This window comes from Pseudomonas spirodelae (assembly GCF_034653255.1).
In the GTDB taxonomy this organism is placed as follows: Bacteria; Pseudomonadota; Gammaproteobacteria; order Pseudomonadales; family Pseudomonadaceae; genus Aquipseudomonas; species Aquipseudomonas spirodelae.
In genome coordinates this window covers 55509-113179 of record NZ_JAYEET010000051.1, presented here as the reverse complement: position 1 = coordinate 113179, position 57671 = coordinate 55509, and the positions used below count along the sequence as shown (strand labels likewise).

Below are 57671 nucleotides of genomic sequence, written 5' to 3'. Positions count from 1 at the left end.
CTGGATTTCAGCGTCGGTAACAGCTTCTTCCGCAACCCCTGGATTAGCGCACCGGCCACCACCACTGCGCGCGACGGCCTCGGCCCGCTGTTCAACACCAACGCCTGCCAGAACTGCCATATCAAGGACGGTCGCGGCCACCCACCAGGCCCGGATGCGCAGAACGCGGTATCCATGCTGGTGCGCCTGTCGATTCCGGCTGGCAGCGAGCATGCGCAGATCATCAAGCGCCTTGGCGTGCTCGCCGAACCCACCTATGGCAGCCAATTACAGGACATGGCCAACCCCGGCACTGCGCCTGAAGGCAAGGTACGCGTCAGTTACAGCCTGCAGCGCTTGAGCTTTGCTGATGGCCTAGAGGTCGAACTGCGCAAGCCTACCCTTGAGATCAGCCAGCTCGGCTACGGCGCCCTGCATCTCGACACGCTATTTTCCGCTCGTATCGCCCCACCGATGATCGGTCTCGGCCTACTGGAAGCCATTAGCGAGGCTGACATCCTGGCCAATGCCGACCCTGAAGACCGCAACGGCGATGGTATTTCCGGGCGCGCCAACCAGGTCTGGGACCGTGCCGAGCAGCGCACAGTACTCGGGCGTTTCGGCTGGAAAGCCGGGCAACCCACGCTCAACCAGCAGAATGCTGACGCCTTTGCCAATGACATGGGCCTGACCAGCAATCTGATTAGCCAGGACAACTGCACGGCGGCACAGCTGGACTGCCGCATCGCGCCCCACGGCGGCGAGCCGGAAGTTAGCGACAACATTCTCGCCAACGTTCTGTTCTACACGCGCAACCTCGGCGTACCCGCACGACGCGGCGCGGACACCGCGCAGGTGATCGCCGGCAAAAACCTGTTCTATCAGGCCGACTGCCAAAGCTGTCACACCGCGCAATTCACCACCGCCGGCGACGCTGCCGAGCCAGAGCTGGCCAATCAAACAATCCGTCCGTACAGCGATTTGCTGCTGCATGACATGGGCCCCGGCCTGGCCGACAATCGCCCGGAATTCCTCGCCAGCGGCCAGGAATGGCGCACCCCTCCGCTGTGGGGCATTGGTTTGACGGCAACGGTTAATGGCCACACCCAGTTTCTGCATGACGGTCGCGCACGCAACCTGCTAGAGGCCATCCTCTGGCACGACGGCGAGGCGCAGGCCGCCAAACAACACGTCCTGACTTTCACCGCCGATCAGCGCCATGCGCTGTTGGCTTTTCTGAACTCGCTGTAGGAGTCACTCATGATCCGCTCCCCCCTGGGCCTGGCCCTACTCAGCCTGACACTCACGGCTTGCAGCCCGAGCAACCCGCAACAGCAGGTCAGCCAGGCGCTGACCGATGGCGTACTGCTACCCATCTACAGCGCTTGGCACGAAGCCGACCGCCAACTGGCCATGAGTGCCCAGGCCTTCTGCAGCGACCAGCAGAGCCTGACCGAGGCCCGCCAGGCCTTCACCAGCGCGCAAAGCGCCTGGGCCGCGGTACAACCGGCCGCTGTCGGTCCTCTGGCCGAAGGCAACCGTGCGTGGCAAGTGCAGTTTTGGCCCGACAAGAAAAACCTGGTCGCGCGCCAGGTTGAAGCACTGCTCAATAGCAAGCCTGAGCTGACCCCGGCCGACCTGGGTAAATCAAGCGTGGTCGTGCAAGGCCTGACAGCCTATGAATACCTGCTGTTTGATCCGGAAATTGACCTGAATAACGCCGAGCAGAAGGCCCGCTATTGCCCGTTGATGATCGCCATTGGTGAGCATCAGCAAGCACTCGCCGCCGATGTGCTGGCCAGCTGGCAGCGTGCCGACGGCATGGCCGCACAGCTAAAGAACTTCCCCAATGAGCGCTACGCCGAAGCAGCGGAAGCGGTGGCGGAGTTGCTGCGCACTCAGGTCAGCGCGATCGATGGGCTGAAAAAGAAACTTGGCACGCCCATGGGCCGCCAGAGTAAAGGCCAGCCACAGCCTTATCAGGCCGAAGCATGGCGCAGCAACGCCAGCCTGACCAATCTTGCCGCCAGCCTGGCCAGCGCCGAACGCATTTGGCTGGGTGCCGAACAGGATGGCATGCAGGCGTTGCTCGGCAGCGACCACGCCGAACTGAAACAGCGCATCAACGCGGCCTACAGCGACACCCGCCAGCGTCTGGCCGCCGCACAGCGTCCGCTTGGCGAGCTGCTCAGCGACGAAGCCGGCCGCGCCGAACTGAACGCCCTGTATGACAGCCTGAATACCCTGCATCGCCTGCATGAGTCCGAGCTGGCGAAGACCCTGGGCATTCAACTGGGCTTCAACGCCCATGACGGTGACTGAGTGATGCAGATCAAACGCCGTACCTTCCTCGGTTTGGGTGCTGCTGCCTTAGCGGCTGGCGCCTTGGGTGGCTGGACGCTGATGCACAGCGGCCCACAACCGCTGCTGCTCTCGGCACGTAATGACAGCAGCGGCAAGCATTTTGCGGTGGGCTACCGCCTGGATGGCAGCCAGGTGTTTGCCACCCAGGTCAACGAACGCTGCCATGACGTTATCGGCCATCCATTTCTACCGATGGCATTGTTTGTCGGGCGTCGGCCTAGCACCGAGAGCTACCTGATCGACACCCGCGATGGCCGCCTGCTGCAAACCCTGCACTCAGAACAGCAGCGCCACTTCTACGGCCATGCGGTGTTCCATAAAGACGGTGAATGGCTGTACGCCACGGAGAACGACACCCGCGATCCCGGTCGCGGTGTACTGGGGGTTTACCGCCTGCAAGGCGAACAGCTGCAACGCACTGGCGAGCTCTCGACCCACGGCATCGGCCCGCACCAGCTGCTCTGGCTGCCAGACGGTGAAACCCTGGCGGTGGCCAATGGCGGTATCCGCACCGAAGCCGACAGCCGGGTGGAGATGAACCTCAACACCATGGAGGCCAGCCTGGTGCTGATGCGCCGCGATGGCAGCCTGGTGAGCAAGGAGCAACTGCCAGAGCGGATGAACAGCGTGCGGCATATGGCTGTGGCCAGCGACGGCACCGTCGTCACCGGCCAGCAATACATGGGCGAACTCAGCGATCGAGTGCCACTCCTGGCGATCAAGCGCCCCGGCCAACCCTTCCAGCATTTCCCGGTGGCCGATGCGCAGCGCCAGCTGATGAATCAATACACGGCCAGTGTGGCAATCCACAGTGAGCTACGCCTGCTGGCCTTGACTGCACCACGCGGCAATCGGGTGTTTATCTGGGACCTGGACAGCGCAGAGCTACGCCTGGATGCGCCCCTGGCTGACTGCGCGGGCGTCGGCGCGGTGGCTGAAGGTTTTGTCGTCAGCAGCGGTGTGGGCCGTTGCCGCCTGTACGACTGCCGCGGCGAGCGCATCGCCAGCCAGCCCCTGCAACTCCCCGCTGGCCTCTGGGACAACCACCTGCGCATGGCCTGAAGGCGCTTTACCCGGCTCGGTTGTATTAATACAACCGAGCCGCAGCGTAAACAGAGCCTGAGCAACAGGCACCTTGCGTTACGCGCTACTGTCTTAAATCTGTAACATGCTTGCGGCAGACTAAAGAATATTGCCGGCGCGCCGATCTATACGTTCTATAGGCCGCAACCTCCGGGCAACCCGGCCTAACCGATACCAGTCGATAGGGATCTTCGCAGTTAGGCCACTCAACGGCCTCGGTATTCTGCCTCCCACCTCCAGGGGTATCAGCCATTGTCTCTGCAAAAATCCTTACGCACGCAAATTCTCGCCCTATTTGGCGGCAGCCTGACGCTGATTCTGATCACCGCGCTCGCCTGCTTCAGCTTTCTATCCAATGGCATGCAGAACTACCGCGCCCTGCTCGAGGGGCCGCTGCAAGAATCGACCTTGATCGACGTCGCCAACCTGGAATTCAAAACCCAGGTGCAGGAATGGAAGAACGTATTGCTACGCGGCAACGACAGCGCTCAACTGAATAAATACTGGGGCCAGTTTGAGGCCCAGGAACGCAAGGTTCAGGACACCCTGGGCCAGCTCAGCCTGCTGGCAAGCAATGACCCCACCCTGAAAAGCAAAATCGATAGCCTGCGCCGCGAGCACCAGAACCTGGGCAGCAAATACCGCCTAGGCCGCGACGCCTTTATCGCCGCCGGGGCTGACGCCAAAGCGGGCGACAAAGCGGTTTCCGGCATCGATCGCAACGCCACCCAGCAGATGGAGGCGCTGGCTAAGGAGCTTCATGAACAAGGCGTGCACCAGGCCAGCCTGATCAATACCGCAGCCGACCGCACCATCACCCTTGGCACCCTGCTGATGCTGGGCGCCACCGTGATCATCACGCTATTCAGCATGTGGCTGATCAACCGCAACATGATCAACCCCATCCGTGAGCTGATCGAACACATCACCCTGCTAAGCCATGGCAACTTCGGCAAGCGCGTGGAATCCACCCGCCAGGATGAGCTGGGCAACTTGGCCGTGGCGGCCAATATCCTGCGCGACTTCCTCGCGGACACCTTCAGTCGCCTCAAGCGCAGCACTGAAGACCTCGACACCGCCAGCGGCGAACTCAACTCCATCGCTACTCTGATGGCCCAAGGCACCCGTGAGCAGTTCTCGCGCACCGACCAAGTCGCCACGGCGATGCACGAAATGTCCGCCACCGCCCAGGAAGTAGCACGCCACGCAGCTGAAGCCGCCAATGCCGCCGATGACGCCGACAGCGCAGCCCGCCAGGGTGAAACCGTGATGCAGGCCACCATCCAGACCATCACCGATATTCGTGGCGAAATCAGCAACACCTCCGACGTCATTCGCCGCCTGGAAAGCGACACCGGGCGCATCAGCAAGGTGCTGGAAGTGATTCGCGGAATTGCCGAGCAAACCAACCTACTGGCCCTCAACGCTGCTATCGAAGCGGCGCGAGCAGGCGAGCAGGGTCGTGGTTTTGCCGTGGTAGCTGACGAGGTGCGCACCCTGGCTCAACGCACGGCCGAGTCCACTGCAGAGATCCACCAGATCATCGACACCGTACAAACCGGGGCCGTCAATGCGGTACGTGCCATTGAGAGCGGCCAGCAACGCAGCGAAGAAGGCGTGACCCAGGTCACCGAAGCCGGGGCCACCCTGCAGCTGATCACCCGTGCGGTTGAAGCCATCCGCGACATGAACCGGCAGATTGCCACTGCCGCCGAGGAGCAGACCTCGGTCGCCGAAGACATCTCGCGCAACCTCACCGAGATCACCGCCATTGCCACGGCGAATCAGGAGAACGTGCAGCGCACCGAAAGCGCCGGAAAGAACCTTCACGAACTGTCTGGACAACTGAGTGACGTGACCCAACGCCTAAGCGCCTGACCCGCGTAACTGTAAGCAAAATGCCAGCAAATGCTGGCATTTTGCTTATTAAACGATCAATAAACCCGCGACAGCCGGCCCGGCAAACTTTTGCAAATGCGAATCTTTGACATGGCTTTTAAGGGGGTCTACTGTGCCCAACTTGCCTATTCCCAGGCCCCTCCCCATCTTGCCAAGGAACCGGAATATGTTGCTCCGCCGCATGCTGATCATGCTCGGCGTGGTACTCCTCGTGGTACTCGCCCTCGCCGCCTATAAAGGCTTCTCCATCTACCAACAAGTGCAGATGTTCTCGGCGCCGCAGCCGGCCATCAGCGTGGATGCCGCGACGGCCGAAGAACGCCCTTGGCAGACCCGCCTGCCGGCTATCGGCACACTGGTCGCCTTCCAGGGCGTCGACCTGACAGTTGAAGTCGCCGGCACCGTACAGAAGGTGCTGTTCCGCTCCGGCGAGCAGGTCACCTTGCAGCAACCGCTGATCCAGATGAACAGCGATGTTGAGCAAGCCAGCCTGGCCACCGCACAGGCTGAGCTGGGCCTGGCGCGTGTGGAATATGAACGCGGCCGCAGCCTGGTCAATCGCCAGAGCATCTCCAAGAGCGAGTTCGACCGCCTTTCCGCCAGCCTGCAAAAAGCCAACGCCAGCGTGGCGCAGCTACAGGCGCTGCTGGCGAAAAAACGCATCCTCGCGCCCTTTGCCGGCACCATCGGCATCCGCCAGGTCGATGTCGGTGACTACCTGGCCTCCGGCACCGCTATTGCGACCCTGCAGGACCTGAGCAAGCTCTACGTCGACTTCTTCCTGCCAGAACAGGCCGTGCCCAAGCTGGGCATCGGTGAACGCGTGCGCTTCAACGTGGCGGCCTACCCAGGCGAGGTGTTTGAGGGCGAAATTGCCGCCATCAACCCCAAGGTCGAAGACACCACCCGCAACGTGCAAGTGCGCGCCATGCTGGCCAACCCGGACAGCAAGCTGCTGCCCGGCATGTTCGCCAACCTGGAAGTGCTGCTGCCGGACGAGCAGAACGTCGTTGTCGTGCCGGAAACTGCAATCACCTACACCCTCTACGGCAACTCGGTGTACCTGATCAGCGAGAAGAAAGGTGAAGACGGCCAGGTGGTCAAAGACGACAACGGCCAGGCCGAACTGGCAGTCGAGCGCCGCTACGTCGAAACCGGCGAGCGCCGTGAAGGCCAGGTGGTGATTGTCAAAGGTCTGCAAGCCGGTGAGCAGGTGGTCTCTGCCGGCCAGCTGAAGCTGGATAACGGTGCCCACGTGAGCATCGCCAACGCGCAGGACAAGCCGAGCGCCGAGTAATCGCGCAGGCTCAAAGGAACTTATTTATGGCTTTTACTGATCCCTTTATCCGTCGCCCGGTACTGGCGACGGTGGTCAGCCTGCTGATCATCCTGCTTGGTTTCCAGGCATTCAGCAAACTAACCATTCGCCAGTACCCGCAGATGGAAAACGCCCTGATCACGGTGACCACGGCTTATCCCGGGGCCAATGCCGAGACCATTCAGGGCTATATCACCCAGCCGCTGCAACAGAGCCTGGCCAGCGCCGACGGCATTGATTACATGACCTCGGTCAGCCGGCAAAACGTGTCGATCATTTCGATCTACGCGCGTATCGGTGCCAACAGCGACCGTTTGTTCACCGAATTGCTGGCCAAGGCCAACGAGGTGAAAAACCAGCTGCCGCAGGATGCCGAAGACCCGGTGCTGAGCAAGGAGGCGGCTGACTCCACAGCGCTGATGTACGTCAGCTTCTACAGCGATGAACTGTCCAATCCGCAGATCACCGACTATTTGTCACGCGTCATCCAGCCCAAGCTGGCCACCCTGCCCGGCATGGCCGAGGCCGAGATTCTCGGCAATCAAGTGTTCGCCATGCGCCTCTGGCTCGACCCAGTGAAGATGGGCGCCTATGGCATAACCGCTGGCGACGTCAACGAGGCGGTGCGTAAGTACAACTTCCTCGCCGCGGCGGGCGAAGTAAAAGGCCAGTACGTAGTAACCAGCATCAACGCCGAAACCGACCTCAAGTCCCCCGAGGCCTTTGCCGCTATCCCGCTGAAAACCGTGGGCGATAGCCGGGTGCTGATCCGCGATGTGGCGCGGGTGGAAATGGGCGCGGAAAGCTACGACGCAATCAGCTCCTTCGACGGTACGCCATCGGTGTACATCGCCATCAAGGGCACGCCCGGGGCCAACCCGCTGGATGTGATCAAAGAAGTACGCAAGGTCATGCCGGACCTGGAGGCCCAGCTGCCACCCAACCTCAAGGTGTCCATCGCTTACGACGCCACGCTGTTTATCCAGGCGTCCATCGATGAGGTGGTCAAGACCCTGTTTGAAGCGGTGCTGATCGTCATCGTCGTGGTGTTCCTGTTCCTCGGCGCCTTCCGCTCGGTGCTGATCCCGGTAATCACCATTCCGCTGTCGATGATCGGCGTACTGTTCTTTATGCAGCTCATGGGTTACTCGATCAACCTGCTGACATTGCTGGCCATGGTGCTGGCGATCGGCCTGGTGGTGGACGATGCCATCGTGGTGGTGGAGAACATCCACCGGCATATCGAAGAAGGCAAAACGCCTTTCGATGCGGCCATCGAAGGCGCGCGGGAGATCGCCGTGCCGGTGGTGTCGATGACCATCACCCTGGCGGCGGTGTACGCGCCTATCGGCTTCCTTGAAGGCCTCACGGGCGCGCTGTTCAAGGAGTTTGCCCTGACCCTGGCCGGTGCGGTGATCATCTCTGGCATCGTCGCCCTGACCCTGTCACCGATGATGTGCGCCAAGCTGCTGCGCCATGAAGAGAATCCATCGGGCTTGGCGCACAAGCTCGACCAGATTTTCGATGGCCTCAAGCAGCGCTATCAGCGCGCCCTGCACGGCACCCTGGACACGCTCCCGGTAGTGTTGGTGTTTGCGGTGATCGTCATGTGCCTGATCCCGGTGCTGCTTAAGTTCACCAAAAGCGAACTGGCCCCCGAGGAAGACCAAGGCATCATTTTCATGATCGCCAACGCACCGCAGCCCACCAACCTGGAGTACCTGAACAAGTACACCGATGAATTCGTCAGCATCTTCAAGGAGTTCCCCGAGTACTACTCCTCGTTCCAGATCAACGGCTTCAACGGCGTGCAATCGGGTATCGGGGGTTTTCTGATGACCCCGTGGAACGAGCGCGAGCGCACGCAAATGGAGATCCTGCCGGAGGTACAAAGCCGCCTTTCGCAAATTGCCGGCCTGCAGATCTTCGGCTTCAACCTCCCTTCCCTACCGGGCACGGGTGAGGGCCTGCCGTTCCAGTTCGTGATCAATACGCCGAGTGACTATCAGTCACTGCTGCAGGTGGCGGAGAAGGTCAAAACACGCGCCGTAGAGTCGGGCAAGTTTGCCTTTCTCGACGTTGACCTGGCCTTCGATAAGCCAGAAGTGGTGGTGGAGATCGACCGCGAGAAAGCCGCGCAAATGGGCGTATCCATGGAAGACCTCGGCCTGACCCTGGCCAGCCTGCTCGGTGAAGGTGAGATCAACCGCTTCACCATCGACGGGCGTAGCTACAAGGTGATTGCCCAGGTCGAGCGCGCGTACCGCGATAACCCCGAGTGGCTGGGTAGCTACTACGTGAAAAGCGAAAGCGGCGCGATGCTGGCCCTGTCCACCCTGGTCAAGGTCAGCGACCGAGCCCGGCCGACCCAGCTCAATCAGTTCCAACAACTCAACTCGGCGATCATTCAGGGCGTACCGATCGTCAGCATGGGTGAAGCCATCGAAACCGTTGAGCAAATCATGCGCGAGGAAGCACCCGCAGGTTTTGCCTACGACTTTGCCGGCGCCTCGCGCCAGCTGGTGCAGGAAGGCAACGCGCTGTACGTGACTTTTGGCCTGGCCCTGGCACTGATCTTCCTGGTGCTGGCGGCGCAGTTCGAAAGCTTCCGCGACCCACTGGTGATCATGGTCACGGTACCGCTGTCGATCTGTGGTGCGTTGATTCCGCTGTTCCTCGGCCTGTCGAGCATGAACATCTACACCCAGGTGGGCCTGGTCACACTGATTGGCTTGATCACCAAGCACGGCATCCTGATCGTAGAGTTCGCTAACCAGCTGCGCCGCGAAAAAGGTCTGTCGCGACGTGAGGCCGTTGAGGAAGCGGCGGCAATTCGCCTGCGTCCGGTGCTGATGACCACCGCCGCGATGGTATTCGGCATGGTGCCGCTGATCCTCGCCACCGGTGCCGGTGCGGTCAGCCGCTTCGACATCGGCCTGGTGATCGCCACCGGCATGTCGATTGGCACGCTGTTTACCCTGTTCGTGCTGCCCTGTGTCTACAGCCTGCTGGCGCAACCGGATGCACCCGCAGCACCTGCCAAGGCTCACGGATAACACAGCGAAGCGAACCGTGGCGGCCATGCAAGGCCGCCCACAAAAAAGCCCTGCATTGCAGGGCTTTTTTGTGGGCATCAAGTACCTCAGGTAACGCGTATCAACCTTGCGAGCGCGCGCCCTGGGACAGGCTAAACATAAACAGCAGCAAGTCCTGATCAGGCCTCATCACCTCGCTTGCGCGCGCCTGCAGCGGTATCGGACAGTAGCCACGTTCGCTCAACGTGATGACCTGGGGGCTGGCTTCGTGCCAAGCCGCCGCCGCGAGCGAGGCCACACTGAGTGCGCCTACTAAAAACAAACCTCGTGCGATTTCTAACTTCATCACTGCAACCTCTTGATAGCGCTGCCAAACGCTGTTTGTAGACCCTAGTTCACTGATCACCGCTGCGTCGCGTTAGGCGACAGACGGCCGTTAGTGCCAGACGCTTCCGGCAACTGCATTCAGATCGTCCTGATCCACACGCAAGCCATTTGGCAGGCCACGCCTTCGAACCGCACACGCACCAATGGTTCAATACTTCAGCAAACCAGGGCATGGCCCCCAGGCGGTAACAACCTTAGGGTCACTTAATTGCCCATTTGCATTAAGGCGGTGCGCCATAGAGCACAGGGTTTTAAAGCCGGCACTGGCAAACCGTAACCGACACAACCTCCACCCACCCCGTGAAAACAGCGTGGTAGAGCACATCCAGGTGAGGTCAAAACAAGAAGCGGCATGGCTGCTTAGCAGCACTGCGCAAATTGACAGGCTCCAGTCCGGGAGCACGGATTACCTAAAGCAATTGACGTACCGCTTTGTTGTGCCGGACTGTTATAGCGCAGAAAAATGAAAACCCCGTGACAGGCACGGGGTTTTCTTTACAACGTACAGGCCGCCTGGCGACGGCCTGTGAGGGGCCGGGCTGGCTTACATCATGCCGCCCATGCCACCCATGCCGCCCATGTCTGGCATACCGCCAGCGGCTGGCTTGTCTTCAACCACTTCGGCGATCATCGCTTCGGTGGTGATCATCAGGCTACCGATCGAAGCGGCAGCTTGCAGTGCCGAACGAGTGACCTTGGCCGGATCGAGAATACCCATCTCGATCATGTCGCCGTAGGTGTCGGTCGCGGCGTTGAAGCCGTAGTTGCCCGAACCCTGCTTGACCTTGTCGACCACTACGCTTGGCTCGCCGCCAGCGTTGGCAACGATCTGACGCAGCGGCGCTTCAACAGCGCGACGCAGCAGCGCGATACCGACGTCCTGATCGGCGTTGTCGCCTTTCAGTTCGCTGATGGCCTGCAGAGCGCGAACCAGTGCCACGCCACCGCCAGGTACCACGCCTTCTTCAACGGCTGCGCGGGTGGCGTGCAGGGCGTCGTCAACGCGGGCTTTCTTCTCTTTCATTTCAACTTCGGTACCGGCACCGACTTTGATCACGGCAACACCGCCAGCCAACTTGGCCAGACGCTCTTGCAGCTTCTCTTTGTCGTAGTCGGACGAAGTGTCTTCGATCTGCTTACGGATCTGCAGAACGCGCGACTCGATATCAGCCTGAACGCCAGCACCGTCGATGATGGTGGTGTTTTCTTTGCTGAGGATCACGCGCTTGGCGTTACCCAGGTGCTCCAGGGTGGCGCTTTCCAGGCTCAGACCGATCTCTTCGGAGATAACGGTACCGCCAGTCAGCACAGCGATGTCCTGCAGCATGGCCTTGCGACGATCGCCAAAGCCTGGCGCCTTAACGGCAGCGACTTTAACGATACCGCGCATGTTGTTCACAACCAGAGTCGCCAGGGCTTCGCCTTCAACGTCTTCAGCCACGATCAGCAGCGGACGGCCGGACTTGGCCACAGCTTCCAGAACTGGCAGCAGCTCACGGATGTTGGAGATCTTCTTATCAACCAGCAGGATCGCCGGGGCGTCGAGCTCGGCCACCATGGTGTCCGGCTTGTTGATGAAGTAAGGGGACAGGTAACCGCGGTCGAACTGCATGCCTTCAACAACCGACAGTTCGTTTTCCAGGCCCGAGCCTTCTTCAACGGTGATCACGCCTTCTTTACCGACTTTTTCCATGGCTTCGGCAATGATTTCGCCGATGGAGCTGTCGGAGTTAGCGGAGATCGAACCGACCTGAGCGATGGCCTTAGTATCAGCGCATGGCTTGGACAGGTTCTTCAGCTCAGCAACGATGGCGATGGTCGCCTTGTCGATGCCGCGCTTCAGGTCCATTGGGTTCATGCCAGCAGCGACGGCTTTCAGGCCTTCGTTGACGATGGCTTGAGCCAGAACGGTGGCAGTGGTGGTGCCGTCGCCTGCGTCATCGTTAGCACGGGAAGCAACGTCTTTAACCAGCTGCGCGCCCATGTTTTCAAAGCGATCTTTCAGCTCGATTTCTTTGGCAACGGAAACACCGTCTTTAGTGATGGTCGGCGCGCCGTAGCTCTTCTCGATGATCACGTTACGGCCTTTCGGGCCGAGGGTCGCTTTTACTGCGTCAGCCAGGACGTTGACACCTGTGAGCATTTTTTTACGGGCGGAATCGCCGAATTTAACTTCTTTAGCAGCCATGATGGTTATTCCTTAATTCGTTCAAATAGAGCGGAATTCGTAGCGACGGGCGCTGAAATCAACCTTCAATTACGGCGAGAATCTCGTTCTCAGCCATTACCAGCAGGTCTTCGCCATCAACTTTGACGGTGTTGCTGCCGGAGTACGGGCCGAACACCACTTTGTCACCGACCTTGACGGCCAGCGCACGCACTTCACCGTTGTCCAGCACGCGGCCGGTACCGACAGCGAGGATTTCACCGCTGTTGGCTTTCTCGGCAGCGGAACCTGGCAGCACGATGCCGCCTGCGGTTTTCTTTTCTTCTTCGCTGCGACGGATTACGACGCGGTCATGCAGAGGACGAAGCTTCATTGTCGATCTCTCCCAATAGATGGTTTTTCGACCGGTGTATGCACCGGTGGGTTAGCAAAATCCGGCTAGGCCGGTAGCACTACGCCAGGCGCAGCGCTGAAGTCTGATTTGTCTGAATGACAAAAAACCTTGCGGTGACCGCTACATAAGGGCGCGCAGAGGGATTTCAAGGGCTGAGGGTGAAATCTTTATCGAAAATTACCCGCCGGCGCACTCACTCGCGGCGCTCGTACTCGCCTTCCAGCACATTCGGCCGCACTTGCCCCGAGCGCGCGGCCTGGTCATCGAAAAAAGCGCGCTGACGCATGGCCTGTTCAGCCGCACGCAGACGCACCTTGTTAACCAACAGCCGACGGGTGAAGGGAATCAGACAGAAGATCCCGAAGAAATCGCTGATAAAACCGGGTAACAGCAGCAGGCCACCGCCGACAGCAATCAGCAGGCCCTCAAGCATTTCCTGCTCAGGCAATTCACCACGCGCCAGTTTTTCCCGGGCACGCCACGCCGTAGCAACACCCGCCACCCGCAGCAGCACACTGCCGAGAATCGCCGAGCCGACGACCAGCAACAGAGTCGGCAACACACCGATGGTGCTGCCCACTTGAATCAGCACGGCCAGTTCAATCAGCGGGAAGAGCAAAAATAAGAACAGAAAAGCACGCATCAAAGGTTCCTTAATGGAAGAACAGCTTCCAGTAGAAGTGAAGTATGGGGTATCGCGCTGAATTCAAGCTGAAGGCTGACCATCGGTCGGCCAGACTGCAGCGCGGGCCAGGGTTACCAGGGCCTGGCGCACCTCAAGCGGACTGTTACAGGATGTTGGAAAGGCCAGCCAATGCACCCCTTGGGCAATACGCAGATGGAAGCCTTCGCTGTCGACACCAACCATCTCGGCGGGGGCCTGACTGGGCAAACTGGCCAGCTCGACATAATGGGCAATAGCCACGGAATGATCGCTATTCATATGCTCGAGCATGCTGAGTTCACTGTCGCCGGCAAACGGATTGCTCAACGCCACCTGATCCAGCCAATGAATCGCGCCAAAACCACCGATATAACGCCAGCGCACCGGCTCCAGTCGCCAGAAGTCGAAGTCATGCGCCTGGTGATAACCGCGCGACTCGGGGAAATAGCGGTAATAGCGCTGCGCGGCGGCCTCAATCAGCGCGCCATCCTGCACCGGCCGGGCTTCAGCGAGCAACGTGAGGCGACCAACCGCCTGCACATCTTCCGCGCCGCGCTCGCCCACCAGCAGTGAGCATTTGCCATCTTGTTTGAGGTTATGGGTGTGCTGGGCAATGCGGCTGATCAATATCAGCGGATAACCGTCGGCATCCAGGCAATAGGGCACCACTGATCCGAAAGGGAAACCCGGCATGGCCTTGGAATGGGTGCTGAGCACGCCCCGGTATTCCTTGAGCAGCAATTCTCGGGCATGCTTGCCGGCTTTCACGCTCACCTTATGACTCCTTGCATAGAATCCGTCACTAACGGACAGGCGCTTTAGGATAACGGTTACAGCGCCGGCAAGGTTACACCGCAGAGCCGATTGAACCTCTCGTACGCCGAGCCAAACACTCTTAACGCGTTATGGCCGGCGCGGCAGCAGAGGTTGCAGCGGTTCCATTTACTTGGGGATACGCAATGCAACTCAAAGACAAAGTTATCGTCATCACCGGCGGCTGCCAGGGCCTGGGTCGCGCTATGGCCGAGTACCTGGCCGAGAAAGGCGTCAAACTGGCGCTGGTCGACCTCAACCAGGAAAAGCTCGACGAAGCCGTGGCCGCCTGCAAAGCCATGGGCGTAGAAGCGCGTGCTTACCTGTGCAACGTCGCCAATGAAGAACAAGTGACCCAAACCGTGGCGCAGATTGCCGACGATTTCGGCGCTATCAACGGTTTGGTGAACAACGCCGGCATCCTGCGCGACGGCCTGACCATCAAGGTCAAGGACGGCGAAATGACCAAGCTGAGCCTGGCCCAGTGGCAATCGGTGATCGACGTCAACCTCACCGGCGTGTTCCTCTGCACCCGTGAAGTGGCGGCGAAGATGATTGAGCTGAAGAATGAAGGCGCGATCATTAACATCTCCTCGATTTCCCGCGCAGGCAATATCGGCCAGGCTAACTACTCCGCCGCCAAGGCCGGTGTAGCGGCCGACACCGTGGTCTGGGCAAAGGAACTGGCACGTTACGGCATCCGCGTTGCCGGCGTGGCGCCGGGCTTTATCGAAACCGAAATGGTTGCCAGCATGAAGCCGGAAGCGTTGGAGCGCATGACTTCGGTTATCCCGCTGCGCCGCATGGGCAAGCCGGCAGAGATCGCACACTCGGTGGCCTACATCCTGGAAAACGACTACTACACCGGTCGGATCCTTGAGCTGGACGGCGGCCTGCGGTTGTAATCCGCACCGATCTGCTGCGCGTCGGCCACCCGTCGTTAAAAGCACTCGCGGGCTTGCTCATTTACAGCTGTAAACTCCGCGCCCGCGAGTGCTTTTGCCTAGGCTGACTCTAGCTCGCGAGATCTTGAATGTTTAAAACAAAAAGCCCCGCATCTGCGGGGCTTTTTGTTTACAACCTCAGCTTACCAGCCGACGCCAAAACCCAAGCTGTAACGGGTTTCGTCCAGCTCGCCCTCCGAGCCGCTAACCAGGTCTTTCTCGGCCTTCATGTTCAGCGAGGCCCAGTCGGTCAGTTTGTAGCGCAGCCCTACGGCGGCATCCAGGGTGTAGTCCGCGACATTCGCCAGTGGCTTACCCACCTCACCATCACTGAACAACTCGACACTCTTACCGATCAAGTAACGGTTGTAATCCCACTTCATGCTCACGGCGTAAAAACGGTCTTGCTCGCCATTTTCATACTCATAGTCGCTGCGATTAAGCAGAGCACCCACGGAAAAGGCGCCCAGCTCATTATCCCAGAACTGATAACCCGGCCCGGTGCCTAGCGTACGCTGACGACGCACGTCTTCAATGCGGTCACGCTTATATTCCATACGCCCCTGCCAGAACCATTTCTCAGTCAAAAAACGGTCAAGCGCATATTCGGCACTCCAGTCATCGGTGGTCACCACGTCATTCTGGAACTCACGGTTGTATTCCGCCTCGGCGTGGTGCCGCCACAGACCATGGCGCGCCTGGGTTTTCAGGCTGACGTCATAGTCGTCGGTGTCGCGCTCGGCACGTTTGTAGTCCAGCGCGGCATCAATATTGCCCTTCCAGACAAGGTCCTCAACCAATGGCTTGGGCTTGAGAATCTGTTGAATACTGGCCAATTCAATGGTCTTGGGCGCCTCGCCGTTGACCAACGTGACCTTGCCAGGCTCCGCCGCCTGCAGGGCTTTTGCCCGCTCACCGCTGATGGCGCTTTCCTTGACCAGCAATTCCTGATCACTTTCCAGGGTGGCGATCTTGCTCCAGCTCAAAGCAATGGCGCCGCCGTAGTCGGTTACCAGCAGCAGCTTGCCTCCGTCGTAGAACTTGATCTTGCCGGTCAGGCGGTCGCCGTTTTTCAACCAGACGGTGTCCGCCAATGCGGGTGTGGCAGCAAGCGTAAGGGCCAAGCAAAGCAGGGTTCTGGAAAACATAGGGAGAGGCTTTCTATCAAGGTGTGTGCGGAGGGCCGCGCATTATCCGTACGCACGCTGCCAGAGCAAGCACTGACCGACAGATGCAACGTGAGTTCAGCCTATTCGTCTTACCAACCGACACCCACCCCCAACAAATAGCGCCGCTCACTTGCGGACTGACCGAGCCCACGCACTTGGTCCAACTCGTAGAGCAGCGACAGCCGCGCCCATTGGTTAAGGCGGTAACGCAGGCCTACTTCACTGTCGAGTACATAGTCGATCTGCTCGATATCCGGCAGCTGTAGCTCGGCCGTACTGTAGAACTCCAAACGCGTGCCCCAGAGCAGACGTTTGTAATCCCAGGAAAACGAGTAGGTGTTGAGTGCCAGATCGGCATCGCGGGTTTGCAGTTGCAAACGATTGAATTGACCGACCACATCCAGCCGACCTAATTCGTTGTCCCAGAAACGATAACCCGGCCCTGTTCCCAGCGAACGCTGACGGGTGAAGAAGGCGAACTCATCTTCATTCTGTTCGGCACCGACCCGCCAGAACCAGTTATCCGTGATAAAGCGGTCAAGGTCGTATTCCAACTGCCAATTGTCTGCGGTTTTCGCCTCATTCTTGACCTTGCGCTCCAAGTCACCGCTGAGTACGTGCCGCCAGCGCCCATGCTCCATGCGCGTATTACCCTTGAATTTCCACTCGTCGGTGTCGTTGTCATCGCGTTCCATATCAAGCTTGGCGTCCAGGTTGCCCTCCCAAAGACGGTCCTGCAGCACCGGTCTCGGTGGAATCAAGCGCGTGATGCTGGCCAGCGGCACTGCCTGCGTCCGCTCACTGACCACCCGCACCATGCCTTTGCCGGCGGCTTCCAGCTGATTACTGCGCTCGCTGTCGAGGCCCTGACGCCGAACCAGCAGGGGTTTGTCCGAGCGCAGGGTGTCGATATCCTTCCAGGCAATCAGCACCTGTCCGGCATATTGGGTCTTCAGGGCCAGTTTTCCGCCATCGAGTAGAACTATCTCGCCGCTCAGACGGTCACCATTGTTCAGCCACACCGTGTCCGCCCATGCAGGCGCGGTCAGACTAAGACTCAATAAACACAGCAGGTTACGTAGCAGCATGTTGGAAAAGCCAGATAGCGAGCCAGGACAAGTGCCGCAGCATGCCGCGCCAGGTCAGCACACAGCAAGCCAGACGGAGCGCTGCACGGCACTTTATGCAGCGCTGAGCCTAATACCCGCAGGCCGCGTGGTGAGTTACGGACAACTGGCCGCCTATGCTGGCTTGGGCCGCGCCGCGCGCTGGGTCGGACGCACTCTCAGCCGGCTACCGGACGGCACAACCCTGCCGTGGCACCGGGTCATTTGCGCAGGCGGGCGCCTCGGCTTACCTGCCGCTAGCCAAGCCGGCACAGAGCAGCGCAGCCGCCTACGCGAGGAAGGTGTGCAAATCCATAACGATCGGGTGGATATGCCGCGCTATGGCTGGCGCCCAACAGAGCACAGCGGTTAGAGTGCGCCCTTTGTTAGGTCAATCTCAGGCTGATACCCCTTTAATGCCTCGTAAAAGCTGGCGTGATGCCATTGCTGCCTACTCCAGCCCGTCGACATTGGTGCTGCTCCTGCTTGGGTTCGCCGCCGGCCTACCCTATATGCTGGTGTTTTCGACCCTTTCCGTCTGGTTACGCGAAGCCGGTGTAGCGCGCGACACCATTGGCTTTGCCAGCCTGATCGGCTTGGCGTATGCCTTTAAATGGGTGTGGTCGCCCCTGCTCGATCAATGGCGCTTACCGCTGCTGGGCAAGCTGGGCCGGCGCCGCTCCTGGCTGGTGTTGTCACAAATCCTGATTGCCATTGGCCTGGCCGGCATGGCCCTGTGTGACCCACAAACTCACCTGACCTGGCTGATTTCCCTGGCTGTCCTGGTGGCCTTCGCGTCAGCCACCCAGGACATCGCCGTCGACGCCTATCGCCTGGAAATTGTCGACGACACCCGCCAGGCTGCACTCGCCGCCAGCTATATGGCCGGTTACCGCGTTGCCGCCCTGCTGGCCACCGCCGGTGCGCTATATTTTGCCGAAGGTTTTGGCTCCACCGCCCTGCTCTATCAGCACGGTGCCTGGGCTGGCACCTACATGCTGTTTGCCATGTTGATGCTCCCCGGGCTGCTGACCAGCCTGTGGATGCGCGAGCCGGATGTGCCGCTGCGCACCCAACTCGCCGCGGCGCGTTATGGCTTCAGCCATCAGATTGCCTCGGTGCTGGTGTTGATTGTGCTGCTGGTGTCGGTACCGGCGATGTTCACCCAGTTTTATTACACCGACTTTGCCAGCCTGGTTAATGGTCAGAACAGCGTGCTCGACCTGCTGCTGGAAGACCGCGCCTTCCTGCGCGCCCTGCTCTACACCATTCTCAGCGCCCTGTGCTTATCGTCCATGGGGCGGCGCGGCCTGGCCCCCGTACTGACGCCGGTCAACGACTTTATCGTGCGCTACCGCTGGCAGGCCTTCCTGCTGCTGGGCCTGATTGCCACCTACCGCATGTCGGACACCGTGATGGGCGTAATGGCCAATGTGTTCTATATCGACCAAGGCTTTACCAAAGATCAGATCGCCAGCGTCAGCAAGCTCTTTGGCTTGGTGATGACGCTCGTGGGGGCTGGGGTCGGCGGCTTGCTGATCGTACGATTCGGCATTATGCCGATCCTGTTTATTGGCGGCGCCGCCTCAGCCGCAACTAACCTGCTGTTCCTGATGCTGACCGGCATGGGCGCGGACTTGCAGATGTTGATCGTGACCATTTCAGCCGACAACTTCAGCGCCGGCCTGGCGACGGCGGCATTCGTAGCTTATCTGTCGAGCCTGACCAACCTGAAATTCTCCGCCACCCAATACGCCCTACTCAGCTCAATCATGCTGTTGTTACCACGACTGATCGGTGGTTATTCAGGCGTGATGGTGGAAACATTCGGCTACGCCCAGTTCTTCCTGGTGACGGCTGCACTGGGTATCCCAACCTTGATCCTGATTATTCTGCAATGGCGACGCGAACAGTCACAGCCACAAGAGGCCAGCGGAGCTATCCCAACCGAGCACCCATAACAATAATCCGAGAGTGGCCGTATCAGGCCAACCGGCATAGGTTTTGCTGGTTGCAGACACCCACATTAAGGGCAAATTATGTCAGCGATATTGAGCACCTCAAACACGTCATCCAAGTCAGCCGGCTTCGAAAGCTGGTGGCAGACCCAAGGTGAGTGGGTCGAGGAACCCAACGATCGCCGAGGCGGTTACAGTGGTGTGCAGCGTATTTACAAAGACGCCTCGCTACTCTACGCAAAACGCCAAACGGGCCATATTCACCGCAGCCTGCTCCACCCTTTTGGCCGGCCAACCGTACTGCGTGAGCAAGAAGCACTGCTCGGCGCCCGCAAGGCTGGCGTCACCGTCCCCGAAATTGTTTACTGCGCAGCCCAGCGCAGCAGTGATGGTTGGCGAGCGCTGCTGATCACCAAGGCGCTGGAAGGTTTTCAGCCGATTGATCAATGGTATGCCAGCAACGGGCGCGAGCAATGTGGCGAAACAATGCATCAGCAACTGCTGGTAGAAGTCGCCCACACGCTTGCCCGCCTGCACACTGCGCGCTGGCAGCATGGCTGCATCTATATCAAGCATATTTTTGTGCGCATTAACGGCGAGGGCTCTGCAGCTGTGCCCGAGGTCGCACTGCTTGATCTAGAGAAATGCCGGCGCCGTTTGACCAGCAAGCAGGCAGCCATGCACGACATGCTGCAGCTGCGTCGCCATTCGCCCTGGGATCAAACCGACTGGCAATACCTGATAAGCCATTATCAAAAAGCGATGGGCCGCGACTTCAACGAGCTTTACAACGCCACTCGCCGCTAACGCGGCGAGCGCTCAAGCAGGCTTCAACTGCTCTGCTGTACCAAATGCACCACGCGCTGCGGGAATGGAATACCAATACCCGCCTCGTCCATGCGTTCCTTGGTCTGCTCGGTAAAGGCGAAGGTGACCGGCCAAAAGTCGGACGTTGCCACCCACACCCGCAAAGACAGGTTGACCGCACTGTCACCCAGCCCGGTCACAAACACCACGGGAGCGGGTTCGCTGTGCACGCGCGGGTCTTTGGCAATTTCCAGCAGCACGTCACGCGCCGTTTTGATATCGCTGGAGTAATCGATACCCACGTTAATGTCGACGCGACGCTTAGGCTCGCGCGAATAGTTGGTGATATGACCATTCGATAAGCTGCCGTTGGGCACGATCACCACTTTGTTATCGGCGGTTTTCAGCGTGGTATGGAAAATCTGAATGCTGTCGACGCTGCCCGATACGCCCTGCGCCTCGATCCAATCGCCGGCACGGAACGGACGAAACAGCATGATCAAGACGCCGCCCGCGAAGTTTGCCAGGCTGCCTTGCAAGGCCAGGCCAATGGCCAGACCGGCGGCACCGATAACGGCTATAAAGGAGGTGGTTTCCACCCCAACCATCGAGGCTACGCTGACCAGCAGCAGCACTTTCAGCACGATGCCGACCAGGCTACAGATAAAACTGCCGAGCGCCCGGTCAACCTGACGCATGTCGAGTACACGACCAATACTGCTGACGAGCTTACTGACCAACCACCAACCGATCAGCAAAGTGATCAAGGCCAGGGTCAGCTTGCCGCTGTATTCCAGCACGACGGGCAACCAGGCTTCCGACATCTTCACGACTTGTTCGACGTTAAATTCCATTTGTTAATCCTTTTTAAAGCCTAAAAACAAACCGCCACGGCAAGCCGTGGCGGTTTTACTGCACTTACACCGTTGCGACGCCTGCTCGGCGCCAAGGTTCAATACTCACGCGTTAATCGCGGAAGTTATTGAACTGCAAGGGCATACCGAAATCCTTGGCACGCAGGGCGGCAATCGCTTCCTGCAAGTCATCACGCTTCTTGCCGGTAATACGCACCTGCTCGCCCTGGATAGCAGCCTGAACCTTGAGCTTGCTGTCCTTGATGTGCGCGACGATCTTCTTCGCCAAGTCCTTCTCGATGCCTTCACGCAAGATCACTTCCTGCTTGACGCTCTTGCCCGATGGGTAGGCGTCCTTAAATTCCAGGCACTGCACGTCAATCTTGCGTTTGACCAGGCAGAGCTTGAGAATCTCAACCATCTGCTCCAACTGGAAATCCGCATCGGCTGTCAGGTTGACAGTCAGCTCTTTCAGCTCAAAGCTACCTTTACCGCGCAGGTCATAACGACGGTCCAGCTCTTTAATGGCACTGTCGATGGCGTTGGTCACTTCATGTTTGTCCAACTCGGACACCACGTCGAACGAGGGCATGGGCTTACTCCTGATAGACGGCGCGCCCTGCATCACGAATGGGGCACACCTGGCTTGACGGTAAAAAAACCCGGCCATTATATAATGCTAGCCACACACACTGCCCGGCGAAGTACCGGGCCCACGTGATTTCCCTTTAGCGAGCCTGCCCATGTCGAACCCCCACCTGAGTATTTTGGTCGTCGATGACGCCAAGTTCTCCAGCGCCATGATCGGGCGCGCCCTGAGCCAGGCGGGTTATCAGGATCTACGCTTCGCCAGCAGCGCCGCCGAAGCCATCAAACTGCTCGAACAGCGCCCCGCCAGCGTTTTATTGGCCGATTGGCTGATGCCGGAGATGAATGGCCTGGAGTTGACCGTGCAGGTGCGCCAGTTCGACGAAATGGCTCACCACTACACCTACGTCATCCTGCTCACCGGCAAGGAAGGCGAAAACGTACTGAGCGAAGCCTTCGACAGCGGTGTTGATGATTTTATTAGCAAAGCGGCCATGAACGAGCAACTGCTGCCACGGGTCTTCGCCGCCGACCGTCTGTGCAACAGCCTGCAGCGCCTGCTGCAAGAAAATCGCCTGCTCACCGACAACATCGCCAGCCTGGAGCAACGCAACCTGATCGACCCACTCACGGGCCTGGGTAACAACCGCTATTTGCATCAGAAGATGCTCGACAGCCTGCGCCAGATTGAATCCCGTGGCGGCGCGCTGTGTTACCTGCTGATTGGCTTACAGGACGTTCATAGACTGCACCAGCAGCATGGCGAAGCCTTTTATAACGAGCTGCTGAGCGGTGTTTCCCGACGCCTGCAGCAGTTAGTGCGGCCACTGGATGTGTTGGTGCGTCTGGATGAAAACCACTTTGGCCTCATCACCCTGCTAAGCGACCTGCATGAGTGTTCGCCCAGCAGCTTTAAACGCCTGCACGATGGCATCAACCTCAAGGCTTTCAAAACCAGCGAAGGCTTTATCAGCCTCAAAGCCGGGATCAGCTTGGTAGGCCTCGACGCCAAAGGCCTGCCGTGTACCGCGGAGCAAATCACTCAACACGCCGAGAAATTGCTGAGCGAGTCTTACAGCAGCGGCCGCGTAACGGCACTGCGTCTGCCGTTGCAGCAGTAACCCGCGCTCAGCATGTGGCATATCCTCGGGGCCGGCAGCCTGGGCACCCTGTGGGCAACCCGCTTGGCGCGGGCCGGCCTGCCGGTACAGCTGATCCTGCGTGATACACAGCGCCTACGCAGCTATCAACACGCCGGCGGCCTGACCCTAATTGAACAGGGCCAGGCGCAGCGCTTCGCCATCGCGGCCCAAACAAGCACCGATCCGCAGCCGATCCAGCGCCTGCTGCTGGCCTGTAAGGCCTACGATGCCGCCACAGCAGTGAGCCAACTGGCGCCACGCTTAGTCGCCGGTGCGGAAATACTATTGCTGCAAAATGGCCTGGGCAGCCAGGACGAGGTCGCGCGCGCGGCCCCGCAGGCGCGCTGCATTATGGCGTCCAGCACCGAAGGCGCGTTTCGCCAGGCGGATTTCCAGGTGGTGTTTGCTGGCCACGGCCATACCTGGCTCGGCGACCCGCTTGATGGGCAGCCACCGGCCTGGCTGGCTGATTTACAACTCGCCGGAATTGCTCATGACTGGAGCCTGGATATTCTCAGCCGCTTGTGGCGCAAACTGGCGCTGAACTGCGCCATCAACCCCCTCACCGTGCTGCATGACTGCCGCAATGGTGGGTTGCGCGAACACCCGGCGCAGGTGGCCTGCTTGTGCAGCGAGCTGAGTGAGTTGCTGCAGCGCTGCGGCCATAGCGCGGCCGCCGAGAACCTGTATGGCGACGTGCAACGGGTCATCCTAGCCACCGCCGCAAACTTTTCCTCCATGCACCAAGATGTCAGCCAGGGCCGACGCACAGAAATCGCCTACCTGCTGGGTTATGCCTGCGATGCTGCGCAGCGCCACCAACTGCTGCTACCCCATTTAAACGCCCTGCACAGCCAACTGCTCACGCACCTCAACGCACGCGGATTGCCCAGTTACTGAGCAGCGCGTTAACCTGCCGACACGTTCACCACCGACACACCTCGCCATGCCCCTGCGTCAGCGCCTTGAAAATCTCCCGGTCGGCCGCAAACTGCTGGTCGCCCTGCTGGCATTGCTGGCCACCGTACTGCTGGTCGCCAACCTGGCCTTTATCAGCGCGGCTTACTGGATCTCCCAGGAAAGCATGGCCCCACAAGCGCTGCACACCCTCGGCCGGCTGATTGCCAGCCCACAGTTGAGCAAACATGCGCTGAGCTCTCCCGCCGCGGCCAAAGCCCTGCTCAAGCGCCTGGATGACTACGCACCGCTGCGGGCGGCGATGATTTATGACGCCGACGGCCTGAGCCTGGCGCAGCTGCAGCGCGGCAGCAAACTGCAGCTGCCGCAGCACATTGAAGAGGTCGAGTCCTGGCGGCACAGTGAGTTTCGCATCAGCCAGTTAATCGAATTGCCCCAAGACACCGGCCATTCCGGCCATTTACTGCTGGTCGCCTCCAGCGAACTGCCAGGGGTGTTCTACACCGGCACACTGACCGCCAGCCTGGTGATTCTCGCCCTGAGCGTCGTGCTCTGGCTGATTGTCTCGCGCCAGGTACGCCGCCTGATCACCCGACCGATCCGCCGCCTGGAAGAACTCTCACGCCAAGTCACCCGCGAGGAGAACTACGCCTTGCGCGCACGCCGCGGCAACGCTGACGAAATCGGCGGCCTGGCCGATGCCTTCAACACCATGCTGGTGCGCATCGAAGCCCGCGAGCAACAGCTCAAGCGCGCCCGCGATGACGTCCAGCAAGCCTTCGACCAGGCCCAGCACCTTGCGGAAGAAACCCGCCATTCCAACCGAAAACTGGAGCTGGAAGTGCAGGTGCGCAGCAAAATCGAGAAAAAGCTCACCGGCTTTCAGAACTACCTCAACAGCATCATCGACTCCATGCCCTCGGCCCTGATCGCCCTCGACGAGCAGCTCTATGTCACCCAGTGGAACCAGGAAGCCAGCAGCCTGTCCGGCACCCGCCTGGACGAGGCACTGAATCAGCCGATTTTCCTCGCATTCCCGCCGCTCAAACCCTTTCTGCCGCAGCTAAAACGCACTGTCGAACAGCATCAAGTGGAAAAAATCGAACGCGTCACCTGGGGCAGCAATGAACAACCTCTGCACTTCGCCCTGACCTTCTACCCGCTGACCGGCAGCAGCGGCCGTGGCGTGGTGATCCGCATCGACGACATCACCCAGCGCCTCAACCTCGAAGAAATGATGGTGCAATCAGAGAAGATGCTCTCCGTGGGTGGCCTCGCCGCCGGCATGGCGCACGAGATCAACAACCCCCTGGGGGCCATCCTGCATAACGTGCAGAACATCCGCCGGCGCCTGTCACCGGAGCTGGAAAAAAACCGCGAACAGGCCGAGCAAGCTGGCATCTGCCTGGAAGCCATCGACCGTTACCTGCAGGCCCGAGAGATCCCGCGCCTGCTCGACGGTATCCAGCAGGCCGGCAGCCGCGCCGCCAAGATCGTCAGCCATATGCTCAACTTCAGCCGCCGCAGCGACCGCCAGCTGGCGCCCTGCCACCTGCCCGCGCTGGTCGATCAGGCGCTGGAAATCGCCAGCAACGACTTCGACCTGACCGACAGCTTCGACTTCAAGAGCCTGAACATCCAACGCGAATTCGCCGCCGACCTGCCCGCTGTGCCAGCCACCGCCAACGAACTGGAACAGGTGCTGCTCAACCTGCTGAAAAACGCCGCCCAGGCCATCCATCAACGTGACGACAGCACAACACCGGGGCAGATCACCCTGCGCGTACGCCTGGCGCCGCCTTGGGCGGAAATCCAGGTGGAAGACAATGGCGTCGGCATGCCCGAGTCGGTGCGCAAGCGCATCTTCGAGCCGTTCTTCACCACCAAGGAAGTCGGCCAGGGCACCGGTTTGGGCCTGTCTGTCTCCTACTTTATCGTCACCAACAACCACAAAGGGCAGATGGAAGTGCAGTCCAAAGCCGGCCAGGGCACCTGCTTTACCCTGCGCCTGCCCATGACCGCCGCCACGCCAGACACAGGTCTCTGAACATGGGTTACCGCCTCTCGAAAATCTACACCCGCACCGGCGATGCCGGCGAAACCGGCCTGGCCGATGGCCGCCGCGTGACCAAGGATCACCCACGGGTGGATGCCATGGGCGAAGTGGACACGCTAAATAGTCATATCGGTCTGCTGCTGGCTGACCTTGCCGAACATGCGGCCCATTGCCCCGGATTGAATGAAATCATCGAGGTGCTCACGCCTTGCCAACATCGCCTGTTCGATCTTGGCGGCGAACTGGCGATGCCCGACTACCAGGCGCTGCAGGCCCCGGAAATCGAACGACTGGAAGCCGCCATCGACCGCTGGAACGAAGAAGTCGGCCCACTGGAGAACTTCATCCTGCCCGGCGGCTCGCGCCTGATTGCCCAGGCGCATGTGTGCCGCAGCCTGGCCCGCAGCGCCGAGCGCCGCTGCCAACACCTGAACGCCGTGGAACCGATTCGCGGCGTAGGCCTGGCCTACGTCAACCGCCTGTCAGACCTGCTGTTTGTCGCCGCGCGGCTGATCGCAAAGCGTCAGGGGATTGATGAAGTGCTTTGGCAGGCGGCTGCCAAAGAGCCACACAACTAGAGCAGGCTAAGCTGGCTTTCGAAGCTACGTCGCTCACCACTCAACGGGTCGATAAAGCTCAGCCCCTTGGCTAACAGCTTTAGCGGTTTGCTGTAATCATCCAAGGCATCCGGTGCATCGGTGACCTCAGGGTAGAACGGGTCATTGAGGATCGGCGCGCCCAGCGCGGCTAGATGCACACGCAGCTGATGCTTCTTGCCTGTGACCGGATACAGCCGATATAGCCAGTGTTCGCCGAGGCGCTGGGCGACCTCGATGCGCGTTTCAGTATTGGCCTCACCGGCCACTTCCTGCATGCGGAAGAACGGCTCAGCGCCCTCCAGCCGCGTCGCCCGCAGCAGCGGGAAGTCCAGTTGTGGCAAAGCCGCCGCCAGCGCCTCGTAGCACTTATCCATCTGCCGCAACCGGAACAGCGCCTGGTACTGGCCACGACTCTGCCGATTGGTGGAGAACAACACGAGGCCTGCGGTGTGCCGATCAATCCGGTGCAGCGGCACCAGGTCAGCATTGCCCAGCCGCTTAGCCAGGCGCGCCTGCAGGGTCTGCTCGACGTATTCGCCGGCCGGCATCACCGGCAGAAAATGCGGCTTGTCGGCCACCAGCAAATGCTCATCGACATACAGCAGAGTTTCTTCGAAGGGAATCGGCGTCTCTGCCGGCACCTCACGAAAATAGTGCACCTTGAGCCCTTCGCGGTAAGCCGCCGCCATGCTGAGCGGCTGCCCCTGGGCGTCCAGCACCCGACCACGGGCGATCCGCTCCTGCCACACCGCCGGGGCAATCGCCGGGAAATGCGCACACAGGCATTCGAACACCGTCGCCCAGTTGCCACGCGGCAAATGCAGGGTGCTGGGGCGCATATTCGAGGGGGAACGGGCTTCAACAGTCATGAACACACTCAACAACCAGGCGGAAGCGCACAGGATAACCCAGGCCCGCGCTTAACCCGCCCCTGACGCCGGGCTCTGCAGAGACATACGAAACAGCGCCGCCAACAGGTCGGACTGGCTGACGATACCCAGCAACTGGCGCTGTTCATCGACGACGGGCAGCCGATGCACGTCGCTATCCGTGAGCATCTGCAGCAGATAGGTCACCGGCCAGTCGGCGCGGCAGGTCGGCGCCTGCCGGCGCATGCATTGGCTGACGGTCTGCGTATCGGCGTCTGCCAGCAACAGATCATGCAGGCTGAGCATGCCCTGCAGTTCACCCTGCGGGTTGAGTACCGGCATGGCGCTGAGCCGATGCTCATGCAGGCTCAAACGCGCCTCGGTAAGGCTGCTGTGCTCCGTCAGCGTCTGCACATCACGGGACATGATGTCGCCACAGCGCACCTCGCCAAAGCGGCGTTGATAAGCCCGCGCCTCGGTTTGCAGGAGAATCTCTTCCAGGTCTTCGCGGGAAATATCGAGCAACTCGCCGCGCGCCTTGAGCACCGCATCCAGATCCGCCGGGGTGAAGCCCAAACGATCACGGGGGATCGGATCACGGGTCTTGTGCACGTTGCCATGCTCAAGCGGACGATGCGGGTATTGCCGGCGCAAGGCGTTATTGAACAGCAGCGCGATCAGCAGCAGACCAATGGAGTTCAGCCCCACCGGGTAGAGGGCGAAGTGATAACCCAGCTGGGCCACTTCCGGGCCGGCCAGCACCGCCGTCAGTGCCACCGCGCCACCCGGTGGATGCAGGCAGCGCAGGGCAAACATCCCGGCAATCGCCAAACCGCCAGCCAACGCCGCTACCAGCGCGTCGTGACCGAGCCAGGTGGCGCAACTGACGCCGACAATTGCGGAGATCAGGTTGCCACCGAGAATCGACCAGGGTTGCGCCAGAGGGCTGGCCGGCACGGCAAACAACAGCACCGCCGACGCGCCCATGGGGGCAATCAGCCATGGGCTGGCACTGCCCAGCACCTCGCGGCATAGCCAACCGCTGAACAGCAGGCCCAGCACCGCGCCCACACAGCTGAGCACCCGCTCGCTCAGGCTGACCGCCATGGGCGCCGGCCAGAAGCCTTTCAACCATGTTTTGATGCCTTGCACCGTTAAACGCCCACCTGTCGCGCACCATTTGAGGTGCGCGACTATAACGTTCTTTGCCCGCAGGCGACCAACGGCGCCACCTACTCGGGCCAGAACGCGCGAATACCCGCCACGCCCTGGGCGCCGACCTGCCAGGCGTGCTCTACATCGGCCGGGGTAACGCCGCCCAGCAGGTAGGCCGGCTGATTGAAGCCCTGCAGCAGCTCGGCAACCTGCGCCCAGCCCAGCGGCTGCGCATCGGGATGGGTCTGGGTAGCTTGCACGGGAGACAGTGTGATGAAATCCACGCCCATCTGCGTGGCCAGCTCCAGCTCCTGCGCACTGTGGCAAGAGGCCGCCAGCCAGCGCAGCGGCGGAAACGGTCGGCCGCCAGCGCTCAATTCGCGCAACTGCTGCGCCGTCAGGTGCCAGCCGGCAGCGGGAAAGTCGCCCAGCCACTCCAGTGGCCCTTTGAGCATCAGCTGCGCCTTGCCCGCACAGAGGCCGAGAGCATCCACGGCAATATCGCGGTACTGCGCATCAAACATCGCCGGAGCGCGCAGTTGCAGCAAACGAATACCGCTTTTCAGCGCGGCCTGGATACCGCGCAGCAGTTCTGGCCCACTCAGCCCCTCGGGGGTGATCAGATAACGTTCGGGTAAGCGCGCTGCCGCGACAATCGGCCGATTAGCGGCGGGAAACTCATAATCGCCCAACTGCCGAGGGCTGACCCAGGCCAACGGTTGGCCTTCGGCGCCATGGGGCTCGCCGGTAAACGCCGAGACTTCCCAGACATCCAGCAGCACCTGCTTGTCCGGGTAGTCATGACGCACCTGAATCAACGGTCGCGCGGCGCTGGGGCGAATACCCAGCTCCTCTTCCAGCTCCCGGGCCAGGGCTACCGGCACCGTCTCGCTAGCCTCGACCTTGCCACCGGGAAACTCCCAGAGGCCGCCCTGGTGCTTATCCTCGGGGCGTTTGGCGAGCAGAATCTGCCCATCCACACCGCGAATAACCGCAGCGGCTACATGAATACGCTTCACGCCAGATGTTCCTCCTGAGCAGCCTGGTACCAGCGCTGAAACGCCGGCCACTGATAGATCGTCTCGACATAGGCGACAGCTTCTGCCGGCAGCGCCACCTGATAACTGCGCAGACGCGCTGCCACCGGGGCAAAGAAGGCATCCGCCAAGCTCGGCTGGCCAAACAGGAAGCCGCCAGCCTGAGCAAAGCGCTGCCGGCACTCGGCCCACAAAGCGCAAACGCGCTGAATATCAGCCATGGCATCGGCCGGTATTTCGGCTAAGGCCTGATTGCGCTTGAGGTCCATCGGCAGGTGACTGCGCAGCGCAAAAAAACCGCTGTGCATCTCGGCGCAGGCACTGCGGGCCAGCGCTCGCGCCGCTCGCTCCTGCGGCCAGAGTTGGGCCGCCGGGAAACACTCGGCCAGGTATTCGCCAATCGCCAGGGAGTCCCAGATGATGGCTTCGTCAGTGATCAGCAACGGCACCTTGCCGGTCGGCGAGTGCTGCAGAATCTGTGCGCGAGTCTCGGGGCGGTTCAGCGCGATCAGCTGTTCGCTATAGGGCGCACCGCTGAGTTCCAAGGCCAGCGCCGCACGCAGCGACCAGGACGAATAGGTTTTGTCACCGATAACCAGAGTAAGAGACATGGGCTGCGCTCAGGGCGGGAAGGTCAAACGACCTTAAAAGGCGCCCCCTGCAATAGCAAATTCCCGTTGTTCATAGCGCTATGAACAACGGGAATGCGGGCAGCCAAACAGCAGATGCGTGGTCGATCAGGTGCGGTATTCCGCGTTGATCTTCACGTACTCGTGGGACAGATCAGTGGTCCAAATGGTCTCGCTGCAGCTGCCACGGCCCAACTCAATACGGATGGTGATTTCTTCTTTCGCCATCACCGCAGAGCCCTGCTCTTCGGTGTAGCTGGCCGCGCGACAGCCGCGGCTGGCGATGCACACGTCACCCAGGAACACGTCGATCAAGCTGACGTCCAGTTGCGCCACTCCAGCACAGCCCACGGCAGCCAGAATGCGTCCCCAGTTTGGATCGGAAGCAAACAGCGCAGTCTTGATCAGCGGCGAATGCGCCACGGCGTACCCAACGTCCAGGCACTCCTGATGGGTTGCACCGCCGTTCACCTGAACGGTGACGAACTTGGTTGCACCCTCACCGTCACGCACGATGGCCTGTGCCACGTCCATGCACACACTGAACACCGCCTCTTTGAGCTTGGCGAACAGATCGCCGCTGGCCTGGGTGATCTCTGGCAGGGCCGCCTGACCGGTAGCGATGAGCATGCAGCAATCGTTGGTCGAGGTATCGCCATCGATGGTGATGCGGTTGAACGATTTGTTCGCCGCGTCGCGCAGCAAATCCTGCAGTACGCCCTGGGCAACCTTGGCGTCGGTGGCAATGTAACCCAGCATGGTCGCCATATTCGGCTTGATCATCCCGGCGCCCTTGGAAATACCGGTCACGGTAACGGTAACGCCATCGTGCACGAACTGGCGGCTGGCGCCCTTGGGCAAGGTGTCGGTGGTCATGATGCCCGTGGCGGCCTCAGCCCAATGATCCGGCGCCAGATCGTCCAGCGCCGCACGCAGCGCACCTTCAATCTTCGCCACGGGTAACGGCTCACCGATCACCCCGGTGGAAAAAGGCAACACGGCCCCCTCCTCCACCCCGGTCAGGGCCGCCAGAGCAGAGCAGGTGTGCGCCGCATCGCGCAGACCCTGCTCACCGGTGCCAGCGTTGGCATTGCCGGTGTTGGTCAGCAGGTAACGCACGCTGCCCAGCACACGCTTCTTGGCCAGAATCACGGCCGCGGCGCAGAACGCATTGAGGGTGAACACCCCCGCTACGCTGGAGCCCTCGGCACATCGCATGACTACCACATCTTTACGCCCAGGACGCTTGATGCCCGCAGAAGCGATGCCCAATTCGAAACCTGGAACCGGGTGCAGGGTAGACAATGGGCCAAGACCAACAGCCATAGGGAACACTCCTTGAGGGGGTAGGACATGAGAGATGGTAAAACGCCGCGAGCGGTCGAACCGTTCGCGGCGTTATTCAAGCGGGGCCAAGCATAGCCAACCTCACTGTCGGCGCAACCCGCTCTACACAGTCGGCTTAGTTAACCTGACCGTGGCAGTGCTTGTACTTCTTACCGGAACCACACGGGCACGGCTCGTTACGGCCAATCTTCGGCTCAGTGCGCACAGGCGCCACAGCCACCGCTACATCACCCTCCTCTTCAGAGGTTTGCGGCGGCATAGCCGAGGCGTCCGCGTGCTGAAACTGCATGCGCTCAGCCAATGCCTCGGCCTCGCGACGCAGACGCGCCTCTTCTTCGGCCGGATCTTCGCGGCGCACCTGCACATGCGACAGCACGCGGATGGTGTCGCGCTTGATCGAATCCAGCAATTCCTGGAACAAGGTGAAAGACTCACGCTTGTATTCCTGCTTGGGGTTCTTTTGTGCATAACCGCGCAGGTGAATACCGTGGCGCAGGTGATCCATGGTCGACAGGTGATCTTTCCACAGGTCGTCGAGCACACGCAGCAGAATCTGCTTCTCGAAGGTGCGCAGCGCTTCGGCACTGGCCTCGATTTCCTTCTCGTTGTAAGCCTTGATCAGCTCGTCAAGAATGCGCTCACGCAGGGTCTCTTCATACAGCTTGTGATCATCGTCGAGCCACTGCTGTATCGGCAGACGCAAGTTGAAGCTGGTGTACAGCGCCTCTTCTAGACCGGCGATGTCCCACTGTTCAGGCAGCGACTGTGGCGCGATATGTTCGTTGACCAGGTTCTCGACGACTTCGCGGCGGAAATCGGCAATGGTTTCGCCAATATTATCTGCGGCAAGCAGGGTGTTGCGCATGTGATAGATCACCTTGCGCTGCTCGTTGGCCACGTCGTCGTATTCCAGCAGTTGCTTACGCATGTCGAAGTTGCGGCCTTCAACCTTGCGCTGCGCCTTCTCGATGGCATTGCTGACCATGCGGTGCTCAATGGCCTCGCCAGGCTGCATACCCAGAGCCTTCATAAAGTTCTTCACCCGATCCGAGGCGAAGATGCGCATCAGGTTGTCTTCCAGCGACAAATAGAAACGGCTGGAACCTGGGTCACCCTGGCGGCCGGCACGACCACGCAGCTGATTGTCGATACGCCGCGATTCATGGCGCTCAGACGCGATTACATGCAAACCACCGGCTTCAATCACTTGCTGGTGACGCTTCTGCCAATCGGCCTTGATTTGGGCGATCTGCTCAGGTGTGGGGTTTTCCAGGTTGGCGACTTCAACTTCCCAGTTGCCACCCAACAGAATGTCGGTACCGCGACCGGCCATGTTGGTGGCAATCGTCAGCGCGCCCGGACGACCGGCCTGGGCAATGATTTCCGCTTCCTTCTCATGGAACTTGGCATTCAGCACCTTGTGCTCGATGCCTTCCTGATTGAGTAGCGCCGACATGTGCTCGGACGTTTCGATGGTCGCCGTACCAACCAGAACGGGCCGGCCCAACGCCATGCTTTCCTTGATGTCGGTAACGATGGCGGCGTACTTCTCTTCCGCAGTCAGGTAGACCAGGTCGTTGAAGTCTTTACGCGCCAAGGCACGGTTGGTCGGAATGACGATCACCGCCAAACCGTAAATCTGATGGAACTCGAACGCTTCGGTATCAGCCGTACCGGTCATGCCGGACAGCTTGTTGTACAGGCGGAAGTAGTTCTGGAAGGTGGTCGAGGCCAGCGTCTGGCTCTCGGCCTGGATCGGCAGACCTTCTTTGGCTTCGATCGCCTGGTGCAGGCCCTCAGACAAACGACGACCTGGCATGGTACGGCCGGTGTGTTCGTCGATCAGCAGCACCTGGTTGTTCTGCACAATGTATTCAACGTTGCGGTTGAACAGTTTGTGCGCACGCAGCCCAGAGTACACATGGGTCAGCAGACCCAGGTTATGCGCCGAATACAGGCTCTCGCCTTCAGCCAGCAAACCGACTTCGGTGAGCATTTCTTCAACAAACTGGTGGCCGGCTTCATTCAGCTCAACCTGACGAGCCTTCTCATCAAGCTTGTAATGGCCTTCCTGAGTAACAACGCCCTCTTCTTCCTCAATATGCAGCTTGAGGCGCGGGATCAGCTTGTTGACCTCGGTATAAAGGCGCGAACTGTCTTCGGCCTGACCAGAGATGATCAACGGGGTGCGCGCTTCATCGATCAGAATGGAGTCAACTTCGTCGATTACAGCGAAATTCAGCTCACGCTGGAATTTATCTTCCAGACTGAAAGCCATGTTGTCGCGCAGGTAATCGAAGCCAAATTCGTTGTTGGTGCCGTAGGTGATATCGGCCGCGTAGGCTTCACGCTTCTCTTCCGGCGGCATAAACGGGGTGACAATCCCCACCGTCATACCGAGGAACTCATACAGCGGACGCATCCAGTTGGCGTCGCGGCGCGCCAGGTAGTCGTTGACCGTGACCACATGCACGCCCTTACCGGACAGCGCATTGAGGTACACCGCCAGGGTCGCCACCAGGGTCTTACCCTCACCGGTGCGCATCTCGGCGATCTTGCCTTCATGCAAGGTCATGCCACCAATCAACTGCACGTCGAAGTGGCGCATGCCCATCACCCGCTTGCCGGCTTCGCGGGCTACCGCAAAGGCTTCAGCGAGCAGTTGATCGAGGGTTTCGCCTTTAGCCAAACGGGCTTTGAACTCATCCGTCTTGGCTCGCAGTTGCTCATCGGAAAGGGCAAGCATCTGCTCCTCGAAGGCATTGACGGCGCTTACCGCCTTGAGCATGCGTTTAACTTCACGCTCGTTCTTGCTTCCAAAGAGTTTCTTCAACAAAGGCGCAAACATATCGACAGGATCTTCCAGGCGTATGGATTGAGGGCTACTGAACAGCGACCCATGCAGCACTTTTAGCTGCGTGCGAGGTGGGCATTCTACTCGGAAACGCTAATGAGGAAAGCGGCGTTATTCGACGCCGCCCACTCGAGCGATGTAGCTGGCCGGATTAACCACCCGACCATTCTTGGTGACTTCGAAGTGTACATGGTAACCACTGGCGCGCCCGCTGCGACCAACCCTGGCAATCGTTTGGTCGCGCTGCACCAGATCACCAATCTGTACCAAGTTACTCTGGTTGTGCGCATACAGCGTGGTGTATCCATCTGCATGGCTGACCTCCACGACATTACCATAGCCCGACTTGACCCCAGAGAAGCTCACCACACCCGCAGCGACAGCGACCACATCACTGCCCGGCTTGGCGGCAAAATCGACACCTTTATGCTGGGCGTTACGCCCAGTGAGCGGGTGTACGCGCCTGCCGAAGGGCGAAGACATGTAGCCATTGCGCACCGGCATACCCGATAGGTATTCGGCTTCGCTCAGCTGGCGCTCGCCGATCAACTGCTCGAGCACTTCTAATAACTGCTCACGACTGTCCAGGCGCAAGCTCAAGCGGTCGAGTTCATCCATAAACAGCGGCGGCGCATACGCTGCATCGCCCAAGCTATCTTCAGCACCGCCCTGGCCGACGTTGAGCGAAAAGTCGAACTCACTGGCATCTAGATCGGCCAATTCGGTCAGCCGCGCACCCAGCGCATCCAGACGCGTCAGGCGCGCCTGCAGCTCGGCCACATGTGCAGCGAACGCATCCAGCTGGCGCTGGGCGTCCAGGCGCACAGCGCCGACTTCGGCACGCTGCTGATCGAGCACCTGATTGATTTGCGTATCGTCCTGCACCCTAACAGTGGCAGGCGCCCACCAGGCCCCTACCGCTACACCGCTGGCCAGTGCAGCACCGAGCGCCAGCAACATCACCAACAGTAGCCCACGCAAATTTAGGCTGAGTGAACGTGCGGCACCGTGGTGCCGACTGAGTAAAATGATCTGCACTGCATTCCCCTAACGGTGAAGACACAGCCGGCAGCAGCGATTCTGCTACCATGCTGACTTCACTTTCTCAGGCGTCCTGCCATGACATTTCGTCCTTTGCCGGCCCGGGCTCCCGCCGCACTCTTGCGCGAAGCGAAGCCTCTGAAAGCGCTGTTCAATCAAGCGCAACGCATTGATCGCCTGCAACACTTACTCGAGAGCCAACTGCAGCCGGCAGCCCGCGAACACTGCCATGTAGCGTCATGGCGCGAGGGCTGCCTGCTGCTGATAATCACCGATGGCCATTGGGCCACGCGCCTGCGCTATCAACAAAAACGCTTGTTGAAACAGCTGCAGGCACTCGAAGAGTTCGCGACCTTAACGAAGATTCTGTTCAAGGTGCAACCTCCGACCGCTGAAAGGCGTGCGCCAAGTCGCACAATGAATTTGTCCAACAGCGCGGCAGAAAACATCCAATCTACCGCCGAAGGCATCAGTGACCCCAAACTCCGCGCAGCCCTGGAACGCCTGGCAAAACACACCCAAAGCGATAAGCAAATAGACTAAAACAGCCGACCAAAACACCCTGTGGCATGTTTATCCAGGCGCTGTAACTGCTCGAAATAGCCCTCCAGCACCGGCAACAGATAAAAAAGGCCACCCGAAGGTGGCCTTAAAAAGTAAAGAAGGAAGGTAGTACGTTACACCGCCGCAACCGGGCGCATGTAGGAGATTGGCGCGGTATTGGGGTCATCAAAGGTGACAACTTCCCACGCATCGGTTTGCTCAATCAGAGTGCGCAGCAGAAGGTTATTCAGCGCATGACCCGATTTGAAACCTTTGAACTCGCCAATCAGGCTGTTACCCAGCAGGTAGAGATCGCCAATCGCATCGAGAATCTTGTGCTTAACAAATTCGTCCTCATACCGCAGGCCGTCTTCGTTCAACACGCGGAACTCATCCACGACGATGGCGTTATCCACGCTGCCGCCGAGCGCCAGGTTTTGTGAACGCAGGAACTCGATATCACGCATAAAACCGAACGTGCGAGCGCGACTCACTTCCTTCACGAACGACGTGCTGGAGAAGTCAACGCTGGCCGACTGGGTGCGATTGCGGAACACCGGGTGATCGAAATCGATCTCAAAGGTCACTTTGAATCCTTCGAAAGGCACAAAAGTGGCGCGCTTGTCGCCATCTTCCACCGTGACTTCACGAAGGATACGGATGAACTTCTTGTGGGCGTCCTGCTCTTGCAGACCAGCCGATTGAATCAGGAATACAAAGGGACCCGCACTGCCATCCATGATCGGCACTTCGGATGCGGAGAGCTCGACGTAGGCGTTATCGATGCCCAGGCCAGCCATGGCCGAAAGCAGGTGCTCTACCGTATCCACCTTGACATCACCATTGACCAACGTGGTCGACATGGTGGTTTCACCGACATTCCCTGCACGCGCGGGAATTTCCACGACAGGGTCCAGGTCGGTACGACGGAACACGATACCGGTGTCGACTGGTGCCGGCTTTAGGGTCAGGTATACCTTTTCCCCGGAATGCAGGCCTACGCCAGTGGCGCGGATGATGTTCTTCAGGGTGCGTTGTCTGATCATGGATTGGACCGCTATAGCACTAGTTGCGAATAGTTTTCAACAATGGCCGGCGATGATAGCAGAACCGGCCTTTGCTGAACACCAATCGTCCCAATACTCCTGATACATTTCATCAATCGGCCTGGCGACGCAGGAAGGCTGGAATGTCGAGGTAATCCAGATCATCCTGCGGATTCATCTTGGCCGCAGTGGCTGCGCCGCCGTGGCTTTGACGCTGAACGGTAGGACGCTCGTAATCTTTGTAATTGACGCTTTGCTCGCCCCGCGCCGGTGCGGCTGCGTTGCTGTGAGCGTTGGCAGACACCTGCACAGTATTGTCGATAACCTTGACCGGCTTCTCAATCCGCGCACCCAGGCCGGTGGCCACTACAGTGACGTGCAGCTCGTCGCGCATATCCGGATCGATCACAGTGCCGACCTTGACGGTGGCGTGCTCGGAAGCGAACTGCTCGATGATGTTACCCACGTCGGAGTACTCACCCAGGGACAGGTCAGGACCGGCGGTGATATTCACCAGGATGCCACGCGCGCCTTGCAGATTGACGTCTTCGAGCAACGGATTGCGAATGGCCGCTTCGGTGGCTTCGCGAGCGCGGTTAGGACCACTGGCGCAACCAGTGCCCATCATCGCCATGCCCATTTCGCTCATCACGGTTTTCACGTCGGCGAAGTCGACGTTGATCATGCCCGGACGCTTGATGATGTCGGAGATACCGCGCACGGCACCGGCCAGTACATCGTCAGCCTTGGCGAAAGCCGACAGCAAGCTGGCGTCCTTACCGAGGATGGTCAGCAGTTTTTCGTTGGGAATGGTGATCAGCGAGTCGACACTTTCCGACAGCGCACGAATGCCTTCTTCGGCGATCAGCATGCGCTTCTTGCCTTCGAACGGGAACGGACGGGTCACCACTGCAACGGTGAGGATGCCCATTTCCTTGGCCACTTGAGCGATTACTGGGGCTGCACCGGTACCGGTACCGCCGCCCATGCCGGTGGTGATAAAGACCATATCGGTGCCTTGCAGCACTTCAGCGATCCGCTCGCGGTCTTCCATAGCGGCCTGACGGCCAACTTCTGGGTTAGCACCCGCACCGAGACCTTTAGTCACTGCAGTGCCTAGCTGCAGAACGGTGCGTGCGCCGATGTTTTTTAGGGCCTGTGCATCCGTGTTGGCGCAGATGAACTCAACGCCTTCAATGTTGTTTTTCGCCATGTGATTGACAGCATTACCGCCGCCGCCGCCCACGCCGATGACCTTGATAACCGCACTTGCTGGAGCGCTGTCTACGAGTTCAAACATTTTCCCTCTCCTTTACTTTCTAGTTATAACGCCTACTGCAAAATCAAAAATTGCCCTGGACCCAGCGTTTCAGCCGTTCCAGCACAGGTTGTTTGGGTTCATCGCTGTAGCTGCCAAGCGCAGACATCGAAACGCCGTCGGCCTGCTTTTGCAGCCCGTACAGCAGCAGGCCTACGCCTGTTGAATAGATGGGGTTACGCACGACGTCGGCCAATCCTTTGACACCCTGAGGAATACCCAGGCGTACCGGCATATGGAAAATTTCTTCGGCCAGCTCGACGGCTCCTTCCATCTTCGCTGTACCGCCTGTGAGAACGATCCCGGCCGGGATCAAGTCCTCATAACCACTGCGACGCAGCTCAGCCTGAATCAGGGTGAACAGCTCGTCGTAACGTGGTTCAACCACTTCAGCCAGGGACTGACGCGACAAATCGCGCGGCGGACGATCACCGACGCTCGGCACCTTGATGGTCTCGCCTGCACCGGCCAGTTTGGCCAACGCGCAAGCATACCGAATCTTGATCTCTTCGGCATACTGAGTTGGCGTGCGCAGGGCCATGGCGATGTCATTGGTGACCTGATCGCCAGCAATTGGGATCACTGCGGTATGGCGGATCGCGCCTTCGGTGAAGATGCAGATGTCGGTGGTGCCACCGCCGATATCGACCAGGCACACACCCAGCTCTTTCTCGTCATCGGTTAACACGGCATAGGCCGAAGCCAGCTGCTCGAGAATGATGTCGTCAACCTCAAGACCGCAGCGGCGCACACACTTCTCGATGTTCTGCGCGGCATTCACCGCACAGGTGACCACGTGCACCTTGGCTTCCAGGCGTACACCGGACATCCCCAGTGGCTCGCGCACGCCCTCTTGGTTATCGATCACATAATCCTGCGGCAGGGTATGCAGCACCCGCTGGTCGGCAGGAATGGCCACAGCCTGTGCGGCATCGAGTACCCGCTCAAGGTCAGCCGAACTGACTTCGCGATCACGAATCGCGACAATACCGTGGCTGTTGAGGCTACGAATATGGTTACCGGCCAGGCCGACAAAGGCCGAGTGGATACGGCAACCGGCCATCAGCTGCGCTTCTTCGACGGCGCGCTGGATAGACTGTACGGTCGATTCGATATTCACCACCACGCCCTTTTTCAGGCCGCGTGATGGATGAGTGCCGATGCCGACGATTTCCAACTGGCCGTCCGCATTCACTTCACCGACCAGCGCCACCACTTTGGAGGTACCGATATCGAGACCGACGATCATCTTGCCGCTCTGCACGTTTGCCATGGCTCTTACTTTCTCCTGATTCACTGCACGACAGCGGTTGGTGCCGCCGTGGGCGCGACCGGCTCACGCCATGCCACGGCCAGGCCGTTGGCATAACGCAAATCGATGCGCGCGATATTCGCTTGTTGCTCTTTTAGGGCCTTGTCATAGATGGCCGTGAAACGCCGCATTTTTTCCACCAGATGGTCACGCCCCAAAAGCAGTTCGATGCCCTGCCCGGTGGAGAGGAACCAGCTGCCACGCTCACGCAACTCCAGGCGCGCCACGGAAAAACCCACGGGGCGTAGCATCTGGCTGATCACTTGGTATTGCTGCATCACCTGCTGTTGCGCACGCTTGGGGCCATACAGCTGCGGCAGGTGGGGATAATTGGCCAGCTCCAGCGGCGCAAACGCCTCGCCCTGGTTGTTTAACAGCGCCTCATCACCCCAACGGGCAATCGGCAATTGTTCTTCCAGACGCACCACCAACTGATCCGGCCATATACGGCGTACCTGAGCGCTGGCGATCCAGGGCATCGACTCCAACTCATGACGCAGGCTGAGCAGATCGACACTGAAGAAGCTGGCGTTGGCGTAAGGCGCAATGCGCTGCTGTACAGCCTGCTGATTGACGTAGCTGAGGTCGCCTTCGACGCTGATTCTGGCGATCGGCTGGTCGGCATACGGCATGGCGCGCAACGACAGCTCATAGGTGCCGGAACCGAGCCCCAGCAATAACAGCGGCCAGGTCAGGCGCTTCAACAAAGTGCCAAAGCCAACAAGTCGGGTTTTCTGCACGTTAACGCGCAGGCTGATCGGCTCCTTGGCCACCAAACGGCTGGCACCGCGCGGCACAGGCTTGCCGCGCAGAGGCGCGCGGGAAGTCCCTGGCTGGTGGCGCACGTTAGCCGTCATGAGTTAACCCCGCGCCTCTAGGCTGTCAGCAAGAACCGCCAACACCAACTGTTGAAAATCCAGACCGGCTGCCTGCGCCGCCATCGGCACCAGGCTGTGGTCGGTCATGCCGGGAACCGTGTTGACTTCAAGCAACCAGAATCGGCCATCGCCATCCTGCATCACGTCAGCCCGGGCCCAACCTTGAATGCCCACCGCTTCGCAGGCGCGTGCAGTGAGCTCGACAAGCTCAGCTTCTTTGCCGGCGTCTAGGCCGCAGGGGATGCGGTACTGGGTGTCATTGGCCAGGTACTTGGCGTCGTAGTCGTAAAAACTGTGGGGCGTGCCCAGGGCGATCGGCGGCAGCACCTGACCACGCAGCACCGCGACAGTGAACTCCGGGCCGGCAATCCACTGCTCAACCAGCACTTGGGAGTCATAACCACTGGCATCCTGCCAGGCCGCAATCAACGCCTGCAGATCACCCACCTTGGCCATGCCAATGCTCGAACCTTCATGCGCCGGTTTGACGATCAGTGGGAAGCCCAAGTCAGCCGCAGCCGCCTCGCAATCGGCGACCGAGGCCAGCACCGCATGACGTGGCGTGGAGAGGCCCAAGCTCTGCCAAACCTGCTTGGTACGCAGTTTGTCCATGGCCAGGGCCGAGGCCAGGATGCCGCTGCCGGTATAAGGAATACCGGCGCACTCAAGCAACCCTTGCATCGCCCCATCTTCACCGCCGCGACCGTGCAGAACGATAAAGGCGCGGTCGATTTTTTCACTGACCAAACGCTGTAGAAAGTCGGTCCCAACATCGATACCAAAGGCATCCACGCCGGCAGCCTGCAGCGCTTGCAAAACGGCATTGCCGGACTTCAGCGACACTTCACGCTCGGCACTCTTGCCGCCAAACAGCACAGCCACGCGGCCGAAGGCGCTGACCGGATACTGAGACTTCAAGCTTTCGGCATTCATTTCGACTTACCTTGCGCCGCGGCGAACAGCGGGCTTTGCAGCAGTTGCGGGGCCAAGCCGCCGATATCACCGGCACCCTGACAAAGAAGAATGTCGCCGGCACGCAGCAGCGGCTTGACGATCGGGGCGAGGTCCACACCGCGCTCGATATAGATCGGGTCGAGTTGGCCGCGCTGACGAATGCTGTGGCACAGCTGACGACTGTCCGCCCCCGGGATGGGCTCTTCGCCCGCCGGATAGACTTCCATCAGCAACAACACGTTGGCATCGCCCAAAACCTGCACGAAGTCGTCATACAGGTCGCGGGTACGGCTAAAGCGGTGCGGCTGATACACCATGACCAAACGGCGCTCTGGCCAACCGCCACGTACAGCCTTGATCACGGCGGCGACTTCACGTGGGTGATGGCCGTAGTCATCGACCAGCATCACGTTGCCACCCTCAACCGGCAGTTCGCCGTACACCTGAAAACGCCGACCGACACCCTGGAAACCCGACAAGCCCTGGACGATGGCTTCATCACTGATGCCCTCGTCAGTGGCAATCGCAATGGTCGCCAGGGCATTCAAGACATTGTGGTTACCCGGCATATTGACCGACACATCCAGCGGCGCGCGGTCGCGGCGCAGCACGGTGAAGAAGGTCTGCATGCCCTGCTGGCGCACATTGATAGCCCGTACGTCAGCACCATCATCGAAGCCATAGGTCACAGTGGGACGCGCCACCTGCGGCAGAATTTCGCGCACGATCGGGTCATCCACGCACATCACTGCCAGGCCATAAAACGGCAGGTTGTGCAGGAACTCGAGGAAGGTTTTCTTCAACTTGTTGAAGTCACCTCCGTACGTGCTCATGTGGTCCATATCAATATTGGTAACGACTGAGACCATGGGCTGCAGATGCAGGAAGCTGGCATCGCTTTCATCGGCTTCCGCGATCAGGTAGCGGCTGCTACCGAGCTGAGCATTGGTACCGGCTGCATTCAGCCGACCACCAATCACAAAGGTCGGATCCAGGCCACCCGCAGCAAATACCGAGGCCAGCAAGCTGGTGGTGGTGGTTTTGCCGTGGGTGCCGGCAACGGCGATGCCATGGCGATAGCGCATCAGCTCGGCGAGCATCTCGGCGCGCGGTACCACCGGAATACGCCGCTCAAGGGCGATAGCGACTTCCGGGTTGCTGGTATTGATCGCACTGGACACCACCAGCACATCGGCCTGCTCGGCGTTTTCCGCGCGATGGCCAATAAAAATCTGCGCACCGAAGCTTTCCAGGCGCTCGGTGACCGCCGAAATTTTCAGGTCGGAGCCAGACACTTCATAGCCGAGGTTAAGCAGCACTTCGGCGATGCCACACATGCCCGCACCACCGATGCCGACAAAATGGATACGGCGAATACGGCGCATACGACGGATTTCCGAACGAGCAGCAGCGGGAGACTTAGCCACGGGCCACCTCCAGACAGATATCGACAACGGTGCAGGTGGCGTCGGGCTTGGCCAGACGGCGGGCCGTTTGGCCCAGTTCAACGAGTTGTTCGGGGCGCATCAAAACCTCGGTCAGCTGCGCGGCCAGCGTGGCGGCGTCAGTGGAACGTTGCGGCAGCAGTACGGCAGCGCCGGCACTGGCCAGATAGTCGGCATTGCGTGTCTGGTGATCGTCGATCGCATGGGGCAGCGGGACGAGGAATGCCGGCAAACCCGCGGCGGCCAGCTCGCTGACAGTCAGCGCGCCGGCGCGGCACACCACCAGATCAGCCCAGGCATAGGCCCGCGCCATGTCTTTGATAAATGGCACGACCTGCGCTTCGACGCCGGCCGCGCTATAGCGTTCACTGGTAATTGCATCGTGTTGCTTACCAGCCTGATGGAACACCTCAGGGCGCAGCTCGGCCGCCACTTGCGATAACGCTTCGGGGAGCAATTTATTCAGCGGCTCGGCACCCAGGCTGCCGCCCAGCACCAACAAACGCGGCTGACGGTTGCGTAGCGAATCACGCGGGGTTGCCAGGAACAGCTCTTCACGTACCGGGTTGCCGGTGGTGCGGCGCTTGTCACTGTTAGCGAAGGTATTGGGGAAGGCTTCGCACACGCGGCTGGCAAATGGCACCAGGCTGCGGTTGGCCGTGCCCGCTACAGCGTTCTGCTCATGGATGATCAGCGGCGCACCGCTCATCTTCGCAGCCAAGCCGCCCGGACCGGTGACATAGCCGCCCATGCCCAGCACGCAGACCGGCTGCAGCTCACGCATCACCTTGCGGGCTTGGAATAACGCCTTGATCAACTGGAATAGAGCCTTCAGCAGTGACAGCTTGCCTTTACCGCGCAGCCCGCTGACATCAATCAGGTGCAGCGGCAAGCCCGCCGCCGGCACCAGTTCATTCTCGATGCCACGTGGCGTACCCAGCCAATGCACGCTGTAGCCACGCGCCTTGAACTCACGAGCACAGGCCAGCGCGGGGAATACATGACCACCGGTGCCACCAGCCATGATCAGCACATTACCGCGCATGTTGAACCTCCTCGACGGCTTGGCCTTCGAAGAAATCGGATTCTTTGAAGTCGACATCCTCGCTACCCAGTTGGGTGCGACGCTCCCATTCGATGCGCAGCAACAACGCCAGGCTGATGCAGCAGATCACCAACGAGCTGCCGCCGTAGCTGAGAAATGGCAGGGTCAGGCCTTTGGTCGGCAGCAAGCCCACGTTTACCCCGATGTTGATCAGCACCTGGCCGATCCACAAGAAAGCCAGGCCGTAGGCCACATACGCCGAGAAGAACTGCTTGGCCTTCTCCGCCCACAGGCCGATATACAGCGCGCGCACGCTGACAAACACGAACAGGCCAACGGTGAGCAAAGCTCCGACCATGCCCAGCTCTTCGGCCAGCACGGCAAACACGAAGTCGGTATGCGCTTCCGGCAGGTAGAACTGCTTCTGCACGCTGTTGCCCAGCCCTACGCCAAACCACTCGCCGCGGCCAAAGGCGATTAGCGCCTGACTCAGCTGATAACCAGCGCCGTACTGGTCTGCCCAAGGGTCGACAAAGTTGGTCAGGCGCTCCAGGCGATAGGCCTGACTGGTCATCACCCACACGCCCAGGCCGAGCACGCCGGTGGCCAGCGGAATAAAACGCAGCAGGTTGACCCCACCGAGAAACAGCATGGCGATCGAGGCACCGACCAACACCACGGTGGCGCCGAAGTCGGGCTCGGCCAACAACAGCATGGCAATCGGCCCCAGCACCAGCATCGGCTTGATAAAGCCGGTGAGCTTCTCGCGCACCTCGGTCTGGCGACGCACCAGATAGGCGGCGATAAACATCACGCTAAACAACTTGGCCAACTCGGACGGCTGCAGGTTGAAGATACCCAGGCCGATCCAGCGTTTGGCCCCGTTGACTTCACGGCCAATGCCCGGCAGCAACACCAAGATCAACAGCACCACCGCCACCAGCAACAGCGTGCCGCTGTAACGCTGCCACAGCGCCATAGGCACCAGCAAAGTTGCCAGTGCAGCGCCCAGACCGATGGCCAGATAAATCAGGTGGCGAATCATGTGGTACAGCGGATTGCCTGACTGCAACGCCGCCACTTCCGAGGACGCCGAAGTGATCATCACCAAACCCAGGCCGAGCAGCGCCAGGCAACCGGCAAGCAACGGGAAGTCCAGGTCGATACCCCGACGGGTATGCAGCGGCGATGGCGCGGCGAGCAGACGGGCAAGCATCACTGCAACCCCTCCACAGCCTGGGCGAACAGACGTCCGCGCTCTTCGAAGTTCTTGAACATGTCGAGACTGGCGCAAGCCGGCGACAGCAGCACGGCATCGCCCTGCTCAGCCAGCTCGGCGGCACGCTGTACGGCCTCATCCAGGGTCTTGACCCGGATCAGCGGCGCGGCATCACCCAGCGCATCGGCCAGCAATTCAGTGTCGCGACCCAGCAACACCACGGCGCGGCAGAACTTGCCGACCGGCGCTTTCAACGCTGAAAAGTCCGCGCCTTTGCCATCACCACCGGCGATCAGCACCAGCTTGCCGTCGATATCCGCGCCCAGGCCGTCGATGGCCGCCAGTGCGGCGCCAACGTTGGTCGCCTTGGAATCGTCGTAGTAGCTCACGGCATTACGCTCGCCAACCCACTGACAGCGATGCGGCAGGCCAGCGAACTGCTTGAGGGTTGCCAACATCGGCTCGAACGGCAGACCAACGGCATGCCCCAGCGCCAAAGCAGCCAGGGCGTTGGATTGGTTGTGCGCGCCGCGAATTTTCAACTCACGCACTGGCAACAAGGCGGCGAACTGGTAGCCCAGGCACTTCTCGCCGTTTTCATCAATCAAGCCAAAGCGCTTGAAGTCGGGCTTGCCGAGGCCGAAATACCAGCACGGCAATTGATCGGCCACCAGGGGACGCGACAGCGCATCATCACGGTTGACCACCACCTGCCGCGCGCCGCGGAAGATGCGGTGCTTGGCCAGGTGATAGGCCGGCAGATCGGCGTAGCGATCCATATGGTCTTCGCTGATGTTCAGGCAGGTCGCCACTTCCGCATTCAGCTGGTCGGTGGTTTCCAGCTGGAAGCTAGACAACTCCATGACATACAGCTCGATCTCATCATTCAGAAGATCCAGCGCCGGGGTGCCAAGGTTGCCACCCACAGCGACCTTCTTGCCGGCCGCAGCGGCCATCTCACCAACCAGCGTGGTGACGGTGCTTTTGGCGTTGGACCCAGTGATCGCAATGATCGGCGCCTTGGCATAACGAGCAAACAGGTCGATATCACCCGACAGCTTCACGCCGCGCGCCGCAGCCGCCTGCAACGCCGGCGTGGCGACGGCTAGACCCGGGCTGACCAGCAGTTCACTGGCGCGGCAGAGGAACTCCACGTCCAGTTCGCCACAACGCACTTCGACCTGCGGGAACTGCTCGCGCATGGTGGCGAGTTCCGGCGGATTGGCACGGGTATCGACCACGGCAAACGGCAAGCCCTGGCACGCGAGGAAACGCACCAGGGACATGCCGCTCTTGCCGAGGCCGACAACGATGCGGAAGTGGTCAGACGCGATCAGGCTCATGGGTTCCTCAACGCAGTTTCAGGGTGGCAAGGCCGATCAGCACCAGAATCACGGTGATGATCCAGAAGCGCACGATCACGCGCGGCTCGGGCCAGCCTTTCAGTTCGAAATGGTGGTGAATCGGCGCCATGCGGAACACGCGCTTGCCGGTCAGCTTGAAGCTAGCGACCTGGATGATCACCGACAGGGTTTCCACCACGAAGATGCCGCCCATGATGAACAGCACCACTTCCTGACGGACGATCACCGCAATCGTACCCAGGGCTGCACCGAGTGCCAGCGCGCCAACGTCGCCCATAAACACTTGCGCCGGGTAGGTGTTAAACCAGAGGAAGCCCAGGCCAGCCCCGACCAGGGCGGCGCAGAACACAATCAGCTCACCCGCACCCGGCACATAGGGAATAAACAGGTATTCGGCGAACTTCACGTTGCCCGACAGGTAGCAAAAGATCCCCAGCGCGCCGCCAACCAGTACGGTGGGCAGAATCGCCAGACCATCAAGGCCGTCTGTCAGGTTCACTGCGTTGCTCGAACCGACAATCACGAAGTAGCTCAGCACCACGAAGCCCAGGCCCAGCTCAAGACTGAAGTCCTTGAGCATCGGCAGAATCAGGGTGGTTTCCACCGGGCTTTGCGCCGTCATATACAGAAACAGTGCGGCGCCCAGGCCAAACACCGACTGCCAGAAATACTTCCAGCGGCTCGGCAGGCCCTTGGAGTTCTTCTCAATCACTTTGCGGTAGTCATCAACCCAACCAACGGCGCCAAACAGCAGGGTCACGGCCAGGACGGTCCAGACATAACGGTTGGACAGATCAGCCCAAAGCAAGGTGCTAACGGCAATAGCAGAAAGAATCAGCGCACCACCCATGGTTGGCGTGCCCTTTTTCGACAGGTGCGACTGCGGGCCATCGTTGCGTACCGACTGGCCGATCTGGCGAATCTGCAGAGTGCGGATCATCCACGGGCCAAGCCACAGGGACAATGCCAGCGCCGTCAGCACGCCAAGGATGCCGCGCAGCGTCAGGTACTGAAACACTGCAAAAGCCTTGTGGAACTGTTGCAGGTATTCCGCCAGCAGCAGCAGCATTAGTGAATCTCCCCGGATATGCCACACAGGGCCGCGACGACTTTCTCCATCGCCGCGCTGCGTGAACCTTTTATTAAAAGAGTGGTGTCGCCCTGCTCGCTTTGCAGCGCAGCGATCAGGCTGGCTTGGTCGGCAAAATGCCGGCCCTTGCTGCCGAATTCATCAATGGCATGAACCATCAGGGGGCCCACGGCAAACAGTGCATCAACCTTGCCTTGGGCATAGTTGCCGACCTGGCGATGGCCTTGCTCAGCCCACTCACCTAACTCGCCGATGTCACCCAGCACCAGCACCCGCCGCCCCGAAAAGCCGGCGAGGATATCGATGGCGGCGCACACGGAAGTCGGGTTGGCGTTGTAGCTGTCATCGATCACCCGCAGGCCATTCGGCGCAATCTGCGCGACGGTACGGCCCTGGACCGGCTGCAATTTTTCCAGCCCGGCCTTGATCGCAGCAGGCGCAATCTCCAATGCCAACGCGGCGGCAGCCGCGGCCAGGGCGTTAGCCACATTGTGCTCGCCTAGCAGGTTGAGCTGAATACGCACCTGACCGCTGGCGCAATGCAGGGTAAAGGCCGAGCAACCACGGACGTCGCGCGCCAGCTCAGCGGCATAAACGTCCGCTGCCGGATTACCCAAGGCAAACGAGCGAACGCTGCGACCCTTGGCGCGCTGCTGCCAAATAGCGAAAGCCCTGTCGTCGAGGTTGAGCACGGCCACACCGCTGTCGCTCAGGCCTTCGAGAATTTCACCCTTGGCTTCAACAATTTTCTCTGGCCCGCCGAACTCACCGACGTGAGCGGTGCCGGCATTATTGATGATGGCCACCTGCGGCTGGGTAAGGCCCACGGTGTAGGCGATCTCGCCGACATGGTTGGCGCCCAGTTCGATCACGGCCGCAACATGCTCAGGCGCCAGCTCCAGCAGGGTCAGTGGCGCGCCGAGGTCGTTATTCAGGTTGCCACGGGTCGCCAGCACCGGACCTTGCAGGCCTTCGCGCAGAATACTGGCGAGCATTTCTTTGACCGTGGTCTTGCCGCTGGAACCGGTAATCGCCACCACAGGGGCATTAAACGCCTGGCGATTGAGCGCGCCCAATTGGCCGAGGGCCAAACGGCTATCGGCGACCAGCAGCTGTGGCAGCGGTGCATTTGCCACCTCACGCTCAACCAAAGCGGCCACTGCGCCTTTGCCGGCGACTTCTGCCAGGTAGTCATGACCATCAAAACGCGGGCCGGCCAGGGCGACAAACAGCTGACCCGGCTGAATCGCCCGGCTGTCGCTGCTGACGGCGCTGAATGCCACATCCGCACCGATCACCTGCGCGTTCAACGGCCCAGCCACTTCGCTCAAGAGCAGCGGATTAAGCATGAGCCGCCTCCCATGCTGCCAACGCATTAGCGGCTTCGACCAGATCGGAGAACGGCTGACGCACGCCATTGATTTCCTGATAGTCCTCATGGCCCTTGCCGGCCAATACCAGCACATCATCGGCACTGGCAGCGGTAATCAGCTGGGCAATCGCCTGGCCACGGCCATGAACAAATTGCACCGACTCGGGGCTGACGAAACCGGCGCGGATGTCGCTGAAAATCTGTGCTGGGGTTTCCGTGCGCGGGTTGTCATCGGTCACCAGTACCGCATCGGCCAGGCGCTCAACCACAGCAGCCATCAGCGGGCGCTTGCCGCTGTCACGATCGCCACCGCAGCCAAATAGGCACAGCAGGCGACCTTTGACGTGCGGGCGCAAAGCTTCAAGTACTTTTTCCAGGGCATCCGGGGTGTGCGCGTAATCAACGACCACCAACGGCTGTTTGGCGCGCCCCGCAGTGGCGCCACCTAAACGCTGCATGCGACCAATAGGACCCTGCAGCTGCGGCAACACCTTGAGAATTTCATCCAGCGCATAATCCAGGCCGAGCAGCGCACCGACCACCGCCAGCAGGTTGCTCAGGTTAAAGCGACCGAGCAGCGAGCTGCGCAGGCTGCCTTCGCCGCGTGGGGTGACCAGCGTGGCGCGTACGCCCTGCTCGTCAAACTGCGCATCGCGGCAATACAGGTAAGCACTTGCGTCTTCCAGGCTGTAGCTGATCAGGCGCGACTCATGCACAGCTCCCGCCAACTCACGACCAAAGGCATCATCCAGGTTAAGCACCCGGCAGCGCAGACCCGGCCAGGCGAACAACGCGGCTTTTGCCTCTGCGTAAGCCTGCATCGAACCGTGATAATCCAGATGGTCGCGGGATAGGTTGGTCAGTACCGCCACATCAAACGCCAGCGCAGTCACGCGCCCTTGATGCAGGCCGTGGGACGAGACTTCCATCGCCACCGCACGGGCACCGGCATTTTTCATATCGGCCAGGGTGGCCTGCACGCCGATGGGGTCGGGCGTGGTGTGGAGCCCTTGTTCGAGCGCACCGTAGAAGCCGTTGCCGAGGGTGCCGACAATTCCGCAGCGCTGGCCCAGCAGGTCCAACGCCTGAGCCAACAACTGGCTGACACTGGTTTTGCCATTAGTGCCGGTAATACCTACCAAGTTCAGTCCGCGACTTGGCTCACCATAAAAGCGCCCGGCAATCGCCGAAAGCTGGCCCGCCAAGCCTTTGATCGCGACCAATTCACTGCTGCTGGCCGTCATGTCAGCCGCGCCTTCAGCTTCAAAGGCCACGGCCGCAGCGCCACGCGCAATGGCATCGGCGATATGCACACGGCCATCCTGCTGGGTGCCGGGCACGGCCAAGAACAAATCACCGGGACGAACCTTGCGGCTATCCAGGGTCAATTCGCGGATCAGGGTGGAACTGGTGGCTTCGGGCAGCAATTTGCTGAGGGGCATAGGCATCAGATACGCCCTCCTTTAGTAATTTCGGCGGCAGCGGTTTGCGGCTCTACCAGGTTGTCTGGGGCGACGTTCATCAGGCGCAGGGCACCGGCCATGACCTTGCCAAATACCGGTGCGGAGACCAGGCCACCGTAGTAACCGCCCTGGCTCGGCTCATCGATCACGATGGCCACGGCAATACGCGGGTCGCTGACCGGGCCAAACCCGGCAAAGAGTGAGCGGTACGCATTGTCCCGGTAACCACGGCTACCCACGGATACCTTGCGCGCCGTACCGCTCTTGCCAGCCACGTGGTAGCCCGGCACTTTGGCGCGGTAAACCCCACCAGGGGCTTCAATGACCTGCTGCAACATGCCCTGCATGGTCACTGCAATAGCCTCAGGGATCACCTGAACGGCATCGGGTTTACGGTCAACACGTGCCAGTGACAGGTGCGTGCTGCGGCCATTGTTGGCCAGCACCGAATAGGCATGGGCCAGCTGTACAGCCGTTACCGACAAGCCATAGCCATAAGACAGCGTGGCCGTTTCAGCTTTGCGCCACTCACGGTAGTTCGGCAGGTTACCAACACGCTCACCTGGGAAGCCGAGCCCCGTGTCCTGGCCCAAGCCGACTTGCTGCATCACTTCAAAGATCGACTGACCACCGATATCAAACGCGATCTTGCTCATGCCGACGTTACTCGACTTGATCAAAATCTCAGTGAGGGTAAGCGGGCCGCTGCTGCGCGAGACGTCACGAATGGTGTACTTGCCGATCTGCAGAGTGCCCGGATACACATCGACGGTATCCGAGGCCTTCCAGCGACCACTGGCCAAGGCAGCACTCATGGAAAACGGCTTCATGGTTGAGCCGGGCTCGAACACATCAATCATCGCCCGGTTACGCATCGCTGCGGGCTGCAGATTACGGCGATTGTTCGGGTTATAGGTGGGCTGGTTGACCATTGCCAACACTTCACCGGTGCGCACATCCACCATGACCAGGCTGCCAGCCTTGGCACCGAATTCGAGCAGCGCATTGCGTAACTCACGATGGGCGAGGTATTGCAGGCGCAGGTCAATCGACAATGCCAAGGTCTTACCGGCCTTGGCATTCTGCGCAACCTGTACATCTTTAATCAGCCGACCGCGCCGGTCCTTGAGCACCTGACGCTTGCCGGGCACGCCGGCCAGCCAATCCTCGAAGGCCAGTTCCATGCCTTCACGGCCGCGGTCGTCAATGTCGGTAAAGCCCACCACGTGGGCAGCCACTTCACCCGCAGGATAGAAGCGGCGGAATTCTTCAATGCCATATACACCCGGCACTTTCATATCGAGAATGCGCTGACCCTGCTCGGGCGTCAGCCCGCGCACCAGGTACATAAACTCACGCTCGGCATTGGCCTGCAGGCGCACACCGAATGCCTTGGGATCTTGCCCCAGCGCGGCGGCCAGCTCATCCCACCTGGCCTTGCCGCTTTGCAGCTCCTTACCATTGGCCCACAGGGTGGTCACGGGCGTGCTAACGGCTAGCGGCTCGCCGTTACGGTCGGTGATCAGCCCGCGGTGCGCTGGAATCGGGATATGGCGCACGCTACGCGCGTCGCCATGAGCCTGCAGAAAGCGCTGATCAAACACCTGCAGGTCGACAATACGCCAGGCAATAGCACCCACCATCAGCGCCAGCAACAGCAGCACTAAGCGAAAGCGCCATGGATAGAGCGCGCCTTCGAGGCCGATCATGGCGCCACCATGCGGACTTCAGCGGCATCGGGGATACGCATGCCTAGACGCTCGGTAGCCAACGCCTCAATGCGGTTATGTGCCGTCCAGGTACTCTGCTCGAGGATCAACCGGCCCCACTCAGCCTGAGCCTTGTCGCGCACGCTGAGTTCGGCATACAAATCATTGAGCAACTGGCGATTCCAGTGGGCGCTGTAAGACACCCCAATCGCAGACACCAACACAGCCAGAAACAGCAGCAGCATGAATAAGCTGCCACCTGGCAAAGGCTTGGCGAAAAGCGCGCTCATCGCACCTTCTCGGCAATGCGCATTACCGCACTGCGCGAGCGTGGATTGGCCGCAAGTTCTGCCTCGGAGGCGAATACCGGCTTACCGATGAGCTTCAAGCGCGGCTCGAAGGCTTTCGGGATAATCGGCAAGTCACGCGGCAACGTGTCCATCTCGCCCTTGGCGTGCTTGCGCATGAACAGTTTGACGATACGGTCTTCCAGCGAGTGGAAGCTGATCACCACCAGGCGGCCGCCAACTTCGAGGTTTTCCAGGGCGGCGTCGAGGCCGCTCTCCAGATCACCCAATTCGTTGTTGATATAGATGCGCAGCCCCTGAAAGGCGCGAGTCGCCGGATTCTTGCCCTTCTCCCAGGCCGGATTGGCCACGGTCAGCACCTGAGCCAGGTCGGCGGTGCGGGTAAACGGCTGTTCAGCGCGGCGCAGCACCACGGCACGGGCCATGCGCTTGGCGAAGCGCTCTTCACCGTACTCCTTGAACACCCGGGCAATTTCTTCCTCGGCGGCGCTGGCAATAAATTCAGCGGCACTGACACCTGAATCCGGATTCATGCGCATGTCCAGCGGGCCGTCATGCATAAAGCTGAAGCCGCGCTCGGCATCATCGAGCTGCGGCGAAGACACGCCTAGGTCGAGCAGAATGCCGCTGACCTTGCCGGCCAGATCGCGCTGCGCGAGTTCATCAGCCATCTCCGCAAAGCTGCGCTGCACAACGACAAAGCGGCCGTCTTCGGCCGCTAGCGCATTCCCCGTGGCAATCGCCAGGGGATCTTTATCAAACCCTAGCAGGCGACCGTCTGAGCCAAGCTTTTCTAGGATCAACCGGCTATGCCCGCCGCGACCAAAGGTACCGTCTAGGTAGCAGCCACTCGCGCGCACAGCCAGCCCTTCGACAGCCTCGTCGAGTAGCACAGTGATATGGCGGTAGTTACTGGTCATGGTCACAGGATCAAATCACGTAAGTCGTCGGACAAGGCACCCGGTTGCTTGATCGCAGCCAAATCGGCATCGGCCACGGCATTCCAGGCATCTTCATCCCACAGTTGGAATTTATTGAGTTGGCCAACCAGCATCGCGCGCTTATCCAGCTTGGCGTACTCGCGTAAACGCGGCGGCACCAGAAAGCGCCCACTGGCATCCAACTCAAGGTCAACAGCATTGCCGATCAGCAGACGCTGCAAGCGGCGGTTTTCTTCACGGAATGAGGCGAGCTCACGGAGCTTGGCTTCAATCAGCTCCCACTCAGACAACGGATAGACACATAGGCAGGGATCGATGGCGTCAATCGTGACAATAAGCTGGCCAGCACAACGCGACACAAGCTCATCCCGATACCGACTTGGCATCGCGAGCCGCCCTTTGGCGTCGAGACTGATGGCGTTTGCTCCGCGAAACACGATCGCGCTTCCCCTTTTTATTGGCTATCCATGCCTAAGAAACCCACTTTATGCCACTTCTTGCCACTCGCGCACACTATAGGAACGCACGCCCCCCACCGTCAAGGCACCCATAGCGGGAAAACTCCTTATAGAACGGCGATTTAGCGAGCATAGCGAGGGGGTAAACGGAGAAATAACCTGAAGGTACGAATACAAAAACAAGCCAATACAGGACACTGAACTTCGAAGTTAAAGTAGTTTGTTAAGAGTAAGATTTTTTCGGTATTAGAAAGGAGGCAAAACATTGAAGCGCAGAAGAGGGGGAGGTGGAGAGTCGATCTGTAAGCCGGGTTCTGTCGAGGACAGTCATTCCTCTACGACGTACATCACTGCACGCCTTTAGCAACCTACCCGGTTCCAGCGCGGGCCACGCCAATGGAACCCTATTTGGTCTTGCTCCGAGTGGGGTTTGCCTAGCCACGAACTGTTACCAGTCGCGCGGTGCGCTCTTACCGCACCTTTTCACCCTTACCGGCACCGAAGTGCTTAGGCGGTTATTTTCTGTGGCACTTTCCGTAGGCTCACGCCTCCCAGGCGTTACCTGGCACTCCGCCCTATGGAGCCCGGACTTTCCTCCCCCGCATTACGCAGAACGCAACACGGCAGCGACTGTCCGATCGACTCTCCGCCGGCAAGATTAACGGCACACGCATTACAGAACAAGGATTAAAGGTCTTTTTGCTGCTCAAGCGCCGCCTGATAAAGCACGTTTTTACGCACTCCAGTGATCTCCGCCGCCAGTGCCGCCGCGCGCTTGAGTGGCATTTCCGCCAACAGCAGGTTCAGCACACGCAGCGCTTCGCTGCTCACCGCCTCCTCGCCTTCTGGCGCCTGCCAGCCCGCCACCAACACCACACACTCACCGCGCTGCTGATTGCTGTCAGCTGCTACCCAGGCCGCCAGCTCAGCGAGCGGCATACCTTTAAGCGTTTCGAAGGTCTTGGTCAGTTCGCGAGCCAGCAACGCTGGACGCTCATCACCAAACACCGCCTGCATATCCTGCAGGCATTCGAGGATGCGATGCGGCGCCTCATAGAAGATCAGCGTGCGCGGCTCTTCTTTTACCTGCTCAAGCCGCGCTCGCCGCCCAGCCGCTTTGGCCGGCAGAAAACCCTCAAAAATAAACCGATCGGACGGCAAGCCCGCGGCAGACAACGCAGCAATCAGCGCACAAGCACCCGGCACAGGCACCACCGCAATACCGGCAGCGCGCGCCTGGCGTACCAGGTGATAGCCCGGATCAGAAATCAGCGGCGTACCTGCATCGGAGATCAGCGCGACATCGTCACCGGCCAGTAGACGAGCGAGAAAACGCCCCCCCTGGTCACGCTCATTGTGCTCATGGCAGGCCGCCAGCGGCGTACCGATACCGAAATGCTGCATCAGCCGCGCCGAATGACGGGTGTCCTCTGCGGCGACCAGAGCAACGCTGCGCAGGATATTCAGCGCCCGCGCACTGATGTCATCCAGGTTGCCTATCGGCGTGGCAACCACATAAAGACTGCCCAGGGGCGAATTCGCAGCAGCGGAAGGGGTCACAGCACTGGCCTCTCAAAATCAGCAAAGCGCGCATTGTAGCCCGTTTCCAACCTTCGACATCGCGTCACCCGGCGGGCTTGGGTACAATTCGACGCTCAATTTGATCAAGTATCAGGAACGCTTACATGATCGCCTGCCTGCGCCCCCTTTCCGCCCTCTGCCTTGCCGGTCTACTCGCTGCCTGCGCCAGCACACCCTCATCAACATTGGGAGAGCTGCCGCGCACACCGCAAGCCAGCATCGAACAACTGCTGCAGCAAGCGGCGCAGAGCTCAATTGAACAGGCCGCATCGCTGCGCCTGTCAGCAGCCGACCTGGCGTACACACAAAAGGACTTCGCTCGCGCCAGTAGCATTCTCCAGCAGGTATCGCTGGAAAGCCTAAGCCCAGCGCAGCAGATTTTTGCCAGCACCCTGCGCGCCGAACTGGACATGCACAACAACAAACCCAAAGCGGCCCTGCGCGCCCTGAGCCACCCGAGCATGGAACGTCTCGGCGAGCTGCCGGTTGAGCAACAAGTGCGCAGCCAGCTCGTCCGCGCCAGCGCCTTGCAGGCCACCGGGCAGACTCTCTCCGCCGCCCGCGAGCGCGCCTTTATTGCCCCCCTGCTCAGCGGCACCAGCGCGCTACAGAATAATGAAGCGATCTGGGGCCTGGTCTCCAGCTTGCCACTGACGGAGCTGCAAGCGAGCGGTGATAACGATCTAGACGGCTGGCTCGCGCTCGCACGCACCGTCAAAAACGCCGCAACGCTGGAGCAACAGCAGGCAGCCATCGACACTTGGATTGAACAAAACCCTCAGCACCCGGCCGCCCAGCAGCTCCCTCAGCCGCTGGTCGAGCTAAAAAAACTCTCCAGCCAACCGCTAACCGAGATCGCCCTACTGTTGCCACAGGATGGTCAACTGGCCAGCGTCGCCCGCGCCCTGCGTGACGGCTTCCTGGCCGCTCACTATCAAGCACAGCAAGCCGGGCAGAACCCGCCCAACATCCAGCTGTTTGACAGTTCACGCATTGGCTCAATGGACGCTTTCTACGCCCAAGCCAAGGCCGCCGGCGTGCAACTGGTGATCGGCCCACTGGAAAAAAACCTGGTCAGCCAACTGAACAGCCGCGAACAACTGCCCATTACCACCCTCGCCTTGAACTACAGCGAAGGCGCCCAGGAAGGCCCAGCCCAGCTATTCCAATTCGGCCTAGCGGCCGAGGACGAAGCACGCGAAGTGGCCCGTCGCGCTTGGGCTGACGGCATGCGTCGCGCAGTCGCCCTAGTGCCTGCGGGCGAATGGGGCGACCGCGTACTTGCCGCCTTCCGCCAAGACTGGCAAGCCCAAGGCGGCACCCTGATCGCCGCCGAGCATGTCGACCAGCCGGTTGAGCTGGCGCGGCAGATCGCCGAGCTATTCCAGCTGCGCGAAAGCGAAACCCGCGGCAAGCGCCTGCAGAACACCCTGGGTACAGCTGTATCAGCGGCCCCTTCGCGCCGCCGCGACGTCGACTTTATCTTCCTCGCCGCAACCCCACAGCAAGCCCAACAAATCAAACCGACCCTGGCTTTCCAATACGCCGGTGATGTACCCGTGTACGCCACATCGCATCTGTTTACCGGCACCCATAACCAGGCGCAGTACCTTGATCTCAACGGCATCATGTTCTGCGAGACGCCTTGGCTGCTCAACGTCAACGATCCGCTACGCCAACAGGCCAGCGCACAATGGCCACAAGCCGGCACCAGCCTTGGACGCCTTTACGCAATGGGCGCAGACGCCTACCTGCTCACCCCACGCCTGAACCAACTCAAAGCCCTGCCGGACACACGCCTGCAAGGCCTAACCGGCACGCTTAGCCTGACACCGACACAACGGATTGAGCGGCAATTACCCTGGGCCGAATTCCGCGATGGCCAGGTACAACCGCTGCCTGAGCGCCTCAATTGACCGAACGCACCAGTGCGCAACAATGCGGAGATGCTGCCGAAGCCCTGGCGCGACAGCATCTTGAACAGCACGGCCTGCGCCTGCTGGCGCAGAACTGGCGCTGCCGGCTCGGCGAGCTCGATCTGGTCATGCTCGACGCCGATACAGTAGTATTCGTAGAAGTTCGCTATCGGCGCCATAGCGCCTGGGGCGGTGCAGCAGAGAGCGTGGATGCACGCAAACGTGAGAAACTCAGCCGCGCGGCTCAGCACTTCCTGCAACAAGAATCACGGTGGGCCAAGTACCCATGCCGTTTTGATGTGATTGCCATAACCGCCGACAGCCAAGCCCCCGCGAAACTGGACTGGATTCAAAACGCCTTTGATACCTGAACAGACGCCCCACTGAAGGTTATATCTCCAATGGATATGCAAGCCCGTATTCGCCACCTGTTCCAAGCCAGCATTGAAACCAAGCAGCAGGCTATGGAAGTGCTCATCCCCGTTATCGAGCAAGGCAGCCAGGCCATGGTCCAGGCCCTGCTCAGCGAGGGC

General features: G+C 60.1%; 51 protein-coding genes and 1 other RNA gene (2 of these 52 cut by a window edge). 18 read left to right on the top strand and 34 right to left on the bottom strand.

From position 1 onward, the window contains the following. The 6 genes from SOP97_RS17305 to SOP97_RS17280 form a co-directional block, all read left to right on the top strand. Nucleotides 1-1230, top strand: partial view of a di-heme oxidoreductase family protein gene (locus SOP97_RS17305; protein ID WP_322950282.1) — the 3' portion only. Its footprint begins 186 nt before the window's first position; only the last 1230 of its 1416 coding nucleotides appear in the window; its start codon lies off the left edge, out of view; it ends in the stop codon at nucleotides 1228-1230. 9 nt (nucleotides 1231-1239) lie between these two features. Then, nucleotides 1240-2301 (top strand): imelysin family protein, encoded by a 1062-nt coding sequence (locus tag SOP97_RS17300; protein ID WP_322950281.1) that lies wholly within the window; start codon nucleotides 1240-1242, stop codon nucleotides 2299-2301. A 9-nt stretch (nucleotides 2302-2310) separates the two neighbouring features. Continuing rightward, nucleotides 2311-3405: a DUF1513 domain-containing protein gene (locus tag SOP97_RS17295; RefSeq protein WP_322950314.1), complete on the top strand. Its 1095-nt coding sequence runs from the start codon at nucleotides 2311-2313 to the stop codon at nucleotides 3403-3405. Nucleotides 3406-4161: 756 nt separating this feature from the next. Continuing rightward, nucleotides 4162-5304, top strand: a complete 1143-nt coding sequence (locus tag SOP97_RS17290; RefSeq protein WP_411912082.1) for a methyl-accepting chemotaxis protein — start codon at nucleotides 4162-4164, stop codon at nucleotides 5302-5304. A gap of 187 nt (nucleotides 5305-5491) precedes the next feature. After that, nucleotides 5492-6622 carry an efflux RND transporter periplasmic adaptor subunit gene (locus SOP97_RS17285; RefSeq protein ID WP_322950279.1) on the top strand — a complete coding sequence of 377 codons (1131 nt, stop codon included), beginning with the start codon at nucleotides 5492-5494 and terminating at the stop codon, nucleotides 6620-6622. A gap of 26 nt (nucleotides 6623-6648) precedes the next feature. Beyond that, nucleotides 6649-9699, top strand: a complete 3051-nt coding sequence (locus SOP97_RS17280) for a multidrug efflux RND transporter permease subunit (protein ID WP_322950278.1) — start codon at nucleotides 6649-6651, stop codon at nucleotides 9697-9699. Between the two features lie 100 nt (nucleotides 9700-9799). Here SOP97_RS17280 and SOP97_RS17275 read toward each other — a convergent pair whose 3' ends face one another. The 5 genes from SOP97_RS17275 to SOP97_RS17255 all read right to left on the bottom strand — a co-directional run bounded on the left by SOP97_RS17275 (nucleotide 9800) and on the right by SOP97_RS17255 (nucleotide 14064). Beyond that, a complete protein-coding gene (locus SOP97_RS17275) occupies nucleotides 9800-10024 on the bottom strand; it encodes a hypothetical protein (protein ID WP_274087477.1) in 225 nt (74 codons plus the stop codon). Between the two features lie 585 nt (nucleotides 10025-10609). Continuing rightward, nucleotides 10610-12253, bottom strand: coding sequence for a chaperonin GroEL (gene groL / locus SOP97_RS17270; protein ID WP_322950277.1), 1644 nt, complete (start codon nucleotides 12251-12253; stop codon nucleotides 10610-10612). A 58-nt stretch (nucleotides 12254-12311) separates the two neighbouring features. Then, entirely contained in the window at nucleotides 12312-12605 is a 294-nt protein-coding gene (locus SOP97_RS17265) for a co-chaperone GroES (protein ID WP_019827816.1), read from the bottom strand. A 214-nt stretch (nucleotides 12606-12819) separates the two neighbouring features. After that, nucleotides 12820-13269, bottom strand: a complete 450-nt coding sequence (locus SOP97_RS17260; protein WP_274087479.1) for an FxsA family protein — start codon at nucleotides 13267-13269, stop codon at nucleotides 12820-12822. A 63-nt stretch (nucleotides 13270-13332) separates the two neighbouring features. Further along, the gene (locus SOP97_RS17255) at nucleotides 13333-14064 is read right to left on the bottom strand and encodes a HugZ family pyridoxamine 5'-phosphate oxidase (RefSeq protein WP_322950276.1); all 732 of its coding nucleotides are present in this window, start codon (nucleotides 14062-14064) and stop codon (nucleotides 13333-13335) included. Between the two features lie 185 nt (nucleotides 14065-14249). On the opposite strand from SOP97_RS17255, the gene SOP97_RS17250 reads away from it, so the two are divergent. Next, nucleotides 14250-15008, top strand: a complete 759-nt coding sequence (locus SOP97_RS17250) for an SDR family oxidoreductase (RefSeq protein WP_322950275.1) — start codon at nucleotides 14250-14252, stop codon at nucleotides 15006-15008. A gap of 182 nt (nucleotides 15009-15190) precedes the next feature. Here the strand turns inward: SOP97_RS17250 and SOP97_RS17245 are convergent, their stop codons facing one another. After that, nucleotides 15191-16195 (bottom strand): DUF481 domain-containing protein, encoded by a 1005-nt coding sequence (locus SOP97_RS17245; RefSeq protein ID WP_322950274.1) that lies wholly within the window; start codon nucleotides 16193-16195, stop codon nucleotides 15191-15193. 110 nt (nucleotides 16196-16305) lie between these two features. Beyond that, nucleotides 16306-17304, bottom strand: coding sequence for a DUF481 domain-containing protein (locus SOP97_RS17240; RefSeq protein WP_322950273.1), 999 nt, complete (start codon nucleotides 17302-17304; stop codon nucleotides 16306-16308). Here SOP97_RS17240 and SOP97_RS17235 point away from each other — a divergent pair. The 3 genes from SOP97_RS17235 to SOP97_RS17225 all read left to right on the top strand — a co-directional run bounded on the left by SOP97_RS17235 (nucleotide 17303) and on the right by SOP97_RS17225 (nucleotide 20087). After that, nucleotides 17303-17695, top strand: coding sequence for an MGMT family protein (locus SOP97_RS17235; RefSeq protein ID WP_411912080.1), 393 nt, complete (start codon nucleotides 17303-17305; stop codon nucleotides 17693-17695). The genes SOP97_RS17240 and SOP97_RS17235 overlap by 2 nt on opposite strands. A 43-nt stretch (nucleotides 17696-17738) precedes the next feature. After that, on the top strand, nucleotides 17739-19283 hold the full coding sequence (locus tag SOP97_RS17230) for an AmpG family muropeptide MFS transporter (protein WP_322950272.1): 1545 nt from the start codon (nucleotides 17739-17741) through the stop codon (nucleotides 19281-19283). A 78-nt stretch (nucleotides 19284-19361) separates the two neighbouring features. Then, nucleotides 19362-20087: a lipopolysaccharide kinase InaA family protein gene (locus tag SOP97_RS17225; protein WP_322950271.1), complete on the top strand. Its 726-nt coding sequence runs from the start codon at nucleotides 19362-19364 to the stop codon at nucleotides 20085-20087. A gap of 23 nt (nucleotides 20088-20110) precedes the next feature. Here the strand turns inward: SOP97_RS17225 and SOP97_RS17220 are convergent, their stop codons facing one another. Both SOP97_RS17220 and SOP97_RS17215 read right to left on the bottom strand, forming a co-directional pair. Next, entirely contained in the window at nucleotides 20111-20941 is an 831-nt protein-coding gene (locus tag SOP97_RS17220) for a mechanosensitive ion channel family protein (protein ID WP_322950270.1), read from the bottom strand. A 112-nt stretch (nucleotides 20942-21053) separates the two neighbouring features. Further along, nucleotides 21054-21533: a YajQ family cyclic di-GMP-binding protein gene (locus tag SOP97_RS17215; RefSeq protein ID WP_274087487.1), complete on the bottom strand. Its 480-nt coding sequence runs from the start codon at nucleotides 21531-21533 to the stop codon at nucleotides 21054-21056. Between the two features lie 151 nt (nucleotides 21534-21684). On the opposite strand from SOP97_RS17215, the gene SOP97_RS17210 reads away from it, so the two are divergent. From SOP97_RS17210 to SOP97_RS17195, 4 genes are read left to right on the top strand one after another with little or no spacing between them, the layout of a single operon-like run. Beyond that, nucleotides 21685-22650, top strand: a complete 966-nt coding sequence (locus tag SOP97_RS17210) for a GGDEF domain-containing response regulator (protein ID WP_322950269.1) — start codon at nucleotides 21685-21687, stop codon at nucleotides 22648-22650. A 12-nt stretch (nucleotides 22651-22662) separates the two neighbouring features. After that, nucleotides 22663-23571: a putative 2-dehydropantoate 2-reductase gene (locus tag SOP97_RS17205; protein WP_322950268.1), complete on the top strand. Its 909-nt coding sequence runs from the start codon at nucleotides 22663-22665 to the stop codon at nucleotides 23569-23571. A 46-nt stretch (nucleotides 23572-23617) separates the two neighbouring features. Beyond that, nucleotides 23618-25636 carry a sensor histidine kinase gene (locus SOP97_RS17200; protein ID WP_322950267.1) on the top strand — a complete coding sequence of 673 codons (2019 nt, stop codon included), beginning with the start codon at nucleotides 23618-23620 and terminating at the stop codon, nucleotides 25634-25636. 2 nt (nucleotides 25637-25638) lie between these two features. Then, nucleotides 25639-26223, top strand: coding sequence for a cob(I)yrinic acid a,c-diamide adenosyltransferase (locus SOP97_RS17195; RefSeq protein ID WP_322950266.1), 585 nt, complete (start codon nucleotides 25639-25641; stop codon nucleotides 26221-26223). Here SOP97_RS17195 and SOP97_RS17190 read toward each other — a convergent pair. The 7 genes from SOP97_RS17190 to SOP97_RS17160 form a co-directional block, all read right to left on the bottom strand. Next, the gene (locus SOP97_RS17190; protein ID WP_322950265.1) at nucleotides 26220-27113 is read right to left on the bottom strand and encodes an RluA family pseudouridine synthase; all 894 of its coding nucleotides are present in this window, start codon (nucleotides 27111-27113) and stop codon (nucleotides 26220-26222) included. The two genes, SOP97_RS17195 and SOP97_RS17190, sit on opposite strands and share 4 nt — an antisense overlap. A gap of 51 nt (nucleotides 27114-27164) precedes the next feature. Further along, complete coding sequence (locus SOP97_RS17185; protein WP_322950264.1) at nucleotides 27165-28265, bottom strand: HPP family protein; 1101 nt, start codon at nucleotides 28263-28265, stop codon at nucleotides 27165-27167. Nucleotides 28266-28345: 80 nt separating this feature from the next. Then, nucleotides 28346-29287 carry a Nudix family hydrolase gene (locus SOP97_RS17180; RefSeq protein ID WP_322950263.1) on the bottom strand — a complete coding sequence of 314 codons (942 nt, stop codon included), beginning with the start codon at nucleotides 29285-29287 and terminating at the stop codon, nucleotides 28346-28348. Further along, nucleotides 29284-29916 (bottom strand): glutathione S-transferase family protein, encoded by a 633-nt coding sequence (locus tag SOP97_RS17175; RefSeq protein WP_322950262.1) that lies wholly within the window; start codon nucleotides 29914-29916, stop codon nucleotides 29284-29286. Before SOP97_RS17175 ends, SOP97_RS17180 begins: the two co-directional genes overlap by 4 nt. Before the next feature lie 126 nt (nucleotides 29917-30042). Continuing rightward, on the bottom strand, nucleotides 30043-31260 hold the full coding sequence (argJ, locus tag SOP97_RS17170) for a bifunctional glutamate N-acetyltransferase/amino-acid acetyltransferase ArgJ (protein WP_322950261.1): 1218 nt from the start codon (nucleotides 31258-31260) through the stop codon (nucleotides 30043-30045). Between the two features lie 136 nt (nucleotides 31261-31396). Beyond that, the gene (gene secA / locus SOP97_RS17165; protein ID WP_322950260.1) at nucleotides 31397-34129 is read right to left on the bottom strand and encodes a preprotein translocase subunit SecA; all 2733 of its coding nucleotides are present in this window, start codon (nucleotides 34127-34129) and stop codon (nucleotides 31397-31399) included. A 117-nt stretch (nucleotides 34130-34246) separates the two neighbouring features. Beyond that, nucleotides 34247-35173, bottom strand: coding sequence for a M23 family metallopeptidase (locus tag SOP97_RS17160; protein WP_322950259.1), 927 nt, complete (start codon nucleotides 35171-35173; stop codon nucleotides 34247-34249). Between the two features lie 81 nt (nucleotides 35174-35254). Between SOP97_RS17160 and SOP97_RS17155 the strand changes: the two genes are divergently transcribed. Next, complete coding sequence (locus tag SOP97_RS17155; protein ID WP_322950258.1) at nucleotides 35255-35719, top strand: DUF721 domain-containing protein; 465 nt, start codon at nucleotides 35255-35257, stop codon at nucleotides 35717-35719. A gap of 134 nt (nucleotides 35720-35853) precedes the next feature. Here the strand turns inward: SOP97_RS17155 and lpxC are convergent, their stop codons facing one another. The 18 genes from lpxC to rsmI form a co-directional block, all read right to left on the bottom strand. After that, a complete protein-coding gene (gene lpxC / locus SOP97_RS17150) occupies nucleotides 35854-36765 on the bottom strand; it encodes a UDP-3-O-acyl-N-acetylglucosamine deacetylase (protein WP_274087499.1) in 912 nt (303 codons plus the stop codon). 112 nt (nucleotides 36766-36877) lie between these two features. Continuing rightward, nucleotides 36878-38065: a cell division protein FtsZ gene (ftsZ, locus tag SOP97_RS17145; protein ID WP_274087500.1), complete on the bottom strand. Its 1188-nt coding sequence runs from the start codon at nucleotides 38063-38065 to the stop codon at nucleotides 36878-36880. Between the two features lie 43 nt (nucleotides 38066-38108). Continuing rightward, entirely contained in the window at nucleotides 38109-39356 is a 1248-nt protein-coding gene (gene ftsA, locus SOP97_RS17140) for a cell division protein FtsA (protein ID WP_274087501.1), read from the bottom strand. Between the two features lie 20 nt (nucleotides 39357-39376). Further along, nucleotides 39377-40252, bottom strand: a complete 876-nt coding sequence (locus tag SOP97_RS17135) for a cell division protein FtsQ/DivIB (RefSeq protein WP_322950257.1) — start codon at nucleotides 40250-40252, stop codon at nucleotides 39377-39379. 3 nt (nucleotides 40253-40255) lie between these two features. After that, a complete protein-coding gene (locus SOP97_RS17130; protein ID WP_322950256.1) occupies nucleotides 40256-41206 on the bottom strand; it encodes a D-alanine--D-alanine ligase in 951 nt (316 codons plus the stop codon). Continuing rightward, nucleotides 41203-42612 (bottom strand): UDP-N-acetylmuramate--L-alanine ligase, encoded by a 1410-nt coding sequence (gene murC / locus SOP97_RS17125; protein WP_322950312.1) that lies wholly within the window; start codon nucleotides 42610-42612, stop codon nucleotides 41203-41205. The genes SOP97_RS17130 and murC overlap by 4 nt, the downstream gene beginning before the upstream one ends. 34 nt (nucleotides 42613-42646) lie before the next feature. Next, nucleotides 42647-43717 (bottom strand): undecaprenyldiphospho-muramoylpentapeptide beta-N-acetylglucosaminyltransferase, encoded by a 1071-nt coding sequence (gene murG, locus SOP97_RS17120; RefSeq protein WP_322950255.1) that lies wholly within the window; start codon nucleotides 43715-43717, stop codon nucleotides 42647-42649. After that, nucleotides 43707-44933 carry a putative lipid II flippase FtsW gene (gene ftsW, locus SOP97_RS17115; RefSeq protein ID WP_322950254.1) on the bottom strand — a complete coding sequence of 409 codons (1227 nt, stop codon included), beginning with the start codon at nucleotides 44931-44933 and terminating at the stop codon, nucleotides 43707-43709. Before ftsW ends, murG begins: the two co-directional genes overlap by 11 nt. After that, entirely contained in the window at nucleotides 44933-46279 is a 1347-nt protein-coding gene (gene murD / locus SOP97_RS17110) for a UDP-N-acetylmuramoyl-L-alanine--D-glutamate ligase (protein WP_322950253.1), read from the bottom strand. Before murD ends, ftsW begins: the two co-directional genes overlap by 1 nt. A gap of 7 nt (nucleotides 46280-46286) precedes the next feature. Then, complete coding sequence (gene mraY, locus SOP97_RS17105; protein ID WP_274087507.1) at nucleotides 46287-47369, bottom strand: phospho-N-acetylmuramoyl-pentapeptide-transferase; 1083 nt, start codon at nucleotides 47367-47369, stop codon at nucleotides 46287-46289. Further along, nucleotides 47369-48739 carry a UDP-N-acetylmuramoyl-tripeptide--D-alanyl-D-alanine ligase gene (locus SOP97_RS17100; protein WP_322950252.1) on the bottom strand — a complete coding sequence of 457 codons (1371 nt, stop codon included), beginning with the start codon at nucleotides 48737-48739 and terminating at the stop codon, nucleotides 47369-47371. Before SOP97_RS17100 ends, mraY begins: the two co-directional genes overlap by 1 nt. Then, the gene (locus tag SOP97_RS17095) at nucleotides 48732-50210 is read right to left on the bottom strand and encodes a UDP-N-acetylmuramoyl-L-alanyl-D-glutamate--2,6-diaminopimelate ligase (protein ID WP_322950251.1); all 1479 of its coding nucleotides are present in this window, start codon (nucleotides 50208-50210) and stop codon (nucleotides 48732-48734) included. The genes SOP97_RS17100 and SOP97_RS17095 overlap by 8 nt, the downstream gene beginning before the upstream one ends. After that, nucleotides 50210-51934 (bottom strand): peptidoglycan D,D-transpeptidase FtsI family protein, encoded by a 1725-nt coding sequence (locus SOP97_RS17090; protein WP_322950250.1) that lies wholly within the window; start codon nucleotides 51932-51934, stop codon nucleotides 50210-50212. The genes SOP97_RS17095 and SOP97_RS17090 overlap by 1 nt, the downstream gene beginning before the upstream one ends. Continuing rightward, nucleotides 51931-52224 (bottom strand): cell division protein FtsL, encoded by a 294-nt coding sequence (gene ftsL / locus SOP97_RS17085; protein ID WP_274087511.1) that lies wholly within the window; start codon nucleotides 52222-52224, stop codon nucleotides 51931-51933. The genes SOP97_RS17090 and ftsL overlap by 4 nt, the downstream gene beginning before the upstream one ends. Further along, a complete protein-coding gene (rsmH, locus tag SOP97_RS17080; protein WP_322950249.1) occupies nucleotides 52221-53162 on the bottom strand; it encodes a 16S rRNA (cytosine(1402)-N(4))-methyltransferase RsmH in 942 nt (313 codons plus the stop codon). Before rsmH ends, ftsL begins: the two co-directional genes overlap by 4 nt. A gap of 2 nt (nucleotides 53163-53164) precedes the next feature. After that, nucleotides 53165-53620 carry a division/cell wall cluster transcriptional repressor MraZ gene (gene mraZ / locus SOP97_RS17075; RefSeq protein ID WP_090249128.1) on the bottom strand — a complete coding sequence of 152 codons (456 nt, stop codon included), beginning with the start codon at nucleotides 53618-53620 and terminating at the stop codon, nucleotides 53165-53167. A 308-nt stretch (nucleotides 53621-53928) separates the two neighbouring features. Beyond that, an RNA gene (rnpB, locus tag SOP97_RS17070) (RNase P RNA component class A) lies at nucleotides 53929-54287 on the bottom strand. A gap of 41 nt (nucleotides 54288-54328) precedes the next feature. Next, on the bottom strand, nucleotides 54329-55171 hold the full coding sequence (gene rsmI, locus SOP97_RS17065; protein WP_322950311.1) for a 16S rRNA (cytidine(1402)-2'-O)-methyltransferase: 843 nt from the start codon (nucleotides 55169-55171) through the stop codon (nucleotides 54329-54331). A 155-nt stretch (nucleotides 55172-55326) separates the two neighbouring features. Between rsmI and SOP97_RS17060 the strand changes: the two genes are divergently transcribed. The 3 genes in view from SOP97_RS17060 to SOP97_RS17050 are tightly spaced (at most 30 nt apart) and all read left to right on the top strand, a layout consistent with a single transcriptional unit that may run on beyond the window. After that, on the top strand, nucleotides 55327-57138 hold the full coding sequence (locus tag SOP97_RS17060) for a penicillin-binding protein activator (protein WP_322950248.1): 1812 nt from the start codon (nucleotides 55327-55329) through the stop codon (nucleotides 57136-57138). Continuing rightward, nucleotides 57135-57509 carry a YraN family protein gene (locus SOP97_RS17055; protein WP_322950247.1) on the top strand — a complete coding sequence of 125 codons (375 nt, stop codon included), beginning with the start codon at nucleotides 57135-57137 and terminating at the stop codon, nucleotides 57507-57509. The genes SOP97_RS17060 and SOP97_RS17055 overlap by 4 nt, the downstream gene beginning before the upstream one ends. A gap of 30 nt (nucleotides 57510-57539) precedes the next feature. Beyond that, nucleotides 57540-57671, top strand: partial view of a phosphoheptose isomerase gene (locus SOP97_RS17050; protein WP_274087516.1) — the start only. It continues 462 nt past the right edge of the window; the window shows 132 of its 594 coding nt (coding positions 1-132); it begins with the start codon at nucleotides 57540-57542; its stop codon lies beyond the right edge, outside the window.

Excerpts from the sequence above, each read along its gene's own strand:
- SOP97_RS17300 (WP_322950281.1), top strand. The coding sequence starts at position 1,240 with ATGATCCGCTCCCCCCTGGGCCTGGCCCTACTCAGCCTGACACTCACG.
- SOP97_RS17290 (WP_411912082.1), top strand. The coding sequence starts at position 4,162 with ATGGAGGCGCTGGCTAAGGAGCTTCATGAACAAGGCGTGCACCAGGCC.
- SOP97_RS17285 (WP_322950279.1), top strand. The coding sequence starts at position 5,492 with ATGTTGCTCCGCCGCATGCTGATCATGCTCGGCGTGGTACTCCTCGTG.
- SOP97_RS17280 (WP_322950278.1), top strand. The coding sequence starts at position 6,649 with ATGGCTTTTACTGATCCCTTTATCCGTCGCCCGGTACTGGCGACGGTG.
- SOP97_RS17275 (WP_274087477.1), bottom strand. The coding sequence starts at position 10,024 with ATGAAGTTAGAAATCGCACGAGGTTTGTTTTTAGTAGGCGCACTCAGT.
- groL (WP_322950277.1), bottom strand. The coding sequence starts at position 12,253 with ATGGCTGCTAAAGAAGTTAAATTCGGCGATTCCGCCCGTAAAAAAATG.
- SOP97_RS17265 (WP_019827816.1), bottom strand. The coding sequence starts at position 12,605 with ATGAAGCTTCGTCCTCTGCATGACCGCGTCGTAATCCGTCGCAGCGAA.
- SOP97_RS17260 (WP_274087479.1), bottom strand. The coding sequence starts at position 13,269 with ATGCGTGCTTTTCTGTTCTTATTTTTGCTCTTCCCGCTGATTGAACTG.
- SOP97_RS17250 (WP_322950275.1), top strand. The coding sequence starts at position 14,250 with ATGCAACTCAAAGACAAAGTTATCGTCATCACCGGCGGCTGCCAGGGC.
- SOP97_RS17245 (WP_322950274.1), bottom strand. The coding sequence starts at position 16,195 with ATGTTTTCCAGAACCCTGCTTTGCTTGGCCCTTACGCTTGCTGCCACA.
- SOP97_RS17235 (WP_411912080.1), top strand. The coding sequence starts at position 17,303 with ATGTTGGAAAAGCCAGATAGCGAGCCAGGACAAGTGCCGCAGCATGCC.
- SOP97_RS17240 (WP_322950273.1), bottom strand. The coding sequence starts at position 17,304 with ATGCTGCTACGTAACCTGCTGTGTTTATTGAGTCTTAGTCTGACCGCG.
- SOP97_RS17230 (WP_322950272.1), top strand. The coding sequence starts at position 17,739 with ATGCCTCGTAAAAGCTGGCGTGATGCCATTGCTGCCTACTCCAGCCCG.
- SOP97_RS17225 (WP_322950271.1), top strand. The coding sequence starts at position 19,362 with ATGTCAGCGATATTGAGCACCTCAAACACGTCATCCAAGTCAGCCGGC.
- SOP97_RS17220 (WP_322950270.1), bottom strand. The coding sequence starts at position 20,941 with ATGGAATTTAACGTCGAACAAGTCGTGAAGATGTCGGAAGCCTGGTTG.
- SOP97_RS17215 (WP_274087487.1), bottom strand. The coding sequence starts at position 21,533 with ATGCCCTCGTTCGACGTGGTGTCCGAGTTGGACAAACATGAAGTGACC.
- SOP97_RS17210 (WP_322950269.1), top strand. The coding sequence starts at position 21,685 with ATGTCGAACCCCCACCTGAGTATTTTGGTCGTCGATGACGCCAAGTTC.
- SOP97_RS17205 (WP_322950268.1), top strand. The coding sequence starts at position 22,663 with ATGTGGCATATCCTCGGGGCCGGCAGCCTGGGCACCCTGTGGGCAACC.
- SOP97_RS17200 (WP_322950267.1), top strand. The coding sequence starts at position 23,618 with ATGCCCCTGCGTCAGCGCCTTGAAAATCTCCCGGTCGGCCGCAAACTG.
- SOP97_RS17195 (WP_322950266.1), top strand. The coding sequence starts at position 25,639 with ATGGGTTACCGCCTCTCGAAAATCTACACCCGCACCGGCGATGCCGGC.
- SOP97_RS17190 (WP_322950265.1), bottom strand. The coding sequence starts at position 27,113 with ATGACTGTTGAAGCCCGTTCCCCCTCGAATATGCGCCCCAGCACCCTG.
- SOP97_RS17175 (WP_322950262.1), bottom strand. The coding sequence starts at position 29,916 with ATGTCTCTTACTCTGGTTATCGGTGACAAAACCTATTCGTCCTGGTCG.
- argJ (WP_322950261.1), bottom strand. The coding sequence starts at position 31,260 with ATGGCTGTTGGTCTTGGCCCATTGTCTACCCTGCACCCGGTTCCAGGT.
- secA (WP_322950260.1), bottom strand. The coding sequence starts at position 34,129 with ATGTTTGCGCCTTTGTTGAAGAAACTCTTTGGAAGCAAGAACGAGCGT.
- SOP97_RS17155 (WP_322950258.1), top strand. The coding sequence starts at position 35,255 with ATGACATTTCGTCCTTTGCCGGCCCGGGCTCCCGCCGCACTCTTGCGC.
- lpxC (WP_274087499.1), bottom strand. The coding sequence starts at position 36,765 with ATGATCAGACAACGCACCCTGAAGAACATCATCCGCGCCACTGGCGTA.
- ftsZ (WP_274087500.1), bottom strand. The coding sequence starts at position 38,065 with ATGTTTGAACTCGTAGACAGCGCTCCAGCAAGTGCGGTTATCAAGGTC.
- ftsA (WP_274087501.1), bottom strand. The coding sequence starts at position 39,356 with ATGGCAAACGTGCAGAGCGGCAAGATGATCGTCGGTCTCGATATCGGT.
- SOP97_RS17135 (WP_322950257.1), bottom strand. The coding sequence starts at position 40,252 with ATGACGGCTAACGTGCGCCACCAGCCAGGGACTTCCCGCGCGCCTCTG.
- SOP97_RS17130 (WP_322950256.1), bottom strand. The coding sequence starts at position 41,206 with ATGAATGCCGAAAGCTTGAAGTCTCAGTATCCGGTCAGCGCCTTCGGC.
- murC (WP_322950312.1), bottom strand. The coding sequence starts at position 42,612 with ATGCGCCGTATTCGCCGTATCCATTTTGTCGGCATCGGTGGTGCGGGC.
- murG (WP_322950255.1), bottom strand. The coding sequence starts at position 43,717 with ATGCGCGGTAATGTGCTGATCATGGCTGGTGGCACCGGTGGTCATGTA.
- ftsW (WP_322950254.1), bottom strand. The coding sequence starts at position 44,933 with ATGCTTGCCCGTCTGCTCGCCGCGCCATCGCCGCTGCATACCCGTCGG.
- murD (WP_322950253.1), bottom strand. The coding sequence starts at position 46,279 with ATGAGCCTGATCGCGTCTGACCACTTCCGCATCGTTGTCGGCCTCGGC.
- mraY (WP_274087507.1), bottom strand. The coding sequence starts at position 47,369 with ATGCTGCTGCTGCTGGCGGAATACCTGCAACAGTTCCACAAGGCTTTT.
- SOP97_RS17100 (WP_322950252.1), bottom strand. The coding sequence starts at position 48,739 with ATGCTTAATCCGCTGCTCTTGAGCGAAGTGGCTGGGCCGTTGAACGCG.
- SOP97_RS17095 (WP_322950251.1), bottom strand. The coding sequence starts at position 50,210 with ATGCCTATGCCCCTCAGCAAATTGCTGCCCGAAGCCACCAGTTCCACC.
- SOP97_RS17090 (WP_322950250.1), bottom strand. The coding sequence starts at position 51,934 with ATGATCGGCCTCGAAGGCGCGCTCTATCCATGGCGCTTTCGCTTAGTG.
- ftsL (WP_274087511.1), bottom strand. The coding sequence starts at position 52,224 with ATGAGCGCGCTTTTCGCCAAGCCTTTGCCAGGTGGCAGCTTATTCATG.
- rsmH (WP_322950249.1), bottom strand. The coding sequence starts at position 53,162 with ATGACCAGTAACTACCGCCATATCACTGTGCTACTCGACGAGGCTGTC.
- SOP97_RS17060 (WP_322950248.1), top strand. The coding sequence starts at position 55,327 with ATGATCGCCTGCCTGCGCCCCCTTTCCGCCCTCTGCCTTGCCGGTCTA.